This window comes from Lysinibacillus sp. NPDC093216 (genome assembly GCF_050280325.1).
Classification (GTDB): Bacteria; Bacillota; Bacilli; order Bacillales_A; family Planococcaceae; genus Lysinibacillus.
On sequence record NZ_JBNNVB010000025.1, the window covers coordinates 1 to 57671 of the forward strand.

General features: G+C 36.8%; 46 protein-coding genes, 1 pseudogene and 1 riboswitch (1 of these 48 running past the window's edge). Of the genes and pseudogenes, 8 read left to right on the forward strand and 39 right to left on the reverse strand.

Going from position 1 to position 57671, the window contains the following annotated elements:
- Nucleotides 1–170: 170 nt before the first annotated feature.
- The 6 genes from sufB to ACQKOG_RS21145 all read right to left on the reverse strand — a co-directional run bounded on the left by sufB (nt 171) and on the right by ACQKOG_RS21145 (nt 6666).
- On the reverse strand, nt 171–1568 hold the full coding sequence (sufB, locus tag ACQKOG_RS21120; RefSeq protein WP_031417705.1) for a Fe-S cluster assembly protein SufB: 1398 nt from the start codon (nt 1566–1568) through the stop codon (nt 171–173).
- 100 nt (nt 1569–1668) lie between these two features.
- Entirely contained in the window at nt 1669–2097 is a 429-nt protein-coding gene (gene sufU / locus ACQKOG_RS21125; RefSeq protein ID WP_370078118.1) for a Fe-S cluster assembly sulfur transfer protein SufU, read from the reverse strand.
- Nucleotides 2087–3316, reverse strand: coding sequence for a cysteine desulfurase (locus ACQKOG_RS21130; RefSeq protein ID WP_100544504.1), 1230 nt, complete (start codon nt 3314–3316; stop codon nt 2087–2089). The genes sufU and ACQKOG_RS21130 overlap by 11 nt, the downstream gene beginning before the upstream one ends.
- Entirely contained in the window at nt 3316–4623 is a 1308-nt protein-coding gene (gene sufD / locus ACQKOG_RS21135; RefSeq protein ID WP_370078120.1) for a Fe-S cluster assembly protein SufD, read from the reverse strand. The genes ACQKOG_RS21130 and sufD overlap by 1 nt, the downstream gene beginning before the upstream one ends.
- 18 nt (nt 4624–4641) lie before the next feature.
- The gene (gene sufC / locus ACQKOG_RS21140; protein ID WP_370078122.1) at nt 4642–5421 is read right to left on the reverse strand and encodes a Fe-S cluster assembly ATPase SufC; all 780 of its coding nucleotides are present in this window, start codon (nt 5419–5421) and stop codon (nt 4642–4644) included.
- Nucleotides 5422–6129: 708 nt separating this feature from the next.
- Nucleotides 6130–6666 carry a hypothetical protein gene (locus ACQKOG_RS21145; protein ID WP_427448209.1) on the reverse strand — a complete coding sequence of 179 codons (537 nt, stop codon included), beginning with the start codon at nt 6664–6666 and terminating at the stop codon, nt 6130–6132.
- A gap of 291 nt (nt 6667–6957) precedes the next feature.
- On the opposite strand from ACQKOG_RS21145, the gene ACQKOG_RS21150 reads away from it, so the two are divergent.
- Nucleotides 6958–7860 carry a LysR family transcriptional regulator gene (locus tag ACQKOG_RS21150; RefSeq protein WP_370078126.1) on the forward strand — a complete coding sequence of 301 codons (903 nt, stop codon included), beginning with the start codon at nt 6958–6960 and terminating at the stop codon, nt 7858–7860.
- 203 nt (nt 7861–8063) lie between these two features.
- Here the strand turns inward: ACQKOG_RS21150 and ACQKOG_RS21155 are convergent, their stop codons facing one another.
- The 22 genes from ACQKOG_RS21155 to ACQKOG_RS21260 form a co-directional block, all read right to left on the reverse strand.
- A complete protein-coding gene (locus tag ACQKOG_RS21155) occupies nt 8064–9158 on the reverse strand; it encodes a polysaccharide deacetylase family protein (RefSeq protein ID WP_370078130.1) in 1095 nt (364 codons plus the stop codon).
- Nucleotides 9159–9180: 22 nt separating this feature from the next.
- Nucleotides 9181–12372 carry a hypothetical protein gene (locus ACQKOG_RS21160; protein ID WP_427448210.1) on the reverse strand — a complete coding sequence of 1064 codons (3192 nt, stop codon included), beginning with the start codon at nt 12370–12372 and terminating at the stop codon, nt 9181–9183.
- Nucleotides 12369–13793, reverse strand: a complete 1425-nt coding sequence (locus tag ACQKOG_RS21165) for a glycosyltransferase family 2 protein (RefSeq protein ID WP_370078134.1) — start codon at nt 13791–13793, stop codon at nt 12369–12371. The genes ACQKOG_RS21160 and ACQKOG_RS21165 overlap by 4 nt, the downstream gene beginning before the upstream one ends.
- On the reverse strand, nt 13790–14833 hold the full coding sequence (locus ACQKOG_RS21170) for a HEAT repeat domain-containing protein (protein ID WP_402869329.1): 1044 nt from the start codon (nt 14831–14833) through the stop codon (nt 13790–13792). The genes ACQKOG_RS21165 and ACQKOG_RS21170 overlap by 4 nt, the downstream gene beginning before the upstream one ends.
- A 2-nt stretch (nt 14834–14835) precedes the next feature.
- On the reverse strand, nt 14836–15732 hold the full coding sequence (locus ACQKOG_RS21175) for a response regulator (protein WP_370078138.1): 897 nt from the start codon (nt 15730–15732) through the stop codon (nt 14836–14838).
- 717 nt (nt 15733–16449) lie between these two features.
- Complete coding sequence (locus ACQKOG_RS21180; RefSeq protein WP_370078140.1) at nt 16450–17283, reverse strand: amidase; 834 nt, start codon at nt 17281–17283, stop codon at nt 16450–16452.
- Nucleotides 17284–18214: 931 nt separating this feature from the next.
- A complete protein-coding gene (locus ACQKOG_RS21185; protein WP_370078146.1) occupies nt 18215–19381 on the reverse strand; it encodes a dicarboxylate/amino acid:cation symporter in 1167 nt (388 codons plus the stop codon).
- 853 nt (nt 19382–20234) lie between these two features.
- Nucleotides 20235–23411, reverse strand: coding sequence for a hypothetical protein (locus ACQKOG_RS21190; protein WP_427448211.1), 3177 nt, complete (start codon nt 23409–23411; stop codon nt 20235–20237).
- On the reverse strand, nt 23408–24832 hold the full coding sequence (locus ACQKOG_RS21195) for a glycosyltransferase family 2 protein (protein WP_370078149.1): 1425 nt from the start codon (nt 24830–24832) through the stop codon (nt 23408–23410). The genes ACQKOG_RS21190 and ACQKOG_RS21195 overlap by 4 nt, the downstream gene beginning before the upstream one ends.
- Nucleotides 24829–25875: a HEAT repeat domain-containing protein gene (locus tag ACQKOG_RS21200; RefSeq protein ID WP_427448212.1), complete on the reverse strand. Its 1047-nt coding sequence runs from the start codon at nt 25873–25875 to the stop codon at nt 24829–24831. The genes ACQKOG_RS21195 and ACQKOG_RS21200 overlap by 4 nt, the downstream gene beginning before the upstream one ends.
- Nucleotides 25872–26744: a response regulator gene (locus ACQKOG_RS21205; RefSeq protein WP_370078153.1), complete on the reverse strand. Its 873-nt coding sequence runs from the start codon at nt 26742–26744 to the stop codon at nt 25872–25874. Before ACQKOG_RS21205 ends, ACQKOG_RS21200 begins: the two co-directional genes overlap by 4 nt.
- 532 nt (nt 26745–27276) lie before the next feature.
- Nucleotides 27277–28125, reverse strand: coding sequence for a MetQ/NlpA family ABC transporter substrate-binding protein (locus ACQKOG_RS21210; RefSeq protein ID WP_427448213.1), 849 nt, complete (start codon nt 28123–28125; stop codon nt 27277–27279).
- 87 nt (nt 28126–28212) lie between these two features.
- Nucleotides 28213–28881 (reverse strand): methionine ABC transporter permease, encoded by a 669-nt coding sequence (locus ACQKOG_RS21215; RefSeq protein ID WP_370078157.1) that lies wholly within the window; start codon nt 28879–28881, stop codon nt 28213–28215.
- On the reverse strand, nt 28871–29899 hold the full coding sequence (locus ACQKOG_RS21220) for a methionine ABC transporter ATP-binding protein (RefSeq protein ID WP_415731807.1): 1029 nt from the start codon (nt 29897–29899) through the stop codon (nt 28871–28873). The genes ACQKOG_RS21215 and ACQKOG_RS21220 overlap by 11 nt, the downstream gene beginning before the upstream one ends.
- A 320-nt stretch (nt 29900–30219) precedes the next feature.
- Nucleotides 30220–30324: riboswitch (SAM riboswitch) on the reverse strand.
- 64 nt (nt 30325–30388) lie between these two features.
- A complete protein-coding gene (locus ACQKOG_RS21225) occupies nt 30389–30691 on the reverse strand; it encodes a thioredoxin family protein (protein WP_427448214.1) in 303 nt (100 codons plus the stop codon).
- A 16-nt stretch (nt 30692–30707) separates the two neighbouring features.
- Nucleotides 30708–31049, reverse strand: coding sequence for a toprim domain-containing protein (locus tag ACQKOG_RS21230; RefSeq protein ID WP_132361835.1), 342 nt, complete (start codon nt 31047–31049; stop codon nt 30708–30710).
- A 381-nt stretch (nt 31050–31430) separates the two neighbouring features.
- The gene (gcvH, locus tag ACQKOG_RS21235) at nt 31431–31811 is read right to left on the reverse strand and encodes a glycine cleavage system protein GcvH (RefSeq protein ID WP_132361837.1); all 381 of its coding nucleotides are present in this window, start codon (nt 31809–31811) and stop codon (nt 31431–31433) included.
- 175 nt (nt 31812–31986) lie between these two features.
- Nucleotides 31987–32343, reverse strand: a complete 357-nt coding sequence (locus ACQKOG_RS21240) for an arsenate reductase family protein (RefSeq protein ID WP_370042360.1) — start codon at nt 32341–32343, stop codon at nt 31987–31989.
- Nucleotides 32344–32486: 143 nt separating this feature from the next.
- Nucleotides 32487–32789 (reverse strand): hypothetical protein, encoded by a 303-nt coding sequence (locus tag ACQKOG_RS21245; protein WP_427448215.1) that lies wholly within the window; start codon nt 32787–32789, stop codon nt 32487–32489.
- Between the two features lie 505 nt (nt 32790–33294).
- A complete protein-coding gene (locus ACQKOG_RS21250; RefSeq protein ID WP_402869341.1) occupies nt 33295–35079 on the reverse strand; it encodes an acyl-CoA dehydrogenase family protein in 1785 nt (594 codons plus the stop codon).
- A gap of 120 nt (nt 35080–35199) precedes the next feature.
- The gene (locus tag ACQKOG_RS21255) at nt 35200–36372 is read right to left on the reverse strand and encodes an acetyl-CoA C-acetyltransferase (RefSeq protein ID WP_370078166.1); all 1173 of its coding nucleotides are present in this window, start codon (nt 36370–36372) and stop codon (nt 35200–35202) included.
- Nucleotides 36373–36616: 244 nt separating this feature from the next.
- Nucleotides 36617–39001 (reverse strand): 3-hydroxyacyl-CoA dehydrogenase/enoyl-CoA hydratase family protein, encoded by a 2385-nt coding sequence (locus ACQKOG_RS21260; RefSeq protein WP_427448216.1) that lies wholly within the window; start codon nt 38999–39001, stop codon nt 36617–36619.
- 364 nt (nt 39002–39365) lie between these two features.
- Between ACQKOG_RS21260 and ACQKOG_RS21265 the strand changes: the two genes are divergently transcribed.
- Both ACQKOG_RS21265 and ACQKOG_RS21270 read left to right on the forward strand, forming a co-directional pair.
- A complete protein-coding gene (locus ACQKOG_RS21265) occupies nt 39366–39710 on the forward strand; it encodes a thioredoxin family protein (protein ID WP_402869533.1) in 345 nt (114 codons plus the stop codon).
- A gap of 58 nt (nt 39711–39768) precedes the next feature.
- Nucleotides 39769–40272 (forward strand): C39 family peptidase, encoded by a 504-nt coding sequence (locus tag ACQKOG_RS21270; RefSeq protein WP_427448217.1) that lies wholly within the window; start codon nt 39769–39771, stop codon nt 40270–40272.
- A 55-nt stretch (nt 40273–40327) separates the two neighbouring features.
- Here the strand turns inward: ACQKOG_RS21270 and spoIIP are convergent, their stop codons facing one another.
- From spoIIP to ACQKOG_RS21295, 5 genes and pseudogenes are all read right to left on the reverse strand, one after another.
- A complete protein-coding gene (spoIIP, locus tag ACQKOG_RS21275) occupies nt 40328–41233 on the reverse strand; it encodes a stage II sporulation protein P (RefSeq protein WP_427448219.1) in 906 nt (301 codons plus the stop codon).
- Nucleotides 41223–41762 carry an RNA polymerase sigma factor gene (locus ACQKOG_RS21280; RefSeq protein WP_427448220.1) on the reverse strand — a complete coding sequence of 180 codons (540 nt, stop codon included), beginning with the start codon at nt 41760–41762 and terminating at the stop codon, nt 41223–41225. Before ACQKOG_RS21280 ends, spoIIP begins: the two co-directional genes overlap by 11 nt.
- Before the next feature lie 523 nt (nt 41763–42285).
- A complete protein-coding gene (locus ACQKOG_RS21285) occupies nt 42286–43173 on the reverse strand; it encodes a 5'-3' exonuclease (RefSeq protein ID WP_427448221.1) in 888 nt (295 codons plus the stop codon).
- Nucleotides 43174–43403: 230 nt separating this feature from the next.
- Nucleotides 43404–43931: pseudogene (locus ACQKOG_RS21290) on the reverse strand (GNAT family N-acetyltransferase); the annotation flags it as partial.
- A gap of 226 nt (nt 43932–44157) precedes the next feature.
- The gene (locus ACQKOG_RS21295) at nt 44158–45150 is read right to left on the reverse strand and encodes an agmatinase family protein (RefSeq protein ID WP_370078180.1); all 993 of its coding nucleotides are present in this window, start codon (nt 45148–45150) and stop codon (nt 44158–44160) included.
- Between the two features lie 551 nt (nt 45151–45701).
- Here ACQKOG_RS21295 and ACQKOG_RS21300 point away from each other — a divergent pair.
- On the forward strand, nt 45702–46109 hold the full coding sequence (locus ACQKOG_RS21300; RefSeq protein WP_370078182.1) for a DUF6157 family protein: 408 nt from the start codon (nt 45702–45704) through the stop codon (nt 46107–46109).
- Nucleotides 46110–46225: 116 nt separating this feature from the next.
- Here ACQKOG_RS21300 and ACQKOG_RS21305 read toward each other — a convergent pair whose 3' ends face one another.
- From ACQKOG_RS21305 to ACQKOG_RS21325, 5 genes are all read right to left on the reverse strand, one after another.
- Entirely contained in the window at nt 46226–47251 is a 1026-nt protein-coding gene (locus tag ACQKOG_RS21305; protein ID WP_370078184.1) for a polysaccharide deacetylase family protein, read from the reverse strand.
- The gene (locus ACQKOG_RS21310) at nt 47239–47985 is read right to left on the reverse strand and encodes a hypothetical protein (protein WP_402869358.1); all 747 of its coding nucleotides are present in this window, start codon (nt 47983–47985) and stop codon (nt 47239–47241) included. The genes ACQKOG_RS21305 and ACQKOG_RS21310 overlap by 13 nt, the downstream gene beginning before the upstream one ends.
- Complete coding sequence (locus ACQKOG_RS21315) at nt 47966–49639, reverse strand: GNAT family N-acetyltransferase (RefSeq protein ID WP_427448222.1); 1674 nt, start codon at nt 49637–49639, stop codon at nt 47966–47968. The genes ACQKOG_RS21310 and ACQKOG_RS21315 overlap by 20 nt, the downstream gene beginning before the upstream one ends.
- Nucleotides 49640–50210: 571 nt before the next feature.
- Nucleotides 50211–50849 carry a sugar transferase gene (locus ACQKOG_RS21320; RefSeq protein WP_427448223.1) on the reverse strand — a complete coding sequence of 213 codons (639 nt, stop codon included), beginning with the start codon at nt 50847–50849 and terminating at the stop codon, nt 50211–50213.
- Nucleotides 50850–51184: 335 nt separating this feature from the next.
- Nucleotides 51185–51628: an SACOL1771 family peroxiredoxin gene (locus tag ACQKOG_RS21325; RefSeq protein WP_427448224.1), complete on the reverse strand. Its 444-nt coding sequence runs from the start codon at nt 51626–51628 to the stop codon at nt 51185–51187.
- Nucleotides 51629–52762: 1134 nt separating this feature from the next.
- On the opposite strand from ACQKOG_RS21325, the gene ACQKOG_RS21330 reads away from it, so the two are divergent.
- The gene (locus ACQKOG_RS21330) at nt 52763–53443 is read left to right on the forward strand and encodes an NUMOD4 domain-containing protein (protein ID WP_427448225.1); all 681 of its coding nucleotides are present in this window, start codon (nt 52763–52765) and stop codon (nt 53441–53443) included.
- 330 nt (nt 53444–53773) lie between these two features.
- Nucleotides 53774–54460: a ZIP family metal transporter gene (locus ACQKOG_RS21335; RefSeq protein WP_402869535.1), complete on the forward strand. Its 687-nt coding sequence runs from the start codon at nt 53774–53776 to the stop codon at nt 54458–54460.
- A 42-nt stretch (nt 54461–54502) separates the two neighbouring features.
- Here the strand turns inward: ACQKOG_RS21335 and ACQKOG_RS21340 are convergent, their stop codons facing one another.
- The gene (locus ACQKOG_RS21340; RefSeq protein ID WP_402869368.1) at nt 54503–55531 is read right to left on the reverse strand and encodes an S-layer homology domain-containing protein; all 1029 of its coding nucleotides are present in this window, start codon (nt 55529–55531) and stop codon (nt 54503–54505) included.
- 673 nt (nt 55532–56204) lie between these two features.
- Between ACQKOG_RS21340 and ACQKOG_RS21345 the strand changes: the two genes are divergently transcribed.
- Entirely contained in the window at nt 56205–56369 is a 165-nt protein-coding gene (locus ACQKOG_RS21345) for a hypothetical protein (RefSeq protein WP_370078198.1), read from the forward strand.
- Between the two features lie 468 nt (nt 56370–56837).
- A protein-coding gene (locus ACQKOG_RS21350) for a 3-hydroxyacyl-CoA dehydrogenase (RefSeq protein ID WP_427448226.1) crosses the window boundary here: on the forward strand, nt 56838–57671 show its 5' portion. The gene runs 66 nt beyond the window's last position; only the first 834 of its 900 coding nucleotides appear in the window; the start codon lies at nt 56838–56840; the stop codon falls past the right edge of the window.

Consider the following 57671-nt stretch of genomic DNA (forward strand, 5'->3'; position numbering starts at 1 on the left):
TTTTTTATGAAAAAAATTGAAAGCCGGTGAAATTTTACTGATCGTAAAATTTCGCCGGCTTTTTAGTTTAGAGATGGGTTTTGTCCCAGCCTCTTTATAAAAGAAATTTGTGGGCAATAAGGGGTTTGGCCATAGCGTAAAACCCTTACTTGCCAACGTTTATCGGCATATTATCCGATAGAACCTTCCATCTCAAACTTGATAAGACGGTTCATTTCTACTGCGTATTCCATTGGTAATTCTTTTGTGAATGGCTCGATGAAGCCCATTACAATCATTTCTGTCGCTTCTTCTTCAGAAATACCACGAGACATTAAGTAGAATAATTGTTCCTCTGATACTTTTGAAACTTTCGCTTCATGTTCTAAAGAAACATTATCATTTAAGATTTCGTTGTATGGAATTGTATCTGAAGTAGATTGGTTATCCATGATTAACGTATCACATTCGATGTTAGCACGTGCACCACTTGCTTTAGGGCCGAAACGCACTTGACCCATATACGTTACCTTACCACCTTGTTTAGCAATCGATTTAGAAACGATTGTTGAAGATGTGTTTGGTGCCATATGAATCATTTTCGCACCTGCGTGTTGGTGTTGCCCTTTACCTGCTAATGCGATTGATAATGTCATACCACGAGCGCCTTCACCTTTAAGGATACAAGCTGGGTATTTCATTGTTAACTTAGAACCGATGTTACCGTCGATCCATTCCATTGTACCATTTTCTTCAACAACTGTACGTTTTGTTACAAGGTTGTAAACGTTGTTTGCCCAGTTTTGAATCGTTGTATAACGGCAATATGCATCTTTACGTACAACAATTTCTACTACTGCTGAGTGTAAAGAGTTTGTAGTGTAAACAGGAGCTGTACAACCTTCAACGTAGTGTACGTGAGCGCCTTCATCTACAATAATTAACGTACGTTCGAATTGACCCATGTTTTCAGAGTTAATACGGAAGTAAGCTTGTAATGGCGTTTCCACTTTTACACCTGGTGGTACATAGATAAATGATCCACCTGACCAAACAGCTGAGTTTAGCGCAGCGAATTTATTGTCAGTGTAAGGAATCACTTTGCCCCAGTATTGTTTGAAAATATCTTCGTTTTCACGTAAAGCTGAGTCAGTATCTTTGAACACAATACCAAGGTCTTCAAGATCTTGTTTCATGTTGTGATATACAACCTCAGATTCGTACTGAGCAGATACACCTGCAAGGTATTTTTGCTCTGCTTCTGGAATACCTAATTTATCAAAAGTAGCTTTAATTTCATCAGGTACTTCATCCCAAGATTTTTGTGTAGCTTCTGATGGTTTTACGTAATACGTAATTTCATCAAAATCTAAATCTCCTAGGTCGCCACCCCATTGCGGCATTGGTTTTGTATAGAAAGTTTCAAGTGCTTTTAAGCGGTATTCAAGCATCCACTCTGGCTCTTGTTTCATATTTGAAATTTCACGGACGATTTCTTCAGTTAAACCACGTTTTGAACGGAAAATTGATACGTCCTTGTCATGGAATCCGTATTTGTAATCGCCAATATCAGGCATTTTTTTAGCCATCGTTTCTCCTCCGTTCATGCATTATTGTTATCTTGTTTCAAGCTCGGATATCTTACTTTGAGTGAAAGCACCTATAGTGACTTTCACTCAAATTTAGATATTATTGCTTTACACCTTTTTCCATCGCTTTCCAAGCTAATGTCGCACATTTAATACGTGCCGGGAATTGAGAAACACCTTGTAGTGCCTCAACATCCTCAAGGTCATATTTCTCGCTATAGTCTTCGCCCATCATCATTTTAGAGAAAATTTCAGCAAGCTCTAATGCTTCCTCAATTTTTTTCCCTTTGATAAGCTGCGTCATCATGGATGCAGAAGACATCGAAATCGAACAGCCCTCACCGTCAAACTTCGCATCCGCAACAATACCGTCAGTCACTTTTAGCGTTAAGTGAATACGGTCTCCACAAGTCGGATTGTTCATATCGATCGTTACAGCATCTTCTTCAATAGATCCTTTATTACGAGGATTTTTATAATGATCCATAATGACTGAACGATATAGTTGGTCTAAATTATTAAAAGACATCGCCAAAATACTCCTTCGCAGAACGTAACCCTGCAACTAGGCGGTCAATATCTTCCTCTGTGTTATACAGATAGAAGCTTGCACGCGCTGTCGCTACTTGTTGAAGACATTTCATTAGTGGCTGTGCGCAATGATGTCCTGCACGAACAGCAATACCGTTCATATCAAGAACCGTTGCCACATCATGTGGATGTACATCGTCTAGGTTAAACGTTACAAGTCCACAACGCTTCATTGGGTCACGTGGGCCGAAAATTTTAAGTCCGTCAATTGTTTCAAGCTGATCCATCGCGTAGCCTGCAAGTTTATGCTCATGCTCCGCAATGTTATCTAGCCCAATTTCAGTTAAGAAATCAATAGCGGCTCCTAAACCTACTGCACCTGCAATAATAGGAGTTCCACCTTCAAATTTCCACGGTAGTTCTTTCCACGTTGAATCATAAAGTCCAACAAAGTCAATCATTTCGCCACCAAATTCAATTGGCTCCATCTTTTCAAGGTGTTCCTTTTTACCATATAGTACACCTATTCCAGTTGGTCCGCACATTTTATGACCTGAGAACCCTAAGAAATCTACATCCAAATCTTGTACATCGATTTTCATATGTGGTGCTGCTTGTGCACCATCCGCTACCATTACAGCACCGTTCGCATGCGCGATTTGAGCGATTTCTTTAATAGGATTAATCGTTCCAAGGACGTTTGACGCCATTGACACCGACACAATTTTTGTTTTAGGTGTAATTGTCGCACGAACCTTTTCTAAGTTAAGTGTGCCATCCGCTTCAAGCTCAATATATTTCAGCGTTGCATTTTTTTCCTTTGCTAGTTGTTGCCAAGGAATAATATTAGAGTGGTGCTCCATGTGAGTAATGACAATTTCATCACCTTCAGCAACATTAGCACGACCATAACTTGATGCCACTGTATTTAAAGCAGTTGTAGTACCGCGAGTAAAAATAATTTCTTGTGTTGATGTAGCATTAATAAAATTACGAACCTTTTCACGTGCACCCTCATATTTGTCAGTAGCACGATTTCCTAATGTATGCACACCACGGTGTACATTAGAATTATCGAATTCATAATAATGCTTCATTGCTTCAATTACTTGAATAGGTTTTTGAGAAGTTGCTGCGCTATCAAGGTAAACAAGCTTATGACCGTTTACTTCCTGATCTAAAATTGGGAAATAGCTTTTAATGTCTTTATTCATCATTAGCGAACTTTCCTTTCAATAACCTCCGTCAGTTGCTTTTGTACGCCTTCGATTGGTAATTGCGTAACAACTGGCGCAAGGAATCCATGGATAACAAGGCGCTCTGCTTCTGCTTTCGAGATACCACGACTCATTAAGTAGTAAAGTTGTAGTGGATCCACTCGACCAACAGATGCTGCGTGTCCTGCTGTTACATCGTCTTCATCGATTAATAGAATTGGGTTTGCATCGCCACGAGCTTTTTCAGAAAGCATTAATACACGTGATTCCTGCTGTGCATCCGCTTTTGTCGCACCGTGTTCGATGTAGCCAATACCGTTAAAGATTGATTGTGCTGCATCTTTCATTACACCATGCTTTAAGATATGACCATTTGAGTTCTTACCCCAGTGACGAACTTCAGTAGTAAAGTTAAGTTTTTGTTCACCGCGACCAACAACTACTGTTTTTGTATCAGCATGAGAACCGTCACCGATTAGATGTGTAATGTTTTCAGAAATAGTATCTGAGTCATTCATTAAGCCAAGAGCCCAATCTACTTTCGCATCACGAGCTAGTCGTGCACGACGATTTACATAAGTAGTATATCCTTTCGCAAGTACATCAACCGCACCGTAAGTAACTTGTGCATTGTCTTGAACTACTACTTCTGCAATAATGTTTGCTTGACCTTTTGCTTCTTCAACTGTTGAAATATATGTTTCAACATAAGTTACAGCAGAATTTGCTTCAGCAACAACTAACACGTGGTTATATAATGAAGCTTCTGCGTTATCATTTAAGAATACTACTTGAAGCGGTTGTTCGATAATGACATTTTTAGGTACGTATACGAACACACCACCGTTAACAAGTGCCGCATGAAGTGCTGTTAATTTATGCTCATCAACTTTTACAGCTTCTGTCATAAAGTACTTTTTAACAAGGTCGCCATGTTCACGAACCGCTGTTAAAATATCTGTAAAAATAACACCTTTATCAGCTAGTTCTTGCGATGTTTTGATGAAAGCTGGTGTGTTATTGCGTTGAATATAAAGATTTTCTTGAGCCTCAAGATCAATTAAACCTTTTGCTTCTTCTGGTAATGCATCAAGTGAAGCGAATCCTTCACTGTCAACTGTGTGAGTTGGGAAATTTACGAAATCCCATTTTGTAATATTTGTTCTATCTGGTTTTGGCAAATCTAAACCAGTTACTTTGTCTAGTGCTGCCGCGCGAAGTTCTGTAAACCAAGCCGGTTCTCCATTTGCTTCTGAGAACGAGCGCACGTCCTGTACTGTTACAGGCAAGTTAAGTTCCACTGTCATGCTAGTTCGTCCTCCCTCTTATGCTTCTTGTTCTTCAGTTTCTTCTTCAATACCTAATTCTTTTTTAATCCAGTCATAGCCTTCAGCTTCTAAACGTTGTGCTAATTCTTCGCCACCTGATTTAACAACGCGACCTTGCATCATTACGTGTACATGGTCTGGTGTAATGTAGTTAAGTAGGCGTTGGTAGTGAGTGATCATTAAGCAGCCGAATCCTTCTCCACGCATTGCATTGATTCCTTTAGAAACAACTTTAAGCGCGTCAATATCAAGACCAGAGTCAATTTCATCTAAAATTGCGAAAGCTGGTTTAATCATCATTAATTGAAGAATTTCGTTACGTTTTTTCTCACCGCCAGAGAAACCTTCATTTAAATAACGTTGTGCCATATCTTCGTGCATTTCAAGGAATTCCATGTTTTTATCTAATTCACGGATAAATTTCATTAGAGAAATTTCATCGCCCTCTTCACGGCGTGCATTGATAGCTGAACGTAAGAAGTCAGCATTTGTTACACCAGCGATTTCAGAAGGATATTGCATTGCTAGGAATAAACCTGCCTGAGCACGCTCGTCCACTTCCATTTCAAGTACATTTTCGCCATCAAGTTCTACTGTACCAGAAGTTACTTCATATTTAGGGTGACCCATAATAGCAGAAGCTAGTGTTGATTTACCAGTTCCGTTTGGTCCCATGATTGCATGAATTTCATTTGTATTAATTGTAAGGTTTACGCCTTTTAAAATCTCTTTCCCGTCGATTTCAACGTGAAGATCTTTAATAACTAAAGTTGACATGAAAATACCTCCATAGTGTGTTCAGTGAATGGTGTACCATTCCTTAATTATCATCATTCTAATCTTAACTGAAAATCGTTCTCTATGCAAACCATTTCAATCACTTTCAATTTTCTCTGAAACAATCCTTAAAAATAAAGAGTTTGTAAGCATTTTCAGATTATTGCTAATCGTTATTGACAATGAGAATCAACTTACCTCATTTTCAATGAAATAATTCTAATTGAGAATCAGTTTCATCTAGCTACATAGTGAAAACCCCGCAGAAAGTGCGAATTGTAGCGGTTTTGTGACAGAAATATATAAATAACAATACCAATACTATAACCTTTTTTATTAGAATGGAATCAATTAAAGGAAAGAAATCTCGAGAGTACTAGTTCATAAAATTAAGGTTCTTCATTATAAAGTGGGTTGATTTCCGTTCCGGCTGTGGGCGTCAACCAGAACGGAAATCAACTTATATATATATGTCAAACTGTGGGTGGGCCAAAATTAATAAATGTAGATCATGCAATTTTTTTAATCTACTTTATTTTTCCCTTTGGCTGTTTTCCCCTTGAAAATATCGATTATGATTGAATATAATGCAGGTTCAGGAGGCGGACTGGAGATTTGTGTATGTATGAAGCAGTAAGTAAATTAAAGAAGCGGACCAACAAGCCTTATTCAAGACACTAGAACAAGGTCTCTATCTAGAGGAAGTAATTAATATAGAAGTACAAATATAAAAGAAGAAACGGCATAAAATATCATACTAATTCCGAACATCATCGTCAGCTTATTAATCTCTCTCAAATCACCCGGTTCTTTTTTCATCTCTTTGTAAAATTTTGTCGCCATAAACACGCCGCCCATCAATAAAGCGGCGCAACCGATAGACGAAACAATGTCCGCTTCTAATGCTTTACCCATTTCGATGACCGATGCTGCTAAAAAGTATATAAAAGCTGCAAACAAATAAAGAGCTTTTTCCTTCCTCTCTAATTTTCTACTTTTCTTTTTCTTCACTTTATACCGATGCTTCAAACCTTCTTGCGACACATACTGTGCAACAATAGCTTCTACTTGTTTTGAACATTTTTTTTGAACTTTGACCATATAAAAACCTTCGTATTCTTCAGACGACCGCTTTAAAATATCTTTGATTCCTATTTCAAACGGAATGCTACTTTTCTCTAAGTGTTCGATAATTGCTAGGACAGCGTCTTCTGAATATCCAATCAATATTTTCTTTTTAAACAAACTAAACACCTCTTACGAAACAAGTTAAATTACGCCTAATTATACTATTCCATTCGCCTTTTACTGCAATCCAAAATATAACATACTCTTTTAAATATCTGACTCTTTCGTTTAGCAACATTCTTTGAGAAAACTGCCTTCGCCTTACTTTCTTGAGCTCCAATGAAGTTACTGTGCATCTCCCCCGCTTTCTAGCTAACATTTGTTTATTTACAATCATTTTTCATCTTAAATAGTATATAATTGAGGCATAATCAATCGTATTTTTCGATTAATAGAGGTGAAGATCTAGTGGAGTTACGTCAATTACGATATTTTGTTGAAGTTGCTGAGCGTGAACACATTTCAGAAGCTGCCGAACATCTTCATGTTGCTCAATCTGCAATAAGCCGACAAATTGCTAATTTAGAAAATGAATTAGGCACACCACTTTTTGAACGTGTCGGACGGAATGTTAAATTGACACCGATTGGAAAAATATTTCTCGAGCACACAATTACTGCTTTAAAAGCCATCGATTTTGCCGCAAAGCAAGTTGAAGAATATTTAGATCCTGCTAAAGGTACGATAAAAATTGGTTTTCCAACGAGCTTGGCTAGCTATGTATTGCCCACTGTTATTTCAGCCTTCAAGCGTGAATATCCAGATTTACAATTCCAGCTCCGTCAAGGCTCCTATCGTTTTTTAATTGATGCAGTCAAAAATCGCGAGTTAAATTTAGCTTTTTTAGGCCCGCTTCCACCGAAGGACGAATCGATTCATTCAACAATTTTATTTACTGAAAACATCGCAGCATTACTGCCAGCAAAACATCCATTAGCCAAAAAGGAAAGTATTCAGCTTGCCGATTTACGTAACGATTTATTTGTGCTATTCCCAGATGGATACATATTACATAAAGTAGCTATGGATGCCTGCCGAGCTGCCGGCTTCTCGCCAAACATCATCTCCGAGGGTGAAGACTTAGATGCACTAAAGGGTCTTGTCGCTGCAGGCATTGGGGTCAGCTTATTACCAGAAAGCTCACTGTATGATTCAGCTGCACGCTTCACAGTAAAAGTACCGATTATATCACCTACAATTCCAAGAACAGTCGGCATTATTTCACCTGTAAACCGCGAAATTGCTCCATCAGAAAAAATATTTTTAGACTTCGTTACCAATTTCTTTTCACGTCTTTCTCAATTCCAATAAAAAAATCGCCGTAGCTGGCGATTTTTTTGGGGCTTAAAGTGTTTCAATACGTCAGATTGATGGTTCTATCCATCATTTTGATGTTTCTATCCACGACTTCGGCGGTTCTATCCGTCGCTTTGACGATTCCTTCCGTCGTTCTCGCCTTTCTTTCCGTCGCTTTGATAATTCTCTCCTTCGGTTCTTTTTGGGATTCCGCTTTCTTATTTAGTAAGCTGTAATCCTTCCTTTGTATTCACTGATAATATAGAATCTTTACCTAGTCCATTAATATATTTCATAATCTGTTCTAAAATTTCTGGCGTTGTTTCATACTCTTCCAATCGATCTTCTGTAATACCGTGTAACATAATAATAACCCAAGACTTCTCAGCAACCGCCTTATCAATCCATTTTTTTACATCCTCGAATTCTATTGTATTTGTAATAGGATATGATTTTAACCAGTATGGATCATAATTATTAGGTACATTAGTTTCTCTACCTAATACACGTATACCGTCGAAATATTGCATAGCAATTTTTCTTACTTCTTCATTATAATCGGAATAAGGAATCGCAACTGTTGAAACGATACCTTTACCTAGTAAAGACTCGATTGTATTTATGCTTTCATCAAATTCATAATGAATTTCATCCACCGATTTTTTTGTTAGAAATGAGTGACTTTGTGTATGAGATGCAATTTCTAAACCTAAATCATGTGCAACCCATACTTGAGATGGTGACATATAATTCTTATCATCTGAGTACAATTTATCACCGATAATATTAAAGGTTCCTGGCATATTATATTTCGAATGAAGTGGTAGTGCTTTATCATACCAATTTCGATAACCATCGTCATAGGATAGGGTTACAAGTGCCTGTCCATGATAATTAGAATTATTTAACGGCTTGATTTTTTTAAGATCTTCGATTGCAAAATTGGTAGTAAAAATCAACTTGAAACTATTTTTTAAACGTTTTGATTTATCATTTTCAATATCAGTTTGGACACTTAAAGTATATGTCGTATAGTTTTCGTATGATTTTTCAGGCTTCACTTTGACTTTATTTTTATCAATTTCAAATGTAAACGGAAAATCATTTCCTGCCTCATCTTTTATTGTAATTGAAGAGCTAGTAATTGATTCTTTATTAATTGGCTGGTTAAATGTGATCGTCCATTCCTTATTTAAATCTGTTATTTCTTTGTGTTCTATCAAAGATTTCGCTTGCGTTATTGTAATACCATTTATGCATAAAAGCACAAATGGTATCGCTAATATAACAATAAGCTTTCTCCATTGAATCAATCTTTCTCTCTCCTTTAAAACATTATTCATATTTCTTAAATGTTTCTTTCATAACTTCATAGGATTTTTTCAAACGTTCTACAGATTTAGGCATACTCCAATTATCCCATGTAAAACTATGCAATTGATTAAGTACACCTTTTTCAATCTCTGGCAATGAAGACACAACCTCATGCTTATCATTAAGAAATAATGCACCTATATTTATTTTATCTACAAAAACTGATGTTTCTCCGTTTTCTTTATAAAAATCCCCTATAAATTCTTTATGACTAGGATCCTTTGATTGAAGAAGTAACCAAGGAATACGTAATTCTATAGTTCCTTTATCGCTCCAATTATAATCGACAAGAGAATTATAATCCTTTGCCTTCGGATTACCATTTCCCTCTATTAATTTTCCTGTTTCATATTCTGAAAAAGGTACAGCTATATCTCGTTCCGGCAAGTATAGCTCTTTATTTAAAGCATAGTAAATCGGACTGAACGTAGTGTTCTTTTTCATAACATTTGAAGATGGAATGTCGATAAGCTTTAATTCATTTCCATATAAATAAGAATAGAAATCATAATAAGGATCGATGACCATACGTGACTCCTTATTCTTATTAAGCTCCACAACAAACTCAATGCCATTTTTGAACGTTACTCCTTTCAAATCTGATTTTGATGTTTTTCCTTGATTCGGAATAACATCTAATAGAATTTGAGTAGAAGATGTTTTATTGAGTAAATCTCCATTTAATTGGAGGTACAAGTATCTTTCATCATAATCAACACTCATTGAAGGCTTGTTTTTTTGTTGTTCATATAAGAGAGGAGCTTTCCATTCTGATATATCTCCGTCAACCTGTACCTTATGACGATCAAAGCTTAGTAAACCAAATTGTTGTTCATTTGTTTGAGCATTAGACCAATAAGGGCGTTGGTTTGGATTATCATAATCCATCGTATTCCATGTACGTTTAAACCACTCATCTTGCCAGGTAAATACTAATCCACCAAGTAAATCCTCTGCCATGATATCCTCAAAAAGATGGGTTAATATTTCACCTTGTTTCTGCTCTGATACAAATCCCTGAGTCCAGCCATACGGATTATCATGGGTTAAACCACGAGAGCCAGGGATTCCAAACTCAGCGATTAATACCGGCATACGATGTGCAGCGTGTAAGTCTGCTAAATAAGCTGCATAACTATTTTTTTCTCCACGATGATCCACATACGACAAGTATTTTTGATCGTAGTTAAAGAAATCTGGATAGTATGGATACACATGGTACGATGCAAATTGACCTGTTTGTTTCGCTAACCCTTTTGTATAAATAACATTCGGATTAACACTGGCAATATCTTCATCTGTATTTGGCTCAGATGGATGATCTAATAAATCTGTTGTAACCCAGTTTGTAAAGCTCATAGGGTGCATCCAGTCATAATTATTTTGCTCATATTGCGTAATATAATCCATTTGTTCTGCAAGCCAATATTCAAATGGAGAAGCATCTTTTGTTTCGAAATAAACACCATTATACTGTCCAATATTAGCATGCTTTTCATTTGTTCCGTTTACCATATGGGGGTACCATTCGATACCAATAACCCAACCGATTATATACTGTGAAATATCCGTATCATAATATCCAGATGCATGTCCTACTACGTGCTCTACATATTTATTACCGTGAATAACATCTACAAGGGTTTTCATTTCTGCTCGGAAATTCTCAAGCGTTGCAGGATCATAAGCATCTAAAGTTTTCTCTAAACCTTCTTCTTCAATCCACACTCCATGTAGTACATATAAAGGATTTTTTGCTTCCTCATTATATCTTTTTAAAGCTCTATAAAAGCCAGGTGGATGTAACGTATAGACTCGGATTGTATTGGCATTCATTTTACCAATCTGCTGGAACCAACGATAATATTCATCCTCCGTAATGGCCGCTTCTCCAGGGAAATAACCTGGTTTTCCCATCCCCATATTAACGCCTTTGAGGGTGGTAGCTTCCCATTTTCCATCTTTTAAAATCTCAAATTTTTGATCGTTAATCCGTGTATTATAACCTAAATTATTTTTTGCTGAACTGTCAGATTTCTGCTTAACTTCTTTTTTCTCGAATTCTTTTAAAATAGACTTCATCATCGGTACATATGCTGACCAATAAAAATCATCACCTGAAAATTTTTGTAAAAATTTATAGACCGATTCCAGACCTTTCATTTTATAGAAAGATGGTACTTTATTAATATCATTAAAATCGCCAGCAAAATAATATTTTGTAGTATTTTTCTGTTCACCTGAAACAACTGCTGCGAACGAAAGAGGGACATCATGTTCATTTAATAATTTTTCACCTTCGTCAGTTAAGCTCCACTCATAATTCGCTAAAACATCTTGCTCATTCTTCGCGGTAACAATATCAAACCAGTAGTCATATCGTGGGCTCGATGAAACACCCAAGGACTCCTGCCCTACTTTAGTGAAGTTAAGATAAATACCTTCTTTATCAATATGTTTATTTAACTCTAAAACAAAAACCTCATCTCTAAAGTCATTCACTAATATGAAGCCCCCACCTTCATATTTCCAATCATCCTTAAATTTATCAACAACCCATTGTGGAATTTCATTATTTTTTCTATAATCTAATTCTTCAAAATAGCGGCCAATCCAACCAGACCAATCTATTTTCAAATAATCTAGCACTTGATTTCGCACTTCAGGAGACGTTGGTGATGCAATAGAGTTGAATTCTGCTATAAATAAACTTTTTTTTGTACTAGTTAAACGTTTCATAATAGCATCCCATTCTTGCGACTCTAATCCACCAACAATTTTCTTTGTGCGTGCCCCAAACCTTTCTTGCTTTGGGTTAAGATCATCTTCATAGACACCATACGTATCTGCTAAATAGATTGCATCATAATCTTTGTAATCCTTTGGCATTTTAGAAGTAGATACACTGTTATTTTGTTCATCTGGAATTGTGCCAAAATAATCCTTAGACTCATCATATTGACCTTCTTTATGTTCGTACTTCAAATAATTTAATAGCCAAGTTAACCCTAAATGCTCTCGATATGATTCATCCTTCACTGTTTTATCAATGATTGCAACATTCAGCTGTTTATTAGGTGACACGAACCAAAGAGCTATTGGTATCACTATAAGCAATAACACTACTATAATTCCCAAATAAATACGCTTCATATCGATTCTTGCTCCTTGCTTGAAATACCTTTACGATCCATTTTGCCCCACTCTCGTCTTCTTACTAAAAAGTTCAAAAGACCTTCACAGCGCCAAATGAGTGTAATAGGACGATACCAAAAAATTTCTGTAAAACTTAATAACATCATACGTATTAAATCTGCAACCTTGAACGTTTTATTTTTGCTCCATGCTTCAAATAACACACCCATAATTGAAAATACAACACCATAAAGTACAAATGCTAAAAGTAGTAAAATAGCTATCTCATAATAGATATCACCTAAGAAAAAAGCAAAAATAATATAAATATATCCACCAAGTTCGATAATTGGCCCAAAGCCTTCAATGAGCCAAAAATAAGGGAAGGATAATAACCCAATACCACCATATTTCGGATTTAAAGTCATTGTTTTATGATTCCATAAACTTTCTAATAATCCTTGATGCCATCTTCTTCTTTGTCGCCTTAAAACGGCCATGGTTTCTGGTGCCTCTGTCCAACAAACAGGGTTCTCTACAAATTCAATACGTTTATTTTCTTTCTTTTTACGGATATATCGGTGTAGTTTTACTACGAGCTCCATATCTTCACCAATCATACCTTTAGTATAGCCACCTGCTTCTACTACCCATTTTTTCGAAAATACACTAAATGCACCCGAAATAATTAAAACTAAGTTAAATTTACTTAGCGTAATTCGTCCTATTAAAAAAGCTCTAAAGTATTCAATAATTTGCATAGTAACTAAATAATTTTTAGACAAGTTTGTTTCTAATATGGAACCAAGGTGCATATTCATTCCATTAGCAATTTGAACATTCCCACCTGCCGCAATTACCGCACCATCAGATAAGGCAATGGGTTTCATTAAACGTAATAAAGATGTACTCTCCAGAATTGAATCTCCATCAACAGAGCAAAAATAAGGATAACTTGCAACATTAATGCCTACATTCAAAGCATCTGCCTTTCCACCATTCTCTTTCTCTACTAAAAAACAATTTGGGTGAATTTGTGATTGATAGATTTGAATAATGGGATCTGTTGGGATTTCCATCTTTATTATTTTTTCAATTTTTTTCATTTGAAAATGCTCAATAACTATTTCTTGAGTACAATCAGTAGAACCATCATTGACAATGATTATTTCAAATTCAGGATAATGTAGACTAAGTAGAGAATGAATACTATCCACAATACCTACTTCTTCATTATAGGCGGGTATAATTACAGATACTGGCTTAGAATAGAACGCATCAATATACGTATCATCCATTTCAGTTTGATCAAGCCTATATTCTTTTCGTAGCTTTAAAAGTGCAAACAAAAACATAAGCCCATACGTTACTATAACTAGTAGCATATAAATTATGATTACCCCACCAAAAAACCACATTAAATAGTCAAGTATAATCATACTGCACGCATCCTTTTTTCTAATACTTCATTAGCCATATCAATTGCATACTGGTCATTTGTTGTTGTAATGAATTCTTTTAATCTTTGATAACCTCGTGGATCTTCAATTATCGTGCTTGCTGCTTGTGATCGTACCCACCAATTACTATCCTGTAACAATTTTTCTAAATGCTCGGCAGTAAATGTTAAAGGTGCATATTTAAATATTTTTGCGACCATTAATCTTTCTTCCCATATAGACGAATTGACAAATGGAATATACGTTTCTATATCTCGGATAACCCCAATTCTTTCAAGTCCCTTAAGAGTACGAATGCGAATTTCAGTATCTTCACTTACTAATAAATCTTCAAGTCCCTCTATAACATCCATACTACCTTTTGCTGCAATTGTATCAATCAACGCATATTGTGCTGCTTGTTGTAAATTCTCCATTTTTTCCATAAGTCGTTGAAGCATTTCTACTTCTAAATACGAAAATAACTTTTTATATTCACTTTCTGAAAAAGAATAATTACATAGCAATATTTCTTGTATAAATTTTTCTTTTTCAAGAATAGAATATATTTTTAATAGCTGAAATACTTCTATAGAACGGTTGTAATTAATTGATACTTCGCAAGTACTAATAAGCTCTTTTATATGGAAATCAGCAATGCGGTACATTGCATTCATTTTCTTACTCCAATTTCTGGATTTCAGCTCATTTTGGTAATATTCCTTTAAATTCATCTGTGCAAAAGTATAGATTTTTTGTTGGATAATCGGATTGGATATATTTCTTAAATACGATAAAAATATATGTTCTACCGCTAATATTTGAATTTTACTTTTAGGAATTTGCGTATCAGTAAATTGGCCGTCCTGTAGAATGTACTCCTGCCAAAGTATTTTTGTTTTTTGAATATACTTTTCTATCTCATGCTTTTTTCTCTCTTCATACCTTCTCTGATAGATTAAATAAATCATAGCTATACCACAAAATAGTAAGAGAATAACAATAATATATAGTAATAATTGAATAGATAATTCAATCATAATCATAACCTCGCAAATGTTCGCTTTAATTGTGCTTGAAATAAATTTAAATCAAATGGCTTAATTAAATACTCATCAACGCCACTTTCATATGCGTAATTCATATCTCCTTGAGATTTCCTATTTGTCATCATATAAATAATAAATTTCTTTTGATTAGCCATATTCCTTAATGTGTGCAAGACATTGAGACCATTTTTACGAGGTAAAATATCATTCATAATGACAATATGAGTATGTCCTGATAAATACCAATCTGACTGTAAAAATTCGTACCCATCTGAAAAAACTTTTGTTTCCAATTGAAAGTGATCTATAACCATTTTTTGAACTGTCATTTCTAATACTTCGCTTAAAATAGCATTTTCCTCTAAAATACTTACTTTCACTGTTTTAAGCGGCTGAGCCTTAAAGCTCGTCACGATTTCGATTTTCCAAGGTTCTGATAGTTCACTAAAAACTTCAAACTGTTTATCTTTTAAATCTTCAAACGTTACTTGATCATTTTTAACTGCTACAATAATCCCCTGCAATGTAAAAGTTGAATCGATTATAGAAGGGAAATAATCATTTTTTACGAGTTGAAAAATTCGATTTAAAAATGCATTTCCCTCCTCTTCACCATTTTGTGTTAACAAAATTCCCCATCGCAAACTTCCCTCTAACTTAAAAAGCATATCGGTATTCCGAACTTCGGATACTAAAAAATCAGCAATTTGTTCCTCTAAATCTACTATCACATTATTTTGATTGGGGTCAGTTACAGTTGCTTTTAAAAATATAACTGTCATTTCCATATTTGAACGAATAACATTTGCCTTTAACACATCAAAAAATGGTATAATATCACTTTCTTTTAAAATATTTACTTTTTGTGTCGCTTTAATTAAAGTGTTCATCCTATACTCCTCTTACAATTATTCAATATGATATTTGTTTGTTCTGTGGAACTATCAGGCTCATCACCATAACGTGTGGTTGATTTATGTTTCGACTGGTAGCGTCCGATGAGCCGCTAATCCCCAAGGAGTCGCCCAGCCCCCACTCCTATCAACTTACATATGGCATACGTTTCACATTGTCATCCACTACTTTTGGTGATCAGCCAACTATCATGTTATAAACGATAACTATACTTAGTAAATTAAATGAGTATAACTGCTTCTAGAACTTTCTGTATTGAGGTAAAAGTATTTTGTAGCTGATGCATTGATTTGCAACAAAACATCTACCGAAAGAAGATATAAAAAATAGTTAACTATTAGACGAAAACATAATAGTTTTTTTCTTTAGTACATGTGCTATTGGAGATAATATAATGGTAGGATATTGCTTTTTACGCAATTTCGTTAGGAGCTTTTCAGCGTTTTACAGTATATCTTATTAGAATCGTGTTATAAGACTATAACAGTTCAAACTAAACAAATTCTAAACAATTTGAAAATTGCCCCAAAATAACATTGGATAAAAAAGAAAAATCTACAACTTTCCTCAAATAAGCTGAGGAAAGTTGTAGATTATTTTCTTGTATGACAACGAACAAATGAAGGGAACATGCCTTTTAATTACTGATTACAAGAACAACTTATCTTAATTAATTTAATACCGTTAAGATATTATGGTCGCATTTCCATCCAGCTTTCAAGATGGTGGATTGCAATACCATTAAAGCTCTGATTTTCGGAAAAATATTGTTGAATTTTGTTCAATTGTTGATCCATATATGCTTCCCCTTCTTCTGAGAAGCTAACTAAGTCTCCTTCTGCTGACTTCAAAGTTTCAACACCTACAACAACTTTTTTATCCATTCGTTTAGCATATTCAATTTCATTTTTTACGATTTGTATAATGTCCTGTGAATTATCTCGATAAGCCATTATCGTCACACCATCTGAATAATTAATTAACCATTCAGATAAAATACCCTTACCATATTTAGTCTCATATAAAATTTCGTCATACCAAAAAGGTATATCTAATTCTAATGGTAATTTTAATGACCGTGCTTTCTTTTTCGCATGTATAACTAACTGTTGATAGGTTTGAATCGCGGTTGTTTGTTTTGTAGTCCAAATATGTGTTTCATATGGTTCAATATCTAAATGTATTCCTAAAAAACTTTGGGCCTCTGTTGCTTCACGTTGATAAAGCTCTAGCCAATTCATAAGTTGATTTTGATACTCAATGCCATTCTCTGTAATCCAATAGGATTCTCCAGCAAGTGCATATATTTGGATGTTTTTTGCGGTAGCCTTTTCTATAAAGTTTTGATAAACGCTTCTCGATATTTCATAATCAATTTGTAAATAAACTTTGTTTATGCGTTTATTTTCTAAAAATTGTAATGTACTGGTTTCGTTATCTACAAGTATCCATGGATTCCAAATCCATGTAGAGTGTTGTTCTTCTGTAATACCATTAGCCTTTATGGTTGTACTATTTAGTGACATAAACAATATGCATATGATCATCAACTTAAACTTTCGACTATTAATAATTTCACACAGCCCCATTCGTTCAAACTAGTTATACCATATCGAAAATTTCTATAAATAGAAATAAACAAAAAGAAGGATATGTTTCTTCTTATTTTTGCTCCTCATAGAATAGGGATTTGTTCTTAAAAGACTGATCAATCTATCTGTATTTTTCTATAGACACATGCCGGGCGCATCAAAAAAGCAATATGACCACAAATGAGATCATATTGCTTATTATTAAATATTCCCTTATGAAAAGTTCCTAAATGGCAATTTTTGTTGACTTAGTTGATTCTTTTCGTAATTTTAGCGATTTTAACAATCACTTTTATCCGTCACTGGCGATTCGTTCCGTCGCCTCTGCACTTCTATCCGTCTCTCTAATTTCTTTCCGTCTCCTCGGCACTCCTATCCGTCATTTTGACGATTCTTTCCACGACTTCGACTGTTCTATCCGCCACTTTGACGTTTCTATCCACGACTTTAACTGTCCTATCCGTCGCTCTGATTTCCATCCGTCGCCCTGGCCTTTCCATCCGTCGCTTTGACGTTTCTTTCCGTCTCTTCGGCTCTTCTTTCCGTCGGTCTAGTTTCTATCCGTCTCCTTGGCGATTCTTTCCGTCGCTCTCGCCTTTCCATCCGTCACTTTGACGATTCTTTCCGTCACTTCGGCTCTTCTATCCGTCGCTCTGATTTCTTTCCGTCACCTCGGCTCTTCTTCCCGCCGCTCTGGTTTCTATCCGTCGCCTCAGCACTTCTATCCGCCACTTTGATGATTCTATCCACGACTTCGACTATTCTATCCGTCACTTTGATATTTCTATCCGTCGCTGCGTCGTTTCTATCTACGATTTTGGCGGTTCTTTCCGCGACTTTAGCTGTTCTATCCGTTACTCAGCTTTTATGAATTAGTCTCTTTGTTGAAACGATCGACAATCATAGATAATGCTCCATCTCCAGTTACATTTGTAGCTGTACCAAAGCTATCTTGCGCTAAGTATAGTGCGATCATTAGTGCAACCATTGTTTCATCGAAGCCGAGCATTGTTTGTAGTAAACCAATTGCTGCCATAACTCCCCCTCCAGGGACACCTGGTGCAGCAACCATTGTAATACCTAGCATAAAGATAAAGCCGATATATTGTGCAAAACCTATATCCATACCGTTCATCATCATAACACCTAAAGAACAAGTTACGATTGTGATCGTACTACCTGATAAATGAATAGTGGCAAACAGTGGGACTGTGAAATTCGTTACTTTTTCTGAAGCTCCTGTTTTTTGCGCTTGTCGCAATGTAACTGGAATAGCTGCTGCTGAGGATTGTGTGCCCAAAGCTGTAAAATATGCAGGTAGCATTGTTCGAAGTAACATAAGTGGATTTTTCTTATTTAAAGTTCCCGCAGCAGTGTATTGAACTAGCAATATTACCCAATGCATCACAATTATAAGTGCGAAGACAATTGCGAAGACAGATAATATTTTTGCTACTTGACCTCCGTATGTCATGTTCAAGAAGATCCCGAAAATATGAAATGGTAAAAGTGGAATAATTACAAATGAAATTAACTTTTCAATGATAACATTAAACTCTTCAAAACCACGTTTCATAACATCACTTTGAATGGCAGTCATACCAATTCCTACGATAAAGGCAAAAATTAATGCTGCCATGACATCCATTATTGGAGGCATTTCAACTTTAAAGAATGCCTGTGCTAAAAATTCCTCAGGGTTTTTCATGCTTTCCATATCACCATTTGAAATGAAATTAGGCAACACATTGCGCGCTACAAAAAAGGCAAATATTCCTGCAATGATTGTTGAGAAGTAAGCAAAGAATGTTGCTAAACCTAATAATTTCCCTGAGCCTTTCCCAAGCTGAGCAATGCCCGGAGCAATAAATGCAATAATAATAAGTGGTACAACAAATTTTAAAAAATTACCGAATATGCCATTGAATGTTGCAAATATACGTACAAATGACTCTGGCGCAAAGCTTCCAAGTATTACCGCTAACAAAATAGCAACAATAATTTTTGCCAATAAACCAAATTTAAACTTCATGATATTGTCCTCCTAAAAAAAACAACTGTCTTTCTCGAATGTATTATTAGTAATTTAACATAAACAGTTGAGAGAATATACAGCTTACTAAATAGGCAGAATTGCAAAACTCTTTTTTATTTTCTGATAAAAATACCATTACCATAACGTCTGGTTGAATTCCGTTCCGACTGGGCGCTTTCGCACAGCTAACATCCCCTTCGCTGCAGGGTCTCGGCCAGCCGATGCTTTATACGCGAAAGCGTAGTGCTAACGAAGCGGCAGCGGAAAAAGGGTTTTATCTGCACAAAAGAGAAACGGTAGCAGCACTATGTTGGCTACGAAGATGTTATCACAGGACGTGATGCTTTTAGCCTTCGTTCCTTTATTGTTGATCCCCAAGGAGTCGCCCAATCGGAACGAAGATCAACATAGATAATGGCAAACGTTTTAAGACATCCATAACTTTTGATGACGAGCCAATAAAAAGCAAAAAACTTAGAATAGGCAAATACTCACCTATCCTAAGCTCTATTTAACTTCTTTCAGCAAAAGTCTCCCACCTCTATAGGTGATGAGATGAATGCGGATTTAAGCTACTTTACAACGGTTGTCCAAACACCAGCTGAAAGAAGTTAAAGCCTCCGGCGGATGTCACAGAATCGGAAAGGAGTTCTTAGGGGATGTTAGCCTAAAACCATCGCATCCATGCGATAACGGCTAACTGACCTGCATCGGTGCTGCTGTCGCTGCGTTAGCACTACGCTTTCGCGCAAAAAACATCTGCAGGCCTAAGCACAAAGCCGATTCCGGACGCATTGTTTATCTGCGCGAAAGCGAAGCGACAGCGGCAATTATGCCGAGGCATAATTGATTAAGCTTTAAATAATTTTTGTAAAATATAATAGGATTGTTTTAAACGCTCTTCATACTTTGGAGTTTGCCATTGTTCCCAAGAATAAGCTGAAAGAGCAGGCAAGACATGGCCGTTGGTCTCTGGTAAAGATTTCACAACCTTGCCATCCTTATCTACAAAGACAGCACCAATATAAATATTATCTACCTTAGTAGAAGCTGTCACACCATCTTTATATAGATCTCCCATAAACTCACGCTGACTTGGATCTTTTGCTTGGATTAGTAGCCAAGGAATTCGTAGCTCAATAACATTATTATCCGTCCAAGTATAGTCTACTAATGAATTATAATCTTTTGCTTTTGGATTGGCATTCCCTTGAAGAAGCTTCCCTGTTTCATAATAACTAAAATCGGTCGTAATTTTTTGCTCTGGTAAGTATAGCTGTTTATTTAGCACATAGTTAATCGGTGCAAACTTACCACTATTTTTTGTGATAGTTGCCATACGAGGCGGAATCATATTTAACTTATGACCGTAAAAATAATCATAGAAATCATAGTACTCATCTATGACGACTCGAGAGTCTCCACTTTTATTTAATTCCACAATAAAATCTACGCCATTTGAAAAGGTCATATCTTTTATTGATGTTGCCGACGTATTTCCTTGGTTTGGTGCGACATCAAGTAAAATACGCGGTGATGCTTTATCTAAAACATCACTTTTTATTTTGAAATACAAATATCTTTCATCGTAATCGACAGCAAAATCTGTGGAATCAGAAGGTGCGGTATTGTACATTTGTGTACCTTTCCACTCCTTTGTATCGCCGTCTACTTTTACTTTAAACCTATCAAAGCTTAGTACACCAAATTGCTGTTCATTCGTTTGTGCGTTGGACCAAAATGGTCGACGATTTGGATCATCATAATCCATCGTATTCCATGTTCGCTTAAACCACTCGTCCTGCCATGTAAAGACAAGTCCTCCTAGCAAGCCTTCATGCATAATATCTTCATATAAATGTTGAAGTGTTTCACCTTGCTGCTGTTCGGACATATGCCCCTGATTCCAGCCATAAACATTTTCATGTGTCATACCGCGCGCTGCTGGGATTCCAAATTCCGCAATAAGAACAGGCATACGATGAGCTTCATGTAAGTCTTTTAAATATCCTGCATAACTATTTTTATTGCCCCGGAAATCTTTATAATTTAAATATTTTTGGTCGAAGTTAAAGAAGTCAGGGTAATATGGATACACATGATAGGAAGCAAATTGTCCTGGTGCCTGCATCTCACCCTTCGTATAAATGACATTTGGATTGACTCCTACTAAATCTTCATCTTCAGAAGGTTCAGATGGGTGGTCTAGTAAGTCAGTTGTTACCCAGTTTGTAAAACTCATAGGGCGAATCCAATTGTATTGATCCTTCTCATAAGTAGTAATAAGATCCATTTGCTCCGCTAACCAATGCTCAAATGGTGCAGCATTTTTTGTTTCAAAATACGTCCCATTGTATTCACCTATATTAGCGTGTTTTTCGTTCGTACCGACTACCATGTGCGGATACCATTCAATTCCTAGCACCCAGCCAATAACGTATTTTGAAACGTCAACATCGTATAATCCTGAAGCATGTCCTGTTACTGGCTTCACATAAGTGTTGCCGTGGATAACGTCTACCATGCGCTTCATTTCACTTTGGAAATCCTTTAAGGTAGTTTCATCATAGGCATCTAGTGAGTCAGACAATCCTTCCTCATTAATCCATACACCATGCAAGACATACAGTGGTTTATCTGGGTTTTCCTCGTTGTATTTAGCAAGTGCCCGATAAAAACCTGGTGGGTGTAATGTATAGACACGAATCGTATTGGCATTCATCTCACCAATTTGACGGAACCAGCGATAGTACTCTTCTTCCGTAATAGCGGCCTCGCCAGGGAATGCTCCCGGTTTCCCCATACCGATATTAACGCCCTTAAAGACTAGTGGCTCCCATTTCCCATCGCGTAAGACTTCAAATGATTCACCTTTAATCCGTGCATTATAATTTTGTTTTTCATGATTAACGTTTTCTTGAACCTCTTTTTGCTCAAACGTTTCAAAAATTTTATGCATGACTGGTATATAAATCGACCAGTAAAATGAACTATCTGCATATTTCTCAGCGTATTTATAAATGGTCGGTAATCCCTTTATTTTGTAAAGAGACGGTACCCGTGACATATCGTTAAAGTCTCCAGCAAAGTAATAGCTTGTAGTGTAGCGTTTTTCCTGTGAAACGATAGCCGCAAATTGCTGTGGAATATCGTTGTCCTTTAATAGTTTTTCCCCATCTTTTGTTAAGTCCCATTTATAATTAGCAAGAGCATCCTCTGCATATTTAGGCGTGATAATATCAAACCAATAGCCATACTCTGCACTAGCAGAAGTATTAAAGAATTTTTTCCCTTCTTCAGTAAATTGCAGCTGAATACCTTCCGTTTTTACATGCTTGTCCAGTTCCAGCACAATGAGCTTTTCTGTAATTTCATTAAATAAAAGAAAGCCACCGCCCTTATATGGCCAATTATCACCATGTTCATCTATGACCCATTGTGGGATTTCTGAGTTTTTATGATAATCAAGCTCATCAAAATAACGCCCAATCCATCCAGACCATGATATTCCTAAATAGTCCTGTAGCTCTTTTCTAACTGCCTCTGATGTTGGTGACGCAAATGTATTGTATTCAGCAATTAGCATACTTTTCTTGTTGCTTGCTAAACGACCTACTATTGATTGCCATTCATCCATTTCCAAGCCACCAACAATTTTTTCTGAGCGTTTACCTAGACGCTTTTTTTCATTTAAATCATCCTTATAAACACCATACGTATCTGCCAAATAAATAACATCATAATTGCTATAGTCGGTCGGAAACTTTTTTTCAGATACTCTTTTCGTTTTATCATTCGGAATCGTACCATAGTAATTTTTTTGTACATCATACGGATGATCATCGATTGTGTATTTATAATGGTTTAAAAACCAGTTCACACCTAAATGCTCTCGATATGTTTCATTCGGAACCGTTTTATCTAGAATCGCGACGTTCAGCGGTTTTTCATCGCTCAAATACCACCATGCTATAGGTGTAATAATGAGAATTAGAATAGCTATAATTCCTATATATATTCGCTTCATACACTGTTCTCCTTTTCAGCGATGCCGACACGCTTCATATTACCCCAATCGCTTTTTCTTAGCACAAACCGAACTAATCCTTCACAGCGCCATAAAAGAGTGAGTGGTCGATACCAAAAAATTTCAGTAAATGCTAAAAGTATCATTCGTAATAGCTCTCTCTTTCTCGGATAAGCGTTCATTGTCCATGCCTCGAATAGTATAGATGCTATTGAAAAAATAACTCCATAAATAACGAAGAGCAGCAACAGTATTACCGCTGCTTCATAATAGATTTTCCCTAAGAAAAATGCTACAACGATATAAATATAACCACCTAGCTCAACAATTGGACCTAGACATTCTACAAGCCAAAAATAAGGCAATGCAATAAACCCTAATAAGCCATATTTTGGGTTGAATGTCATCGTTTTATGCTTCCAAAGGCTTTCGAATAATCCTTGATGCCAACGTCTACGTTGATTTCGCAATACCCCTAATGTCTGAGGTGCTTCCGTCCAGCACACAGGATCTGGTACAAATTCAATACGCTTCTTTTCTTTTTTCTTTCTTATCAAACGGTGAATATTCACGACAAGCTCCATGTCTTCTCCAATAATATTCGTTGAATAACCGCCCGCTTCCACAGCCCATTCTTTCGAAAAGACGCTAAATGCTCCCGAAATAATAAGCACAAGATTGAATTTACTTAAAGCGATTCGCCCCATAAAAAAAGCTCTCAAATATTCTATTGTTTGCATGACTACTAAGTAATTATTTGATAAGTGCGTTTCAGTAACGGAACCAAGCTGCATTTTCGCTCCATTGGCTATTCGAATATTCCCACCTGCCGCAATCACTTCACCATCAGATAAAATAATCGGCTTCATCACACGAAGTAATGATTTTTCATCTAAAATTGAATCACCATCAATAGAGCAAAAATAAGGATATTGCGAAACATTAATACCTACATTTAATGCATCCGCCTTACCACCATTTTCTTTATCTACTAAAATACAATTCTTATAAATTTCTGATTCGTAAATTTGTTTCACTTGTTTTGTAGGGATACTTGCACGAACAATTTTATCAACGGGCTTCATTCTGAAATGCTCGATGACCGTTTGCAGTGTAGTGTCAGTAGAACCATCGTTAATAATGATAATTTCCGTTTGCGGATATCGTAAATTCAGCAATGAATAGACTGTATCGACAACTCCAACCTCTTCATTGTAAGCAGGGACTAGTAAGGATACTGGTTTTGAGTAGAAGGCATCGATATGTGCATCATCATACTCTGAGGGATCTAATTTATAGCGTTTTCGTAAATCTAGCATGGCAATTACAAACATTGTGCAATATGAAACGATAACGAATAACATATAAAACATAATAATGCCGCCAAAGAACCACATACAATAATCTAAAATTAATTTCATTTGATCCCCTGCCTTCTGACTACTGTTTCCTGTGCTATTTCAATTGCATATTGGTCGTTTGAAGACTCCATAAATTGCTGTAATTTTGCAATTCCTTCTCTATTTTCTGCAATTGTTTTTGCTGCCTGTGAGCGTACCCACCAATTTTCATCTTCAAGAAGCTGTTCTAAATAAGCATAGGTATAGTCTAGTGGCGCATGCTTAAAGAGTTTGGCAACCATTAATCTTACTTCCCACATATCTGAAGTCACAAATGGGACATAAGGATCGATTTCATCAATTACACCAATTTCGTAAAGACCCTTTAATGCTCTTATTGTTATTTCTGGAACCTCGTGTGTTAATAGCTGTTTTAACTTATCAATATATTGCATATTTCTTTTTACAGCTGCAGTATCAATTGCAGCAAATTGGATATTTTTCGTCCAGCTATCAAAGTCTTCAAACAATCGAATAAAAACATCATCCTCTAACAAGACAAATAATCTTCTATATTCGCTTTCAGAATAGTTAACGCTCGATTCTTTAATTTTTTCGATAAATAATTCTGGTTGGAACAGAGAGTAAATTTTTAACAGTTGAAAATATTCTTCCTCCGAAATTTTGGCTTTCTCGAATTGTTGACAAGCATCAACTAATTCCTCTATCTGTAAATCAGCAATTCGATATAAAGCATTCATCCTAATGCTCCAACGTTTACTTGCTAAATCCTTTTTATAAAACTGTTTTAAATAGAGATTAGAAAACTCTTTGATTTTATGTTCAACTATTTCATTCGTTATATTTTTTAAATACGATGAAAATATTGTTTCTATAGCTGCTACTTGAGCTCTTCCGCGGGGTACAAGGACTATAGAGAAATTTTCTTCATTGATTAAATAGTTGTACCAGTGCTGTGAATAGTTTTGTAAATAAGTATTATACGTTTCTGCAAAGCGAATCTCCCGCTGATGCTGCAAAAGTAGATATATCGTAAATAAAAATAAAATGACTAATAAAACAACGATGGCCGTTAAAAGAAAAGAAATCGATAGCTCGATCATAGCCAAAACCTCGCAAACGTTCTCCTGATTTTTGCTTCTAACAAACGTAAATTAAATGGTTTTACGATAAATTCATCGACTCCACCTTCATAAGCATTAAGTGTCGCCCCTTCTGAGTTTCGTTCTGACATCATATAAATGATGAACTTTTTCTCATTCGGCATTTCTCGTAAAATGTGCAAAATTTCTAAGCCATTTTTACGTGGTAAAATATCGTTCATGACAACTAAATGCATATGGCCTGTTTTATAGCTTTCGGACTGTAAAAAACTATAGCCATCTTCATAGGTAGCCACATCTAACGTAAAATGAGGAATATCTAAATCATTGAGCGTTGTTTCTAGCACTTTTCTAAAGATTGCATTTTGTTCAATAATGCTTACTTTTACTTGCTCAGTTGGTTGTTCACTATAATCTGTAACTTGTTCTATTGACCAAGTCGGCTGTTCGTCATCTGCTAGTTTTTGCTTATTTTTATCTAACAAAGTGTCAAAGTTTACACTATTATTTCTTATTTCAGTAATGGAGGCTTTTAACGCTATTTGTTGAAATTCCCTTTCTTGCTTCAGAATTGCAAAAATCCGTTTTAAAAACGCCTTTACCTCGACTTCACTACTTTGTAGAAAAAAAACTCCCCAATGCACGCCATCCGCTAATTGGAAAAGTAAATCTGTTTTTCGTATTTTTGATTTTAGAAAAGCTGAAATTAGATTACGTTCTATATCTGTTCCTTGTGGTGAATTAGCTAATTTAAAAAAGACTGCAGTCATTGTGAAACGTGAGCGAATGACGCTCTCACGCAATGTTTCAAAATAACCCTTCACCTCATGCTCCTGCATGATGTCTTCTGCGATGATTAATTTATTCATTGGTGTTCACTCCAGTTGATGTAAGAAATATTTGATTTTCTTTCATGTTTTCTAGCACTTTTTCGATTTATAAACACAACAACTATAGTAATAAAGATCACTAATCAATTTCTATATAAAATATTTGGTAAATCAGTCACTTTTAAAATATATTATATTTTTGCTATAAAACACAAAAGAAGACCCTTTTCGATAAAAATGTTATACTTTTCTGATAATAGACATCCTTTTTTAAACAAGAAAAAAAAGGGAATGCAAGCTTTAATACTTACATACCCTTTCAAACTGTAGATAAACACTATTTTGATATAAAATTACATAGTGTTTTTTTGACAACCTCTGTAGAGAGTGGCGACTTCTGTGGAATGGGCTTGCATTGAAAGCCCCGCAGGAACGTAGTGACGAGGAGATTGAAGCCAAAACCGTGGAAAGCACCAACTCTGCGTGATCATTACATTTGTTTTATTCTTTTGTAGACAAGCAAAAAGGGTGTGTAAGCTGTCATACTTACATACCCTTTTTTCGATACATTTTATTTTACTGGTACAACTGAGCCTTTCCACTCTTCAATAATGAAGTCTTGGATTTCTTTAGATTTTAATACTTCTATTAATTTTTTAATTTCTCGTTTTGTTTCATCACCAGCACGTACAGCGATAATGTTTACATATGGAGATTCTTTATCTTCAAGAGAAATTGCATCTTTCAATGGATTTAAGCCGTTATCGATTGCGTAGTTAGAATTGATAAGAACTGCATCACCTTCATTATTTTCATACATTTGTACAAGCATTTCAGGAGCTGTATTTGCATCGAATTTGAAGTTTTTAGTATTTTCTACAATATCCTTAAGTTCAGCAGATGTTTTATTTACTCCATCCTTAAGTTTAATTAAGCCCTTAGCTTCTAATAATGAAAGCATACGTCCGTGATCTGCAACTGAGCTAGAAAGTAAAATTATTGCACCTTCTGGAAGATCCTCAAGAGATTTATATTTTTTAGAGTAAATACCGATTGGTTCAATATGAATACCACCAGCGTTTACAAAATCATAACCCTTTTCTTTAATTTCCTTCTCTAAATAAGGGATGTGTTGGAAATAGTTTGCATCAATTTCGCCAGATTCTAAATCTTGGTTTGGTAATACATAATCTTGATATGTTTCAATTTTAAGATCGATACCTTCTTTAGCTAAAATCGGTTTTGCTTTTTCTAAAATAACAGCATGTGGTGTATTAGAAGCACCTACTGTTAATGTTACATTCTCTTTACTATCACCAGCATCAGATGATGAGCTTTTTTCTTCTTTTTTACCAGCACCACAAGCGGCTAGAGCTAGTACTAATACAGATAAAAATAATCCTGTTAATAACTTCTTCATTTTATTACTCTCCCTTTTCCTATATAAAATATGTTAGCGGTATGAAACCGAGATAACCTTTTAGATGTTCATAGTATGATGCTCTTTTTAGCGTTTATCTGTTTTGGTTGTAATTAAGTCGCCAATCCATTGAATAATAAATACTACTATTAAGATTAAAATAGTTGCCATTAAAGTTACATCTGTGCGATTACGTTGGAAACCATCTAAGAATGCTAAGTTTCCTAGACCACCTGCGCCGATAATACCTGCCATCGCAGTATAACCAACAAGTGCTACAGCAGTTACAGTAAGACCAGAAATAAGCGCTGGTAACGATTCGGGAATTAATACTTTCCAAATAATCGTTGACGTTTTGGCACCCATTGAACGAGCCGCTTCAATAACACCTTTATCAATTTCGCGTAAGGCGATTAATACCATTCGCGCATAGAATGGTGCAGCTCCAATAATTAATGCTGGTAAAGCCGCATCTGCGCCACGAATTGTGCCGAGTAAAAATTTCGTAAATGGAATTAATAAGATAATCAATACGATAAATGGAATCGAGCGGAAAATGTTAACGATTGATCCTGTTAAAAAGTTTACAATTTTGTTGGCCCATAGTTGGTTGGGACTTGATAAAAATAATAAGATTCCAATTACTAATCCAAGTATAAATGTGATGACCGTAGAAATTGTTGTCATATACAATGTTTCATACGTAGCGTCCCACATTTTTTCCCAGTCGACATTCGGAAAAAGACTAGTTAGCATTTGTAATCACCTCCGTTTGTACTTCGACTGTATTTAAGTAACTCAGTGAAGCAGCAACGTTCGCCTCTGAGCCATCAATTTGCACAATAAGTGTACCGTACGCTCCATTTTTCGTTTGCGAAATATTACCATGTACAATACTTACTTCTACATCAAACTGTTTCACAAGATGTGAAATGACAGGCTGCTCTGTTTTTTCTCCTACAAAGATTAGCTTAACAAGTTGTCCATTAGGGTAATTTTCTTTAATTTGTGCCACAGTTTCCTGTGTTTCCTTTGTATCTGTAATTTGAGAAACGAATTTTTTCGTAATGGCTGCTTGTGGAGCTTGGAATACTTGTAATACTTCACCACGTTCTACAATTTCACCAGCTTCCATAACCGCTACACGATGACAAATCTTACGGATAACGTGCATTTCATGTGTGATTAACACAATCGTTAGACCTAATCGTTCGTTAATATCGACAAGTAGATCAAGAATAGCATCTGTTGTCTCCGGATCGAGTGCAGATGTTGCCTCATCACATAACAATACCTCTGGATTATTAGCAAGTGCACGAGCGATACCTACCCGTTGTTTTTGTCCCCCCGATAGTTGTGATGGATATGCTTTTTCGCGCCCTTCCAAGCCAACTAGTGTAATCAATTCATTCACACGTGCTTCCCGTTTGGCCTTTGGCACACCTGCGATTTCTAGTGGGAAAGCGATGTTTTCTGCAACAGTTCTAGACCAAAGTAAATTGAAATGTTGGAAAATCATACTAACCTTTTGTCTAGCATCCCTAAGCTTTTGCCCCTTTATGGACGAAAACTCTTGATTATTAACCGTCACCGTACCAGATGTAGGCTTTTCTAAACCATTTAACAAACGAATCATTGTACTTTTACCAGCGCCACTATAGCCGATAATGCCGAAAATTTCACCTTTATTAATAGAAAGGTTGACGTCTTTAACTGCTGTTAATTCGCCATTCGTAGTTTTGTATTTCTTCGTAATATTTTGAAGATTGATCATAGCGAATTCTCCTTTTCTTATATCAATTATGCCTCGGCATAATTGTTGCTGTCGCTTCGCTTTCGCACAGATAAACATTACGTCCGGAATCGGCTTTGTGCTTAGGCCTGCAGATGTTTTTTGCGCGAAAGCGTAGTGCTAACGCAGCAACAGCAGCACCGATGCAGGTCAGTTAGCCATTATCGCATGGATGCGATGGTTTTAGGCTAACATCCTCTAAGCACTCCTTTTCGATTCCAGGACACCCGCTGAAAGAAATTAAAAAACCCCTTCACTTAAAGACAAGTAGAAGGGGTCACGTACATATACGCTAAACCGTTCTCTCATCTGTCAAAGATAAATCTTTGGGTGATTTGGCACCTTTTCACGTTTGTGATGGTTGCCGGGCTTCATAGGGCACTTCCCTCCGCCGCTCTTTATAAGAGTTCGATATATTTATTGTTTTTTTAATATATTTGTTACTTTACCATGTGATTAATATTCAGTCAATTAGTTTTTTAACAATTCGTATAAATATGGTACGGATTGGAAGGCATAAACCTTTTCTATCACTTCTCCGCCTTCACATACGAGTAAACATGGTACACTTTCGATTTTATTATCATAAGCTATTTGCTCTATAAAATTAATATTCGCCTTACCAATCTGTAGCTGTGGCAGCAATTGCTTAATAACCGCCATCATTTTCGATGCAACTGCGCACGTTCCACACATTGGCGTATATAAATAAAAGGCAGCCTTTTCACCGGACTGGATAGCCGTGTTCCACTGCTCTTTTGACCATTCTTCCATCTTTTTTCACGCAACCTTACAAAATATATTCATTATGGATTGAGAAATGTGCACGAAGCAATATCGCCGCTAGCACTTTCCTCGGAGTTGTCTCAACTTCCTTATATGTTGGCATCGTACGTAAATGCTCAGCCTCTGGATAATGTCTGTCCATTAATGCCCGTAGCTTATTACCTGATGTATCTGCATCAAAAAATGTATAAAGCTCACAACCCTCATATGGGTCGAGTAGCTCTTCTAATTGATGCACACCAATTGTACCATTTGTACAAAGTATTTTTACGTCTTCATTTAAAATAGGTTCGATTTGAAGTTTATCCGATCGGCCTTCGACAATTAAGCATTTTCCCTCGAACATCACGCCACCCCCATTTAGACATATCCCTTATAATTCATTATATCAACAAACCTTGTCGTTGATACAGTTAGATACCTATTAATAAGGGAATATACTTGCATTTACCTTACCAACTATAGTGGCAGGATGGTTAAGATAAAAAAAAACGTCGGTAGTTTCCGACGTTTTTCTGATCAATTATGCCTCGACATAATCGCGTCAGGAATCGGCTTTGTGCTTAGGCCTGCACGACGCAGGTTAGTTAGCCGTTATCGCATGGATGCGATGATCTTAGGCTAACATCATCTAAACACTCCTTTCCGATTCCATGACATCCGCCGGAGGCTTTAACTTCTTTTAGCTGATGTTTGAACACTCGCTGAAAGAAGTTAAAGGCTTGTCTTATTCTGCAATCATTTCTTCGTATTGCTCAGCTGTCATAAGCTTGTCAATTTCTGAAGCATCAGCAGGCTCTACAACGATCATCCATGCTTTTTCATATGGTGATTCATTAACGAATTCTGGGCTATCTTCTAAATCTGCATTTACTTCAACTACTGTACCTGAGATTGGTGCGTATAATTCAGAAACTGTTTTAACAGATTCTACGCTACCGAATGGATCATCAGTTTTGATTTCGTCGCCAACTTGTGGAAGTTCAACGAAAACGATATCTCCAAGTTCAGCTTGTGCGAAATGAGAAATACCGATACGTACTTTACCATCTTCTACTTTTACCCATTCGTGCTCTTCAGAGTAACGTAAGTCTTTAGGTGTGCTCATGAAAAAAACCCCTCCATAAATATGTAATATATTCATTTTCAGTGTGCCATACTTCTACCATAAAAACAAGAATCAATTATGCCTCATTCAGCTCAATACCTATAGAGGTGAAGAGTTCTGACCTGACGCTTCGCTTTCGCTACATACAACATTTACTGAAACAAGTGAAAAGCGGTTATTTCCAAGCTTGCTCAAAATCTGATTCTTTAAACCCTAAAGTAACTTTTTTTCCATCGGTTACAATCGGACGCTTAATCAACATACCATCTGATGCAAGCAGTTCAAGCTGCTCCTCTTCAGTCATTTCAGCAAGTTTATCCTTCAAGCCAAGCTCTCGATATTTCATACCAGAAGTATTAAAAAATTTCTTTAAAGGTTGTCCACTAGCTTGCCATAAGTTTGATAATTCATCCTTTGTAGGTGGTTGTTCGACAATGTGTACCTCTTCGTATGAAACCCCATTGTCATTTAGCCATTTTTGAGCTTTTTTGCAAGTAGTACATTTCGGATATTGAATAAATTGAATCGTCATTTATAGGCTCCTCTACTTTCATCTTTAGGAACAACATTTTCAGTGTATCCCTCATTTTCTGTAGTATACCATCATAACCGTTACGAGCCAAAATGAAACTCTTCAAGCCAAAGCGTGGGGTTGATTTCCGTTCCGGCTGGAAGCTACTCATGATGCTTTCGGGGGTTCTTGGAATTTTTATCAGCGATTCTTATGTTGTTATCAGCGATTCTTGGCATTTTATCAGCGATTTTCTTGATGTTATCAGCGATTCTCAGCATTTTATCAGCGATTTTCTTGTTGTTATCAGCGATTATCGGCATTTTATCAGCGATTTTCTTGTTGTTATCAGCGATTCTCGGCATTCTATCAGCGATTTTCTTGTTGTTATCAGCGATTCTTGGCATTTTATCAGCGATTTTCTTGATGTTATCAGCGATTCTCAGCATTTTATCAGCGATTGGCATTTTGGAGTGGTCCGTTTCCTTCGCTCCGTGCAAGGTCTCGCCTGTTTCGCTTTCGCACAGATGAAACCCTTTTGCTATCAAACTACATTTCAAAGGATACATATGGAGTGGAGACAGGGCGACATTATAAAGCGCACACAGTTTTGTGTATGAATCCTTTTTTGCTCTTTGGCAGGTGGATGTCGATAAAATTTAGAAGTTGGGTGATAAAACATGAAAGTTAGTCGATAAAATTCAAAAGTTGGGTGATAAATCGTGAAAGTTGGTAGATAAAATTCAAAAGTTGGGTGATAAATCGTGAAAGTTGGTAGATAAAATTCAAAAGTCGGGCGATAAATCGTAAAAGTGTTCTGATAAAACTAAAAGTTGGATGTTATTTTGTTAAAGCGAAGCGACCCCATCGAATGCGCGTAGCCGGAACAGAAATCACCGAAGAGCTATACTTTTATTTCCAACAAAAAAACCTAGCTATCACATCTCGGATAGCTAGGTTGGGACTGCTATATTAAACTACAAATTTTTCTGCTTCAATTAATTTAACAGAAGCTTCGCGTTTCTTCGCGATTAAGTTGTATGGATTGTTGCGAGTTAACTTACGTAGTGCAGACAATGTCATGCGTGCAGCGTCGCCGTCTGCTGAAGCAAGAATCGTATCTTTTGCTTCTTTTTCAATTTCTGCAAATGCTTCTTGGCAGAAGATTTGAGTGTACAGTAATTTTTGGTGAGCTTTTTCAGCGCCGTCACGAGCAATCGCTTTTTCTGTACGCAATACAGCTGATTCCATCGCGAATAATTGGTTTGCGATATTTGCAATATTCACCAATACTTCTTGCTCTTGATCAAGCTTCGCACCGTAGCGTTGTGCTGCTATGCCTGCTGCTAATACAGCAATTTTCTTCGCATTTTTCACAAGATATTTTTCCTGTGCTAGCGGCTCTGTGCCTACATCCTCAGGCATTAGCATTAGAAGCTCCTGTTGTAAGTTTTGAGCAACTTGTAATAATGGTAATTCACCTTTTAATGCTTTCTTCATAAATGTACCTGGTACAATCATGCGGTTAATTTCATTTGTACCTTCAAAAATACGATTAATACGAGAATCACGATAAATACGCTCTACTTCGTATTCAGCCATAAAGCCGTAACCACCGTGTAATTGAACCGCTTCATCTGCAATGTAATCTAAAGTCTCTGAACCAAATACTTTAGCAATAGAACATTCAATAGCATACTCAGCAATTGCACCAGCGATTACTTTCCCTTGCTTTTGCTCTTCTGGGCTTAGCTGACTTAAACGGTCTTCAAATAAACCTACTGTACGATAGTTTAATGACTCAGACGCATATAATTGTGAAGCCATTGTTGATAATTTTTCTTTTGTTAGATTGAAATCAGACAGCTTCGTTTTGAACTGCTGACGTTGGTTTGTATATTGAATGGCAAGCTCTAATGCACGCTTCGAGCCACCAATTGTTCCAACCCCTAATTTATAGCGCCCGATATTTAAAATATTAAAGGCAATAACGTGTCCACGACCTACTTCACCTAAAAGGTTTTCTACAGGTACTTCTGCATCTTCAAGGATTAATGTACGAGTCGATGAAGATTTGATCCCCATTTTTTTCTCTTCTGCGCCAACCGAAACGCCATTGTAGGCACGTTCAACGATAAATGCTGAGAATTTATCGCCATCGATTTTCGCATAGACAACAAATACATCTGCAAAGCCTGCATTTGTAATCCATTGCTTTTCACCATTTAAAATATAATGTGTCCCTGCATCATTTAATTTTGCAGTAGTTTTTGCACCTAATGCATCAGAACCTGAACCTGGCTCAGTTAATGCGTAAGCAGCAATTAATTCACCTGATGCAAGCTTTGGTAAATACTTTTGCTTTTGCTCTTCATTTCCGAAAAGTACGATTGGTAAAGAACCAATACCTACGTGTGCACCATGCGTAATAGAGAAGCCACCAGCAACAGACATTTTTTCTGCGATTAATGCAGAAGAAACTTTGTCTAGTCCAAGACCCTCATATTCTTCAGGTACATCTGCGCTTAATAAGCCGAGTTCACCTGCACTTTTTAGTAGACGAACCGAATGCTCAAATTCATGGTGTTCTAAGTTTTCAACGACTGGTAACACTTCATTTGCTACATACTCTTCAGTTGTTTTAGCAATCATTTTATGCTCATCTGTGAAATCTTCTGGTGTAAATACACGATCTAATTCCACATCTTCAATAATAAATCCGCCGCCTTTAATGAAATCCGTTGTTTTTTCTGTCATTCTAAATTCCTCCCTATTTATCTATTGTTAGTAGTTTTAATCCCCAATATATAGAAAAGCTTGAAGCACTGTGTTCGGAGGCAACCGGAAACGCTGCACTCCAAGCTGATCTAGCAAAAATCATAGAATTTCAAACACTCCTGCAGCACCCATTCCGCCGCCAATACACATTGTCACAACGCCATATTTCTTACCTTGACGCTTCAATTCATGAATAAGCTTTAATGTTAAAATGGCTCCAGTTGCACCAAGTGGGTGACCTACGGCAATTGCTCCACCATTGACATTTACTTTGTTTTGGTCGATGCCTAAATGGCGTACGACTTGTAGGGATTGTGACGCAAATGCTTCGTTAATTTCCCATAAATCAATGTCATCAATTGCTAACCCTGCAATTTCAAGTGCTTTAGGTACTGCCACGATTGGTCCAATACCCATCACCTCAGGAGGTACACCACCAACTGCAAAGCCTAAAAACTTCGCCATTGGTGTAAGCCCTTGCTTCTCTGCTTCCTCACGATCCATCACAAGTACTGCCGCTGCACCGTCTGAAGTTTGAGAGGCATTACCAGCTGTAACGCTGCCCTTAACATGGAAGGCTGGACGAAGCTTCGCTAAACCTTCTACAGATGTACCTGGACGTACACCTTCATCCATGCTAAACGTGAATTTTTTCACCTGTGGCTTGTTGTTGTCATCTACATAATGCTGCTCTACTTCGATTGGTACGATTTCATCATTGAATTTACCTTCTTTAATCGCTTTTTCCGCAAGCTCATGTGAACGCACAGCAAATGCATCCTGATCTTCTCTACTTACATTGTATTGACGTGCCACTTCCTCTGCTGTGTGCCCCATCCCCATATAATATTGGGGAGCAGTTTCTGCTAAAGTTGGATTTAAGCGAGGTGTATTACCTACCATTGGCACCATACTCATCGACTCGACTCCACCAGCAAGAATCGCCTTAGAATGTCCTAGCATTATACGCTCTGCTGCAAAAGCGATTGCTTGTAAACCTGATGAACAGAATCTATTAATTGTCTGCGCTGGTGTTGTATTTGGTAACCCGGCAAGCGCTCCTATATTACGTGCTACGTTCATGCCTTGCTCAGCTTCAGGCATTGCACACCCTAAAATTAAATCGTCAATCGGACCTTCATAGCCCGCTCTTTTTAATGTTTCTTTGACAACAACCGCTCCAAAATCATCTGGTCTAACTGTTGCTAAAGAACCCTTCTTCGCTTTTCCAATCGGAGTTCGTGCTCCTGCTACAATAACGGCTTCACGCATCGTATTAATCCCCCTTTGTTTCATGTGCAAGTATGGTTAATTTGTATTATCAATTATGCCTCGGCATAATTGCGTACGGAATCGGCTTTGTGCTTGCACAAAGAACTCCTTTCCGATTCCGTGACATCCGCCGGAGGCTTTAACTTCTTTCAGCGGATGTTGGATACCTGCTGAAAAGTGACTTGAATTCGCATTCATCTCACCACCTATAGAGTTAGGAGACTCCTGCTGAAAGAAGTTAAAATCAGTTACGCAGTGGTTTGCCCTTTAAAAGCATGTGCTGCATTCTTTGTTGAGATAAAGGTTCTGCAACTAAGCTTAGGAACGCCTCACGCTCAAGGTTTAATAGGTATTGTTCATCTACTAATGTGCCATACGGAACTTTACCACCAGCAATGACATACGCTAATTTTTTAGCGATTTTTAAATCGTGTTCACTAATATAGCCTGATTCAAACAACCCTTGCGCACCGATTAATAGCGTACCGTAGCCTGATGCACCGACTACAGGAACTTTCGCAGGTACAGGTGCTTGATAACCTGCCTCATAAAGTGCTAGTGCAGCTTGCTTTGCATCGTATAGTTGGTGATCTGGGTTAACAGAAATCCCATCAGCAAAGTTTAAGAAGTTATTTTCACGTGCTTCTTCGCCAGACGTCGAAACTTTTGCCATTGCAACTGTTTCAAATACTTTATTAGCAATATGTTGATAGTCTACCTCAACGCCATTTGGTAACCCTTTGATGAATTTTTGGTAAAGTGCCTTATTACCGCCTCCGCCAGGAATTAATCCTACGCCGACTTCTACTAAGCCCATATACGTTTCCATCGTTGCTTGAATATGTGCAGCTGGTAAGCAAACTTCTGCTCCTCCACCAAGTGTCATAGCAAAAGGTGCTGCTACAACAGGCTTGCGAGAGTATTTAATCTTTTGCATTGCATCTTGGAATGCTTTAATAACGAAATCTAGCTCAAAAATATTATCATCCTGTGCTTCTACTAAAATCATTCCTAGATTCGCACCAACACAGAAGTTTTTCCCTTGGTTACCGATGACTAAGCCTTTATAGTTAGTTTCTACTTCATCGACTGCAAAGTTAATCATTTGAATAATGTCTAAGCCAATTGCATTTGATTGGGAATGGAATTCAAGTAAGGCAATTCCGTCACCTAAATCTATTAAGCTAGCACCTGTATTTGATTTGATAACACCGTGCTTTTTCTTATAACGTTTTAAGTTAATTTCCTTTTCATTAACTGGCACTTTTACGTAGTCAGAGCCATTATAATAAGCTAGATCGCCGTCAATTTCCGAATAGAAAGTTTCAAAGCCGCTTGCTAACATATCTTTTACAAATGCCGGCACCTCACGACCTTCAGCCTCCATTTTAGCTACGGACTCTTTCACGCCAATTGCATCCCATATTTCAAATGGCCCTTGCTGCCAGCCGAAGCCCCATTTCATAGCATTGTCAATCGCAACAATATCATCAGCAATTTCACTGTGTAGCTGTGCCGAGTAAATTAGCGTCGGAGCTAAGATACCCCATAATAACTCTCCTGTACGATCCTTTGCATATGTTAGTGTTTTTACTTTATTTGCTAATCCACGAGTTTGTTTTGCCATCTCGATAGAAGGTGTTTTCAATTTTTTTGCTAGGCTATATTCTAGTGTGTCTGGATCAATTTCAAGGATCTCTTTACCTTGCTTTAAGAAGAACCCTTGACCTGATTTTGCTCCTAGCCAGCCGTTTGTAACCATTTTCTGTAGGAATTCTGGTACTGCAAACACTTGCTGCTCTTCACCAGTTGTTTGATCATAAACGTTTTTCGCTACATGAATAAATGTATCTAAACCAACAACATCCAACGTTCGGAAGGTTGCAGATTTTGGACGACCGATTAGTGGGCCTGTTACAGAATCCACCTCACCAACCGAATAGCTACCCTTCATCATTTCTTGTAAAGTAATTAGTAAGCCGTACGTTCCGATACGGTTGGCAATGAAGTTCGGTGTATCTTTAGCAAGTACAACGCCTTTTCCAAGTACATCTTCGCCAAATGTTTTCATAAAGCTTACAACTTCTGGCGCTGTTGTGTTTGCCGGAATGACTTCAAGTAATTTTAAATAGCGTGGTGGGTTGAAAAAGTGAGTTCCAAGGAAATGCTTTTGAAAATCTTCTGAACGTCCTTCTGCCATTGCATTAATACTTATGCCAGATGTGTTTGAACTAATAATTGTGCCAGGCTTACGTACAGCATCAATTTTTTCATATAGGTTTTGTTTAATCGCTAAATTTTCAACGACAACTTCTATAATCCAATCTACATCTTTTAATTTCTCTAAATCGTCCTCAAAGTTACCAACCGTTAGTAGTGATAAATTTTTCTTAGAAGTAAGTGGTGCTGGCTTTTGCTTTAATAACTTTTGAAGAGCTCCGTTGACAATACGATTTCTTACAGCAGGATGCTCTAAGGAAAGACCTTTTGCTTCTTCCTCTTTTGTTAGTTCCTTCGGTGCAATGTCTAATAATAATGTTGGAATACCGATGTTTGCTAAATGTGCTGCAATTCCAGAGCCCATTACCCCAGATCCTAGAACAGCCGCTTTTTTAATGTTGTAAGTCACAAGCAATTCCCCCTTATTCTTCCATTGAATGAATAGTCATTCATTTTTTGGCCAAAAAAATATCAAGTTTGCCTTAGTGTATTTTTGTCCAGATCATCTTAGGCGTAATCTGTGACATACTACAAAGGCTTATCTTCATTCAGCAACCATTTTGAATTAGAGGTTAATATCTTCTGCTGAATAAAGATAAAACTACTTTTTCTGTTTTTAGTTTAGATTATTTTGTCTGATTTAGCAATCTTTTTTCACCAATTATTTTTGCAATATATAACTTTTTTCGTTTTTTACGAGCGAAAATAAGACAATAAGTAGATAGTGATAATTCCAAACAGAAAACTTTCAGGTTGAGGGAAAAATGTGTAGAATGGAAAGCAAGGAGAGTGAAATACTAATGAAAACAATTACAACTGCTGAACAATTTAATGAACTGATCTCAGGTGATCAAAAAGTTCTAGTGAAATTTTACGCTGGATGGTGCCCAGATTGCACACGCATGAATATGTTCATCGATCCAATCATCGAAGAATACAACCAATTTGACTGGTATGAACTTAACCGTGATGAGCTTCCAGAAATCGCGGACAAATATGATGTAATGGGTATTCCAAGCCTATTAATTTTCCAAAACGGTGAAAAATTAGCACACTTACATAGTGCAAATGCTAAAACACCTCAGCAAGTTATAGAGTTCTTATCTGCTCAACAATAATGGAAAAATGAGCTGCATTTCTTTTTGAAATGCGGCTCTTTTTTAAAAGGAGATTATGATGCGCCAGCAATTGTCGCTACTCGGAAAGTCTCAATATGATGCATCCATTTCACCAAAATACCGTAATTCAGCTTGTGGTCCTACAACTGTACATGTAGTCTTAAACTATTTGGAAGATCGAGCTCCTTCGGTAAATGAGCTTTATAAACTTCTCGGTGGCACAAAAATCGGGTTATTTAAATGGCGTCTAATTCGCAATCTTTGTCGGCTCCGTCCAACATGGGATATTCGTGATTGTACGTTAAAGGAAGCTATGCAGGAAATCGATGCAGGTCGCCCTGTCGCCATCCGCTTTGACCGATATTTTAGCCTAAATTGGCGCGATAAAAAATCTGCCTTCGCTTATCATTGGGTGCCTCTCATTGGCTATGAAATACGAAATGATGAGCTGTGGTTAATGTTCCATGATAATGGCGGCCCTAATCGTGAAAGTAAAATTCGAACGGCTCCTTTTAAAGATAATGAAAAAGTATTGAGCTTCGTGAAAATTACACCGAACTAGACGAGAGCGTGCTTGCAATGTTAGACACGCTCTTTTCTTATCAATAATTCAAGGCTTATTTACTCTTCTCAATAATAACTTTTAGAACTTCCGCAAATACATCCATTGTTCTATACGATTCTTCCATCGTATTTTCTATACCTCCAACTTCTAATAATACTGAATTATCATGGAGCTCTTGATTATAGGTGTTTTGGGGATCGACCCCTTTTTCTATTACACCTATTGATAATCCCGGATATAATACTTCTAGTTGTTCATGAAGCTGAGTGGCAAATATTTTATTCGTTTCATAGTTTCCACTCGTTTTTGATACGACAAATTTAATTCTTGCGTAATCCTTCCCTTTAATTTCAATTGTGGATTCACGTCTTTTTTGAGAATCTCGATGTATATCAAACACCATGCGAATACTGTCATTTTCAGCTAAAACTTTTTGTAAATTTTCCCGCGATACTTTATATGATTCCCAATAATTTAAACCTCTTCTTTTTAAGATTCCAGCAATATCGGTCTCATCATGTACTGAATTAATTTGCATTTCCTTTAGTGCTCTACTTAACTCTTTACCTAGCAATGTTACATTTTTAGTATCGCTATAAATCATCTGATTAATTTCTTGTGCAGGAAGCTCTGGAATAAATGATTCCGTATTATGTGAATGATAAATATATACTACAGGTTCCTTTTCATCCATTGCATAAGACAATGACGCCCCTCCATCACTATGGGCTACCTCTGAAACTGTGCCACTCCCATTTAAGGAGAATAACCATGAAAAAATAAATGCACAAACTAAAACGCCGCTTGTAATCACAGAGAATTTTGTGAAGATTCTTTTTTTACCCATGCTTCGTGCTCGTTGTCTAAGAGTACTTTCAGTTGCAGAAACAAACTCCTTTCTAGGATGTTGAGGGTACATTTCTTTCAGCATATCAAATAAGTCTTTTTCATTTTGCATTTGTCAAAACCCCCTCTATTTCAATATTCAGTTTTCTTTTAAGCTCTTTTAGGGCTCTGTGATAATCAACTTTTACTTTCGCCGCACTACATTGAAGGATCTCCGAAGTCTCGTTTATGGAAAATTCATTAATACCTCGAAGAATGACTACTGCTCTATAATTAGGTTTTAATTTAGCAATAGCTTCATGAATAAATTGTTTTATTTCTGTTACCTCAAATTCCTCATCAGGCTTCTTTTCATTCGATGATAGCTGATTAAAAAAGCCGTCCTTAAATAGTGAAGCAAACCTTTTCTTTCTGTAGTGATCTATTGCTACGTGTTTTGCGATTGAAAAAATCCATGTTTTCAAATGATATTTATCATTAAAATTCGATAAACCTTTTAATACCCGAATGAATACTTCTTGGGTCAAATCCTCAGCATCATTTTGATTTCCCGTAAAACAAACAAGAAATCTATAAACGTCTAAGTAATACAAATTGTAGATTTCAACTATTCTTGATTCTAAGTTATTTGAATCAATCAATCGTTCCCCTCCTTTTACTTATTTGCTTATAATTCGTTTGAGGTTAGGAAAAGGTTACAAAAATTTATATAAAAAGATTCGTCACCATAACGTGTGGTTGATTTCCGTTCCGGCTGGGCGCTTTGCCGCTGACGCTTCGCTTTCGCGCAGATAAAACATTTGCCGCTGACGCTTCGCTTTCGCACAGATAAAACATTTGCCGCTGACGCTTCGCTTTCGCGCAGAGCAGAGCTTCCTAGGGGCGTCCGATGAGCCGCTTCACTCGCTTCGCTCGCTCCAGGGTCTCATCTGTGACGCTAATCCCTAAGGAGTCGCCCAGCCTTCACTCCAATCAACCTAAGTACATGGCATATGTTTTAACAAATGTCAGTCTTTGGTGATGAGCCATAAAAAAAACAGAGTATATTTCTATACTCTGCGTTGATGACCATGATGTTGGTCACTCAGGCGTTTTCAAAGGATATGAAGATCTTAGCCTGAGTTCCTTTATTTCAGCGGATGTTTTGACATCCACTAAAAGAAGTTAAATAAGTGAATACAGTGAGCGTGCTTGTTTAGCGATTAATGTGTAGCCTCGTTCTTCTATTTCTTTGAACGTTTGAGGCTCGTAATTAGGTAATACTAAGCTCGCTAATTCTGCCTCGATCGGTACGTTCGTTTGAATTGTTGCAAGCTCGTGTGACAATTTTAGCATGTCTAGATTCTCTTTAATTTTCGTGCGTTGACCTGGCTTTAATTCGTCTATTGACGTAAGAACATTTTCGATAGAACCATATGTTTGAATTAACGTAAGTGCCTGCTTTGGTCCAATACCTTTAACGCCTGGATAACCGTCACTCGTATCTCCCATAAAAGCTTTAACCTGTGCAAATTGAATCGGTTCGATGCCATATTCCTCTTGAAAGCGTGTATGCGTATAAACGTCATACTCTGTGTAGCCTTTTTTCGTAAAAGCAATTTCCGCTGATGGTCTTAAAAGCTGCAGTAAATCCTTGTCTCCGCTAATTACCGTAATGTCAGCCTCATCCTGAAATTTTGTAATCATTGAGCCAATTAAATCATCTGCCTCCATTCCTTTAACACCGAAATTTTGCCAACCAATTTGTTGCGATAAATTTTTCGCCATATCAAATTGCGGTAGCATTTCCTCTGGTGGTGATGGACGATTAGCCTTATAGCCATCAAATAATTCGTTACGGAATGTATGTGCACCCATATCCCAACAAACAGCAAGATGGGTCGGCTTCATAATAGATTGTGCCGTCAATACATGACGTGCAAAGCCTTGGGCACCGTTAGAAGGTGTCCCATCCGCCAGGCGAATATAATGCCCCATTGCAGCCGAAGCAAAGAATGAACGGAATAATAGCGCCATGCCATCCACAATTAAAAGTTTTGGTTTTGTTGTCATGATAAATAGTCCTCTCTATAACAATACAATAATTGTATTCATTTATGATACTTTTATTAAGCATTGTCTATTATAGCAAACTATATAAGAACATCTACAATATATAGATGGTGTTAATTTTATGCAGTACACTAAACTTTAATTATGCCTCAGCATAATTCCGTGACATACTCTTCTACGGGCCTTCCTTTTGTCATCACACTGCCAATTTTATTTGAGAGCCGAGCGGTGTATTCTGTCTTTAAAAGTCCATAAACATCAACGTCTTCATATGTATCTAATAAAAGTCTATTTTGTCTCAGTGTTCCTTCTTCTCGTAATCCACACTTTTCTAACACCCTAGTCGATGATTTGTTTCTAGAAATGGCAGATGCCCAAATTTTGTTGAGACCTAGTTCGGTAAAACCAAAATGAATCATTCTATTTACAGCTTCGGTTGCAAAACCTTTCCCCAAATAGTCCTGACCAATCCAATAGCCAAGTTCACCTCTATTGTTGACCTTATCAATTCTTAAAGTAATCGTACCTACAATTTCTCTTGATTCTTTAGAAACAATTCCTAAAGGATATTCGACTCCCAGTTTTATAAGTTCTGGCTGCACCTCAATCCAATCTTGTGCGAACTTCAATTCATATGGGTGCGGAAGCCCAAGAATATCTGCTAATCTCTTGTCATTAGCCAATTCTTTAATTCTGAATGCGTCATCACTAGTAAAGGGTTCTATACATAGACGCTCGGATTCTAATTTTATAACCATATTTGCTCCCCCTTGTATTAAATTGTATCAACATACATATAGCAAAGCTTCAGAAGTCAACAATATGCTTAACAGAGCCTATAAAAAAGAGTGACTTAAAAAAGCTATTGTTTTGGTCAATCTTTATGCAAAACGATAGCTTTTTATATGCAATAAAATTTTAAGTTGATTGCATCACATGTAGAGGTAACTCCACGACCTACGTGAGAAATCTACTTTTACTTGATTATTTACTTACACCTTGGACGTTATTTTTTTGAATACGATTGCGGTAATCTAGTCGAATACCTGTTAGCCATTGTAAAAATGCTGTCACGCCCATCTTTACAGTTTCCGGGCGTAGGTCCCCCTCCTTTGGATCGGCATAGACAAAGTCAATATGGCGGACCCCTTCATTTTCCCCAATGAGCTTTAGAATATCAAATAATTCATAGGCCGTTAATCCACCTGGTGTTGCAGCAGGTACATCTGGGGCGAATGTAATATCAAGCGCATCCAAATCTACTGATACATAAATACGATCTACCTCATACATAAGCTGACGAAGCATTTCACGAATCGTTAATTGTATGCCGTCACGGCGCATTTGCTTTAACGTAATCATATGTATTCCTTGTTCTTTCGCGTAGTGAATCATTTCTGGTGAATTAAAAAAGCCGTGTAACCCGACATTGTAAACATGTTTCCCCTCTACAACGCCTGCTGCAATGAGCTGCTGTATTGGAGAATCCATAGCTAAGCCAATTTCCTCCTGATTCCGAGCATCCAAATGCGTATCAATTTGAATAATCCCTATGCGATCCTTCGGAAAAGCATTCTTTATTCCTCTAAGAGAGCAAGCTGTAATCGCATGATCTCCACCTATAAGACACGTGAAACTTTTAGAATAAGCGGTGCTTAAGCTTTCTGCTGCGGCTTCTATAGCTGACTCTGAAAGCATTCTATCCGTCTCATGGATGGCCACATCGCCTACATCAACGACTGCTAACGAGCGCAAATCTACTTGCTCATCTAAATTATATGATTGAAAGCTTGGCCATGCCTTTCGAAATGCTGTTGGATACAGTGCCTTTTTGGATGATTTACTAGCATACGATAATAAAGCACCATACAAAATAATATCTACATCATTTGGAAGTGGATTTTCTTTTTGCTTCACCCATTGATGCATAGCTGAACCATTCTCTTGCTTATACTGCCATTCTGGTTGAATAAACATGTTAACCGACCACCTTCATGCTATTTTTCTATAACTATCATAACGTAGGGTTGATTTCCGTTCCGGCTGTGCGCTTTCCTGGGGCGTCGAGTCGGAACGGATATCAACTTATTCACGTGACAAACGTTTTGTCATCCCGACTTTTGGTGATGAGCCAAATCGAAGTCAATTACCCTATGTAATTTATTGTTTACTGAAATATACCTAGTGAATTTATCTTCCACAATAATAGTACCATTAGTACATACAATTTCGTCAAAGCTCGGTATTTTCCCTCTTAATTTCTGAAAAATTCTCCATATGTGGATTTGTAAGAAAGATGTACCGGAAAGTTATACGTTTATAACAAAGTTGCACCGTTTCACCTCATCTATATTAGTTTTTTTCATGGGAATAATAGGATAACAGAGGTCGGATGTAGAAATAATTTACAGGTCACTAAATTAATGGAGGTTCAAAATCAACACCCTAAAAACAATGGGTGGTAAGTGCATTTCATCGAATTTTTATTAAGCTAACGAAAGTAAATGGTTACAGGAAGGATTGATTTAATGAGTTATAAAAATACTTTTATTAAAATTTCAGAGGATTCGGAAGTTGATTCAGCTATTACACCTCTCCCAAGAAATAACAAACCTACTATAGCTTCGATCGAATATGACTTAATCAGTAATAACCCTTACAAATACACTCAGGAAGAAGTACAATTTCAAACTTATTTGATTAAAAACCAAATTAAATCAGATCCATTAGATGAATTAAGAAAACATTTTCTCCAAAAACCTAAAGCGTGTTTTAGAGCTTCTCCATTGGTAAAGAAATATGGGTGGGGAATACACTACGATGATGAAGGAAAACTTGCAATATATGATGTTAATAGTGAAGTGTATGAGCAATTTCTCAATTCGGATAATATCACTTTATTAAAAGGTATGCGTTCTAAACGGAGCGGTAAATAACGACTCTTTTATCGCCTCGAGATCATTATACCTCGGCATTACCCCAATAAAAAAGTAGCGAACTAGGTAATCTTCTAGTTTGCTACTTTTTTGGTTTTCTTCACCACCGCTGATTATTAGTCTTCACCTATCGGACTTTTGCGGTATAAAGTTTGGCAAAGCACTGCGACCTCGTACATCGTATAACTTTGAAAGTTATATTGCTTATGCAATTCCTGATAATACTGTAAAAGTTCCTCAAGCATAGCTAAATTTTTTTCGATATTCTTGCCAAAATTATGAGGGTGCCACCATAAATGATAAAAAGCTTTAGACCGTGCAGCTGCTTGCATTCCCTCTTTTATACGTTGGACTTTTAAGCCTTCAAAAAATCGTAAAGGGCTACAATAGGGCCTTAAAAATGCACTTGAACGAATGTTAATAAAGGAATCCTTTTGCATTTCTTCTAGCGTTACTAGATGATTCCCCGTTACATTAACATAGCTATCCAGCCATTTTTTCGCACCTAATAGTCGACCTTTTTTCGTGAATTTTTGAGGATCGTACAACGGATGTTTTTCATTTCCTCGATAGCATACAAATCCTACTTCCTTACATGCTGAAAAATATGCTTCATTCACTTGATTCCGCGGAAAGACAATCGATTTCATCGGTCCGATATTTTCTTCACAAATCATGGCAGTAGCATGTAAATCTGCACGAAAATCCGCTTCAGTTTGTCCATTTTCTAAACAGTAAAAATGTGAAAATGTATGACTGCCTATTTCTTGATGTGGTGTACGTTTAATTTTCTCAATTAAGGATTTGCCAAAATGCAAAAGGTCCTCTTGCTCATTTTCTCCTACTTTTGCAAGTTGTGTATGTGCTGCGTAGCGCATGTTTTTATATTTTATTGGAATACCTCTTAAGTAATGAGCCATTTCAGCTTTTGTTTCTGCAAACAATAGACCCACTGTTGCCCAAGTCGCATGAATGCCATACTGTTCAAACAACTCTAGTATTTTAGGTAATGATTCACGGACGCCATATAAATTTTTATTGTATTGTCCGTGCTTAAATACATCGTGGACACCCCAATTTAGCTCAAAATCCAATGATATGACAAGACCTCCACGATTTACTTCAATTGCTACTTCCTCCATTTTTGCACGCCCAGTAACAGTGCACGTATTTTGGATTGGGTAATGTAACCAGAGTATACATCGACGACTTGTCCACCGAAGCCTAGCTTAAATGCACGAACATTTTGATCATCTGTCAGCTTCCCCATATCATATAAAACAAAGCCTTGCTCCTTTAAATGCAATAAATTGTGCCATAATAAGAAACGATTTGCATAACGAATTGGTCTTATTAAATGTTCTGGCATTGATTGTGAATGACAAGTCGCTACATAATAGGACATCGCTTTTTTAGCGTATATAATATCGAGTCTATAGCATAGTGTTTGTCCACAAAAACTGCGAATCTCAGACAACCATAGTGCTCCTTTATTTTTTAAAAGCGTAATAGCTTCCATTTGAGACTTACTAATTAGCTCGAGTTTTTTTCTTTTTGCGAAGTTATTATAAAACTGTTGAAAGGCTCGTAAATTTTCATCTGATGGTTCTTTATAAATAAAAACTTGATAGGACTCTTTTTGTGCACGACGAAGAATTTTTCGATTACTTTCCGAAAGAGCAAGATACAATGATGACTCACTATCTGTAAGGTGAATATGAACAGTTTCACTTTTAACAAGTTTACGGCTTGGTACAAGTGAATTTGTAAATCCAATAACCTTCATTGATTTTCTAACATTGGCTGGCTTCTCTACAAAATAAAAATGCTGCATTGCGATATTCCATCGCTTACTTTTAATGGACAGAATGAACATCGCCCCCACTCTCTGTGTATTTTTCTACATGATTTCGCCCGTAACGAGCACATTTAAAATGTTTCATTCGAGAAATACGTTTATAGCCTAGCTGCAATAATCGTTTACGCTTTCGCCATTGCCAAAAGCTTGCAGTAACCCAAAGTGTTTGTGCAGGTTTCATTTTTTGGAAAAAAGCTGTGATAATATCGATATTTTTATAAACATCATAGGTTAAAAAATATGTCTGCTTTGGCAATTCTTCAACAATTTGCAATTCATCTACACGCCAGTTCACCGCATGTAACGCAAACGCAGGCTTATTCGTTTCTGCATAAGAATCTTTGTAAATAGTGTATCCCTTATAAAAAAGAGAAATAATCTCTTCCTGATCGAGTTGCATCGCTTCCTGTATTGACAACTCCTCAAACAAATCTCCTACAGGTTGTTGCGGTGTAACATTATCTGATGGGGATAATTCATACAAATCCACTTGCTTAAAACGAATAAATTTCTCTACGAACAGTTGTCCATATTCTAGCCAATTTTTTACTTTCCCATACTTTACTAAGTAACGTAATTGACCTAGAGTATTACGTTTCCATTCCACGACACGATGATTGCCTTTAAAAAACTCCTTGAATCGTTCCTTCAGCGTATAACAGCTCGCCAATAGTTTCGCTCGCTTCGTGCCACTGCTTACAAGCATACGTCTTGTAAAATCAATATTAGAGCGCCAATCGAACTTATACGGCTCATAGTCAATACTCATATCGAACAAGCGATAGTTATCAGAATACGTTCGCTTGATCGTTCCCTGATTCACTAATCTATCCGGCCCAAATAAATTAAATGTTGGCTCATGTGCAAGTGCGTAAGTTACATAACGTCCACGACAGCAAATTCCGTAGGTGAAGGCAATCCATTGGTCTTCAAAAACAAGTGCGTCTACCTCAACTTGCAATGCCTCCCCTTTAAGAAGCGTTAACCGTTCAAAAAAATCCTTTTTCTTACCTTTCGTAAAATCACTTGTATCTATTTTATTAGCCCATCGTCGATTAAATAATCTAAACATTTGCCAAAGCTCGTCCTGTGAAGGTATTTTCCTCGTTAATGAACCTAATTTACGCAGCTTCCGTTCTCTTCTATCCACACCATGCATGTTTTGACGTTGATTGTAATAGTTAGGAAAATCTACATCGCGAAAGGCAAGATACGGGGTCACTACACGAAAAATACTCGGACGTAACTGCCTTTCAACAAAATATTGCTCAATGACCTTTGTAGAGTCTTTGCTTTCCAATAATCCATGAAGCGAAAATAGTAGATGTTTATACTTTTCAATGAGCTGATCAAACACAAAAGTCGTAGCGAGCAACAGCCATTCTTTTTTCGCCACAACACCTGAATAATTCGCAATATTTTCTCCCGCAAAGGCATAAATTCGTATTCCCCATCGAAGTCGAACTAAAAAGGGGAAAAAGGCAATGATAGAACCATTTTCTTCAACAGCATAGAGCTCAACACGCTCTCTTCGCCCAACAATTTGCCACCAGTTATAAAACCAAGCAAATTCTATAAATGGATTATCATTGTCCTCCGCTGCTAAAATTTCATCCCAAATATCCTTGTACCACATAAGCTCATCATCAGTTCGAATGCGAATTAATTGCAAATTAATCACCTTTCTTAGCCGATTTTAATACAGCCTGTTCGTAGATAAACAGAGTTTTCTGATACAGGTAGAAACGTTAACTTTCTTAAAAAGCGTTCATTTTTTGACGTAAACTCTCATCCATTAATAATTGTTTAAGCCTTTTATTTAGTAGATCTTTATCATCTCGATTAATTAAAAATCCATTCTCTAGGGCCCAGTGAGCCATCACCTACAAGGTACGTCAGAAAGCTTCGCTAAGGCCTCTAGCAATAAATCCTGGCTTTTCGGCACTTTAAAACGAGCAGCCATCACGATTAATGGATGCTCCTTATTCTCTTTAATAGGTGCTACTCGCTTCTCTATTTAGTAGATGCCATTATGAATCGTCTGCATTTTATGTGCAGGAGCAATTTTTTCGTTAATGCAAGCTCGCGATTGGCGGATCATAAAATCCTGTTACCATAGTTACCTCGTTATTATCTTGCTTTAATTTTACGGCAAGTGCCTCTACATGCTTTTGCGTTCCTCCAATCTCATCCATACCGTGTAATAAGCTGAGCGATCTTCAGAACCTAGCACTCCTTAATTTTTAATAAGCACCTGTTCTCGCTAAAACTACGTAAAGTGTTTTAATGATAATTTTAAAATCCATCCAAAAGGAATGACGATCAACGTATTCTAGATCATATGAAATTTTTTGCCCGTGAGAAATATTAGAGCGGCCGTTAATTTGAGCAAGCCCCGTTAAACCTGGCTTTACTTCTAAACGCCGTGCCTGTAAAGTGTTATAAGCATTTGTGATGGTTGGAACTTCAGGTCGTGGTCCAACAATACTCATATCTCCTTTTAAGACATTAATGAGCTGCGGAATTTCATCAATACTGAACTTCCGAAGAACAGCCCCAACTTTTGTGATTCGTGCATCCTGTTCAGTTTTAAAAAAATAATCATCCGGAATTCCGTCTGCACACATAGTAGGCATATTCACAGGAACTGCTTGTATAGTCATTGTCCGTAGCTTCCAAATAACAAAGCGCTGATGATCCTGTCCGGTACGGATTTGTTTAAAAAAAACAGGACGGCCTGTGCTAATAAGTAAAACGAGGAATACTACTAACATAAGAGGGATGGTAATGAAAAGTAATAGGAGTGCCCCCGCAATATCAAAAATTCTTTTCCCGTACTGACTATAAAATTTAATAGTCTGAGCTGACTGCTCGTGCAACACATCATCCTTTGCATTTTTTTACCACTTAACTTTATATATTCATTTGAGACATTTATAGAACTTTGAAAAAGCAATTTCATAATAATATGTAGAAAAAGATGACATCACCAGAACATGGGTTGATTCCCGTTCCGACTAGACGTTTTCTTGAGGATGTCAGGGCAACAGTGTTTATTGTGCGAAAGCGAAGCGACAGTCAAACGACAGTCAATGAGTCGCCCAGTCTGCCTACTAAAATGCATACATTTTAAAATTAAAAAAAGGAGTTATTTCAAAATCATTTTTGAATAACTCCTCATATTATTATATTCAGCCATTAATGGTGATGTTCCTTTTTAACCTTGTATAATCTGTACTTCGCATGTAATTTGAACATTTCCTTTTAATGCCTTACTAATCATACATGTTTGTTCTGCCTTCTCAGCTAATCGATTAATTCTTTTTTGTTCTCGCTCAGATAAATTTTGTACAACAATTTTTGGCTTATGTACGATTTTCTCATAAGTAAAAACACCGTTCGTGACATCAACAAAACCTTCAGCTTGCATAGACAAATCCAACACAACAATCTTCGAATTTTCAAGTAATGTAGCCAGTGTAATTAAATAACAGGTTGCTGACGCTCCAAGCAGCATTTCATCAGGATTTGTCCCCATCCCCGGTCCATTCATTTCTCGAGGAATAGAAATTTCCGTATGTAGATTGTCTGCAACAATATTACCCGTCCCATTTCTCCCCTCCGACCATTTTAAATTCATAGTAAATAAATGTTGAACCATAAATAAATCCTCCTTTTGATTTTGTTGAGTACGAGTTAGAGCGCTTACCCTTGGGACCAGAGCAGTTTTCAGGGGTATCCGAGCAGTTCTTTGCTCTACTCGATCACTTTTCGAGGTTACCTAAGCAGTTCTTTGCTCTACCCGATCAGTTTTCTAGGTTACCTGAGCAGTTCTTCTCTCTACCCGATCACTTTTCGGGGTACCTGAGCATTTATTCACTCTACCCGATCACTTTTTGGGGTACCCGAGCAGTTCTTCTCTCTACCCGATCACTTTTCGGGGTTACCCGAGCAGTTATTCACTCTACCCGATCACTTTTTGGGGTTACCTGAGCAGTTATTCACTCTACCCGATCACTTTTCGGGGTTACCCGAGCAGTTATTCTCTCTACCCGATCACTTTTCGGGGGTACCCGAGCAGTTCTTTGCTCTACCCGATCACTTTTCGAGGTTACCTAAGCAGTTCTTCGCTCTACCCGATCACTTTTCGGGGGTACCCGATCAGTTTACTTGTTACCCGACCAATTCTATTACCTGCCCAATCAGTTTGCAAGGTTACTTGAACGATTCTTCGTACAACCTAATTTCTCCCTTCGAAAGATTCTATATTTTTAAAGTAAGTTTATGAAAATGGAGGGTGGGCGGCTCCTTGGGGATCGTCAAGCCCTTAATATTGTGTAAAATTCTATACAAAGTTTTTTCAACTCTGACTTTAGTTTTGTCAAATTGTCCTGCTTATGTTGGAATTCGCCGCTAAAAGTGTGAGTTGCGCCGCTAACCAAAGGAAGAACGCCGCTAAAACCCGAAATTCCGCCGCCAACCAAGCAAGGAACGCCGCTAAAACTTGAAATTCCGCCGCTAACCAAGCTCGGGGATCATCGTACGCCCCCAGGAAGCTCTGCTCTGCGCGAAAGCGAAGCGTCAGCAACAAATGTTTTCTGTAGCGAAAGCAAAGCGGCAGCTACAAAACGCCCAGCCAGAACGGAAATCACCCTCACGCTATAGCGATAAACGCAATTCTCCCCTCAGCATAAAGTATTATCAGAGCAATAATGAAACATCCAATATTTAAGAAAAACAGGAAATCTGATTTTATGGTAAAATAGAAAAAACAATTCTTTAGGAGATTTAAAAAATGATTTTAACAAAGCAACAAGCAATACAAGCACTTAAAAAGAACAAATTTATCGGTTTTACTATTAAAACAGGAAATATTATTATGAAAAAAATAAATAAAACCGAATATAATATTTTTGTAATTGAAGAAGGCAAAGATAAACCAGTACGTTATGTAGGTTCTATTATGAACGTCATGGCGACAATGAGCGACAAAGCTTCTAACAAGGATTTCGTCATTGTGGAACAGCTTTCAACTCCAAATAAAGAAGAGGCTGAATTTGTAGTGAAAGAAGAAGTCAAAGAAGTAGTTGAGCCTGCAGAAAAAGCTGAAATTAAAGAAACTGCTAAATCTGTAGAAAAGAACGAAGTCAAAGAAGCAAAAAAAGAAAAAGTAGAGAAAACAGCTGATTTCGATGAAGAAAGACGTGCTATTTCAGGTTACGAGGGCTTATATGATGTTACAGCGAGCGGCCGAATCATTACAGTGCGTGAAAATCGTCCATTAGCTCGATGCAACGATGAATATGGTTTCCATATTGTTCGACTAACAAAAGAGGGTACTGCTTCAAGTCACAATGTATTTGAACTTTGGAAACAGGCATACCCTGAACTTGAACAAACTAATTTTAAAGGTGCTTTAAAAGCGAAATATGGTACAGGCTGCAAGCTAAGCGATAAACCAGGTATACACTTTTAACTCTTTTAATGAGTGTCACAGAATTTTGCAGAAGCATAATTGATTTATAAAAATCCCCAGCGTCGTTGCATTGACGCTGGGGATTTTTAAATTATGGTAAGGAACCTACCATAATTTGCGATTGATATCTATTCTGGTTTGATCACACAGATTTCGATAATAAAACCCCCAAAAATAGATTTATCGATAAAATAACCTCTTACTTTTTAGTAATTCATACAATGGACCTTTTCTAAAACTTACGATTATCATATTCGTTTCTACTTAGCATATATTTTTTAAAACAGCTTAAAGAATATATAGGGTGGAGGAATTTTGCAGTTGAGTGCAATGATACTTGGTGGTTTTCTTTTTTTTAGTGCTAGCATAGGAGGAGCTCTAGCTTGGGTATTCTCTAGGCTATTCCAGCATACAACTCATGGATTATCATTACTAAGTGGAGGATTTTTAGTTGGCATACTTGTAGTAGACGTTATTCCTTCTTCTTTTCACATGTACAAATCAATGGGCCTTTTACTTGGAATTTTGATGGGCTATTTAATGTTTGAAATACTTAATAGTTTATTTCACACTTCCCATACACAAAACCCCTCTGTATCACTACTTGCAATCGCTATAATCATCCATACTATTCCAATGAGTCTTACTGTCGGACAGTTACTAGGGAAATCCGCATTAAGTATTGCCATAACAGCTTCCATTATTCTACATCATCTACCAGAAGGCTTTGCACTATCAACAGCATTACTATCACAAGGAGAAAGGCTATGGAGACTCTTTATGTATTTTGTAGCATTCTCGATTTTCTTTAGTATTTTTATACAGATCGGCCAATATTGGGAGTTATCTGATAAGGCACAAGGAGTACTAATGGGCGTATCGATTGGGTTAATAGCAACAGCCAGTATTTCAGAATTTATTTTGCATCATATTCGTTCAGTATCACGAAAATCCTTTATAGCGTATATTTTATTAGGATATTTATTAAGTCATGTATTTCATATGCTAGTCGAATAAAAAAGCAATCCACCCAATATTGTGGATTGCTTCTTCTTTTAATTATTCATCATCACTAATTAACATTATTGTTAGTGATAAGATTTTAGCGAACTGTGCACGTGACAGATTACCTTTTGGATTAAATTGACCGTTAGCTCCATCAATCACACCTAATTGCTTTAATAATCCGATTGATTCAACAGTTTCCTTACGCATTTGGTTTTTGTCTGCAAATGGGTTATTTTTGCTAACCTTGCTTACATCAAATTCCATTGCTTCTAAGTATCTTGCTGTTACAAATGCCATTTCCTCACGTGTAACAGGTTTATACGGCTCAAAATTAGCACCATCAAAAATATCGATTAGGCCATATTCCTCTAAAATCGCTACTTCTTTCGCGCCCGGGTATTTTGCCAAATCTTTATATGTAGCAGGACCTTCATAATCTTCCTTCACATCTAATCCTGAAGCACGGAAAATCATAGTAGCTAATTGTCCGCGTGTTACTTGTCCATTTGGATTAAATGTTGTAGCAGATGTACCATTAATAATGTCTAATTGGAACAATAATTGGATATGTCCCTCTGCCCAATGCCCAATAGTATCCGTGAAGTAACCACCTGGTTTTAAGTCAAAATCCTCTTCTTGAATTGATCCAATAAAATCATTCAAATCTTCATCAGCTAAAGCTTGCCATTTCCCTTCAGCATAAACTTCCGCCTTAAATGCATTTCCAGATGGAGTAAATCTCATTTGAATAGAGTCACCGAAAACCTCTTTAAATTCTTTTTGTTCTTGTGCACTCATTTCAGTAGTTTTCAATAGTCCTTGTAACGAAATCTTTAATGTCATATTATTTTTCGTCGTTACTAATGTCATCTCTTTATCTTCATAGGCTAATTTAGAGATTACTAGTGTTTTATAAAGATCTTGGTATGTCATCGATTGCGCTTGTTTAGTCGCTGCAACAGCATGTTTTGGGTGGATAATGCTAGAAACATCTACAGTTTCTTGAGCATTTGCTTGTAATCCAAAACCTCCTGTAAAACATGCAATACTAAGCGCGCCAGCTAAAAACGTCTTTTTCATTATACTTGCCCCTTTCAATTCATAAATTCAGTGTACTAAAACAACCGTTAGTAAATCTATAAAAATATGTAAATTATTCAAAATTATAAGAAAGTCCTATATCCCCTAACGTAAAAAATTACTAAATCTCCACAGAATCTCAGGGGGTATATTACTTAATTTCTACAATGTATCATGTACTTTTTCCAATAAATCAAACGTAATGTACAATTATTCTTCGTTTAGAATAAACACCATATCATAAATATGCTTTATGTCTCTTTTTATTTATCTAGGAAAATTAGTATACCTATTTATTCTTTAGTAGGTATAAAGTAGATAACCAACACCCAATCATGCGAAATAATCAAGGGATTTTCTTTGCGTGGAAAAAAATTCAATGCTAAGTATAGTTCTATTTTATTCTATATATTAAAATATTTGATAAATAGAAGATTTCGATCTTAAGAAAGGAGAGTTTTAGTACTTGGTAAATATATTACAACTTATAACTCTAATCAGTATCATTATAGCGATTGTCTTTCTTATTCTTGCAGTATTCAATTTCATAAAGTTGGATCGAATTAAAGCACTAAAAATGCTGAAATTAACCGCGATTCCCATTATCATTATCATTTTTTGTACGTTGGCCCATTTGGATATTTCACCTAAATCTTAAGCAAATAAATCAGATGTGGCTATTACATATAAGGAAAAACCCGCAGCTAAAGTAGACTCAACAGAAGATGCAACTTGGCAGGATAAAGTTGAAAAGGTTGCTTCTTTTAATAGCACTCCTTCTAAGAAGCTCGATACAGTTGATGCCTTCGCTAAAAAATATCCGGCAACAAAGGCTTAAATCAAAGAATTCGAGGATTACATTATAGCCGAATATAAGAACAAAAAATATTTAGCAAATGTACAAAATGATGAATATATGCTAGGAAATATATTTAAGGCATATGTAGTGAATAGATACAATGGAGAAGAAGAAACACCTATTAACGATATTGTCTCTGGGTTTTATCAAAATTCTAATTATACTTTTAAGGGACTCGAATCCACTAATAGTAATGCAATAAAATATAATGAACGCCAAATGGACAAAGCATTAGCAGCTCTTGAACATTAAATGTCACTCTCTCGGGTGACGTTTTTTTTATTTTCGGTGGAATTCATTCAGCGTAGATTCTTTATATCATTATAATAATCGAGGCTTTTATTTGATTTTTCAATATCGAAAGAAGTAGTATGGAGTTGTAATAAGGGATGCATACCCTATCCAAACAATTATATTAATGTAACAATTTCAAGGGAGGAATTTAGGATGGATTTTCAAAATATTACGGTTGCAGGCAGCGGTGTTCTAGGTAGTCAAATTGCTTATCAATCAGCTTTTAAAGGTTTTAATGTAACGGTATACGATATTAATGATGAGGCATTAACAAATGCACAAGATCGTATCACAAAATTAAAACCGTTATACCAACAAGATTTAGGTGCGACTCAAGTAGAAGTGGATGCTGCATATGCACGTTTATCATTTAAAAATGATTTATCAGAAGCGGTTGCAAATGCTGATCTTGTGATTGAGGCGATTCCTGAAGTTGTTAAAATTAAAACAGAATTTTACACAAACCTTGGCAACGTTGCCCCTGCTAAAACAATCTTTGCGACAAACTCATCAACGTTATTACCAAGCCAATTTGCAGAAGCAACTGGTCGTCCAGAGAAGTTTATAGCGCTTCACTTTGCAAATACGATTTGGAAAAACAACACAGCCGAAATTATGAAACACCCAGGCACTGATATGAAAGTGTTCGATGAAGTCGTAGAATTTGCACGTGCAATCGGCATGGTTCCACTGCCATTATATAAAGAACAACCAGGTTACATTTTGAATTCTTTACTAGTTCCATTTTTAGATGCTGCTGAATCACTATTAGTAAAAGAAGTAGCAGACCCAGAAACAATCGATAAAACATGGATGATCGGAACAGGAGCACCACTAGGTCCATTCGCCATCCTTGACATTGTCGGTATTAACACTGCATTCAACATTGTAGAAGCAAAAGCCGCTGCTACTGGTGAAGAAAACTTTAAAAAATTAGCCAATCTCTTAAAAACAGAGTATATCGATAAAGGCAAACTAGGTCGCGCA

Bases quoted from the DNA above. Each gene is read 5' to 3' on its own strand.
- ACQKOG_RS21250 (WP_402869341.1), bottom strand. From the start codon at position 35,079: ATGACAGAAAAAACAACGGATTTCATTAAAGGCGGCGGATTTATTATT.
- ACQKOG_RS21130 (WP_100544504.1), bottom strand. From the start codon at position 3,316: ATGATGAATAAAGACATTAAAAGCTATTTCCCAATTTTAGATCAGGAA.
- ACQKOG_RS21190 (WP_427448211.1), bottom strand. From the start codon at position 23,411: ATGAAGCGAATATATATAGGAATTATAGCTATTCTAATTCTCATTATT.
- ACQKOG_RS21255 (WP_370078166.1), bottom strand. From the start codon at position 36,372: ATGCGTGAAGCCGTTATTGTAGCAGGAGCACGAACTCCGATTGGAAAA.
- ACQKOG_RS21310 (WP_402869358.1), bottom strand. From the start codon at position 47,985: ATGTTCATTCTGTCCATTAAAAGTAAGCGATGGAATATCGCAATGCAG.
- ACQKOG_RS21325 (WP_427448224.1), bottom strand. From the start codon at position 51,628: ATGGTTCAACATTTATTTACTATGAATTTAAAATGGTCGGAGGGGAGA.
- sufC (WP_370078122.1), bottom strand. From the start codon at position 5,421: ATGTCAACTTTAGTTATTAAAGATCTTCACGTTGAAATCGACGGGAAA.
- ACQKOG_RS21295 (WP_370078180.1), bottom strand. From the start codon at position 45,150: ATGTTTATTCAACCAGAATGGCAGTATAAGCAAGAGAATGGTTCAGCT.
- ACQKOG_RS21175 (WP_370078138.1), bottom strand. From the start codon at position 15,732: ATGAACACTTTAATTAAAGCGACACAAAAAGTAAATATTTTAAAAGAA.
- sufB (WP_031417705.1), bottom strand. From the start codon at position 1,568: ATGGCTAAAAAAATGCCTGATATTGGCGATTACAAATACGGATTCCAT.
- sufD (WP_370078120.1), bottom strand. From the start codon at position 4,623: ATGACAGTGGAACTTAACTTGCCTGTAACAGTACAGGACGTGCGCTCG.
- ACQKOG_RS21205 (WP_370078153.1), bottom strand. From the start codon at position 26,744: ATGAATAAATTAATCATCGCAGAAGACATCATGCAGGAGCATGAGGTG.
- ACQKOG_RS21225 (WP_427448214.1), bottom strand. From the start codon at position 30,691: ATGGAAGAATGGTCAAAAGAGCAGTGGAACACGGCTATCCAGTCCGGT.
- ACQKOG_RS21240 (WP_370042360.1), bottom strand. From the start codon at position 32,343: ATGACGATTCAATTTATTCAATATCCGAAATGTACTACTTGCAAAAAA.
- ACQKOG_RS21305 (WP_370078184.1), bottom strand. From the start codon at position 47,251: ATGGAGGAAGTAGCAATTGAAGTAAATCGTGGAGGTCTTGTCATATCA.
- ACQKOG_RS21195 (WP_370078149.1), bottom strand. From the start codon at position 24,832: ATGAAATTAATTTTAGATTATTGTATGTGGTTCTTTGGCGGCATTATT.
- ACQKOG_RS21265 (WP_402869533.1), top strand. From the start codon at position 39,366: ATGGAAAGCAAGGAGAGTGAAATACTAATGAAAACAATTACAACTGCT.
- ACQKOG_RS21210 (WP_427448213.1), bottom strand. From the start codon at position 28,125: ATGAAGAAGTTATTAACAGGATTATTTTTATCTGTATTAGTACTAGCT.
- ACQKOG_RS21340 (WP_402869368.1), bottom strand. From the start codon at position 55,531: ATGAAAAAGACGTTTTTAGCTGGCGCGCTTAGTATTGCATGTTTTACA.
- ACQKOG_RS21270 (WP_427448217.1), top strand. From the start codon at position 39,769: ATGCGCCAGCAATTGTCGCTACTCGGAAAGTCTCAATATGATGCATCC.
- gcvH (WP_132361837.1), bottom strand. From the start codon at position 31,811: ATGAGCACACCTAAAGACTTACGTTACTCTGAAGAGCACGAATGGGTA.
- ACQKOG_RS21180 (WP_370078140.1), bottom strand. From the start codon at position 17,283: ATGTCACTAAATAGTACAACCATAAAGGCTAATGGTATTACAGAAGAA.
- ACQKOG_RS21215 (WP_370078157.1), bottom strand. From the start codon at position 28,881: ATGCTAACTAGTCTTTTTCCGAATGTCGACTGGGAAAAAATGTGGGAC.
- ACQKOG_RS21330 (WP_427448225.1), top strand. From the start codon at position 52,763: ATGATTTTAACAAAGCAACAAGCAATACAAGCACTTAAAAAGAACAAA.
- ACQKOG_RS21200 (WP_427448212.1), bottom strand. From the start codon at position 25,875: ATGATCGAGCTATCGATTTCTTTTCTTTTAACGGCCATCGTTGTTTTA.
- spoIIP (WP_427448219.1), bottom strand. From the start codon at position 41,233: ATGCAAAATGAAAAAGACTTATTTGATATGCTGAAAGAAATGTACCCT.
- ACQKOG_RS21285 (WP_427448221.1), bottom strand. From the start codon at position 43,173: ATGACAACAAAACCAAAACTTTTAATTGTGGATGGCATGGCGCTATTA.
- ACQKOG_RS21245 (WP_427448215.1), bottom strand. From the start codon at position 32,789: ATGCCAATCGCTGATAAAATGCTGAGAATCGCTGATAACATCAAGAAA.
- ACQKOG_RS21220 (WP_415731807.1), bottom strand. From the start codon at position 29,899: ATGATCAATCTTCAAAATATTACGAAGAAATACAAAACTACGAATGGC.
- ACQKOG_RS21170 (WP_402869329.1), bottom strand. From the start codon at position 14,833: ATGATTGAATTATCTATTCAATTATTACTATATATTATTGTTATTCTC.
- ACQKOG_RS21300 (WP_370078182.1), top strand. From the start codon at position 45,702: ATGAGTTATAAAAATACTTTTATTAAAATTTCAGAGGATTCGGAAGTT.
- sufU (WP_370078118.1), bottom strand. From the start codon at position 2,097: ATGTCTTTTAATAATTTAGACCAACTATATCGTTCAGTCATTATGGAT.
- ACQKOG_RS21165 (WP_370078134.1), bottom strand. From the start codon at position 13,793: ATGATTATACTTGACTATTTAATGTGGTTTTTTGGTGGGGTAATCATA.
- ACQKOG_RS21185 (WP_370078146.1), bottom strand. From the start codon at position 19,381: ATGAAGTTTAAATTTGGTTTATTGGCAAAAATTATTGTTGCTATTTTG.
- ACQKOG_RS21230 (WP_132361835.1), bottom strand. From the start codon at position 31,049: ATGTTCGAGGGAAAATGCTTAATTGTCGAAGGCCGATCGGATAAACTT.
- ACQKOG_RS21335 (WP_402869535.1), top strand. From the start codon at position 53,774: ATGATACTTGGTGGTTTTCTTTTTTTTAGTGCTAGCATAGGAGGAGCT.
- ACQKOG_RS21160 (WP_427448210.1), bottom strand. From the start codon at position 12,372: ATGAAGCGTATTTATTTGGGAATTATAGTAGTGTTATTGCTTATAGTG.